This is a genomic window from Rhodococcus sp. no. 34 (assembly GCF_054589475.1).
This window is the reverse complement of sequence record NZ_BAAILK010000012.1, coordinates 88,846-146,002: the sequence shown is the minus strand read 5'-3', so window position 1 is coordinate 146,002 and position 57,157 is coordinate 88,846. Positions and strand designations below refer to the sequence as shown.

General features: G+C 62.9%; 54 protein-coding genes and 1 tRNA gene (1 of these 55 cut by a window edge). 35 read left to right on the top strand and 20 right to left on the bottom strand.

The features are described 5' to 3' along the window. Nucleotides 1-6: 6 nt before the first annotated feature. From ACYP01_RS01500 to ACYP01_RS01455, 10 genes are all read left to right on the top strand, one after another. On the top strand, nt 7-1,224 hold the full coding sequence (locus ACYP01_RS01500; protein ID WP_336872823.1) for a lipase family protein: 1,218 nt from the start codon (nt 7-9) through the stop codon (nt 1,222-1,224). A 4-nt stretch (nt 1,225-1,228) separates the two neighbouring features. After that, nucleotides 1,229-1,615 carry an MmcQ/YjbR family DNA-binding protein gene (locus ACYP01_RS01495; protein ID WP_007727762.1) on the top strand — a complete coding sequence of 129 codons (387 nt, stop codon included), beginning with the start codon at nt 1,229-1,231 and terminating at the stop codon, nt 1,613-1,615. Further along, nucleotides 1,612-2,829 carry a sensor histidine kinase gene (locus ACYP01_RS01490; protein ID WP_030534943.1) on the top strand — a complete coding sequence of 406 codons (1,218 nt, stop codon included), beginning with the start codon at nt 1,612-1,614 and terminating at the stop codon, nt 2,827-2,829. Before ACYP01_RS01495 ends, ACYP01_RS01490 begins: the two co-directional genes overlap by 4 nt. Nucleotides 2,830-2,880: 51 nt before the next feature. After that, on the top strand, nt 2,881-3,672 hold the full coding sequence (locus ACYP01_RS01485; protein WP_003939723.1) for a LytR/AlgR family response regulator transcription factor: 792 nt from the start codon (nt 2,881-2,883) through the stop codon (nt 3,670-3,672). Continuing rightward, the gene (locus ACYP01_RS01480; protein ID WP_459678327.1) at nt 3,669-4,040 is read left to right on the top strand and encodes a hypothetical protein; all 372 of its coding nucleotides are present in this window, start codon (nt 3,669-3,671) and stop codon (nt 4,038-4,040) included. Before ACYP01_RS01485 ends, ACYP01_RS01480 begins: the two co-directional genes overlap by 4 nt. A 10-nt stretch (nt 4,041-4,050) precedes the next feature. Continuing rightward, entirely contained in the window at nt 4,051-5,802 is a 1,752-nt protein-coding gene (locus tag ACYP01_RS01475) for a sodium/solute symporter (RefSeq protein ID WP_030534942.1), read from the top strand. A gap of 162 nt (nt 5,803-5,964) precedes the next feature. Beyond that, nucleotides 5,965-6,327 carry a DUF485 domain-containing protein gene (locus ACYP01_RS01470; protein ID WP_459678325.1) on the top strand — a complete coding sequence of 121 codons (363 nt, stop codon included), beginning with the start codon at nt 5,965-5,967 and terminating at the stop codon, nt 6,325-6,327. Further along, nucleotides 6,324-7,961: a solute symporter family protein gene (locus ACYP01_RS01465; protein ID WP_003939876.1), complete on the top strand. Its 1,638-nt coding sequence runs from the start codon at nt 6,324-6,326 to the stop codon at nt 7,959-7,961. Before ACYP01_RS01470 ends, ACYP01_RS01465 begins: the two co-directional genes overlap by 4 nt. Nucleotides 7,962-8,034: 73 nt before the next feature. Next, on the top strand, nt 8,035-8,466 hold the full coding sequence (locus tag ACYP01_RS01460) for a type II toxin-antitoxin system Rv0910 family toxin (RefSeq protein ID WP_003939735.1): 432 nt from the start codon (nt 8,035-8,037) through the stop codon (nt 8,464-8,466). Nucleotides 8,467-8,586: 120 nt separating this feature from the next. Then, entirely contained in the window at nt 8,587-10,242 is a 1,656-nt protein-coding gene (locus ACYP01_RS01455; protein ID WP_459678322.1) for a substrate-binding domain-containing protein, read from the top strand. A gap of 1 nt (nt 10,243) precedes the next feature. Here the strand turns inward: ACYP01_RS01455 and ACYP01_RS01450 are convergent, their stop codons facing one another. Both ACYP01_RS01450 and ACYP01_RS01445 read right to left on the bottom strand, forming a co-directional pair. Next, nucleotides 10,244-11,149, bottom strand: coding sequence for an ABC transporter substrate-binding protein (locus ACYP01_RS01450; RefSeq protein ID WP_459678320.1), 906 nt, complete (start codon nt 11,147-11,149; stop codon nt 10,244-10,246). 65 nt (nt 11,150-11,214) lie between these two features. Continuing rightward, nucleotides 11,215-11,487, bottom strand: coding sequence for a WhiB family transcriptional regulator (locus ACYP01_RS01445; protein ID WP_037128762.1), 273 nt, complete (start codon nt 11,485-11,487; stop codon nt 11,215-11,217). A 115-nt stretch (nt 11,488-11,602) separates the two neighbouring features. Between ACYP01_RS01445 and ACYP01_RS01440 the strand changes: the two genes are divergently transcribed. Beyond that, nucleotides 11,603-13,885 (top strand): ATP-dependent DNA ligase, encoded by a 2,283-nt coding sequence (locus ACYP01_RS01440; RefSeq protein ID WP_459678316.1) that lies wholly within the window; start codon nt 11,603-11,605, stop codon nt 13,883-13,885. Here the strand turns inward: ACYP01_RS01440 and ACYP01_RS01435 are convergent. After that, on the bottom strand, nt 13,785-15,326 hold the full coding sequence (locus ACYP01_RS01435) for an MFS transporter (RefSeq protein ID WP_338925706.1): 1,542 nt from the start codon (nt 15,324-15,326) through the stop codon (nt 13,785-13,787). The genes ACYP01_RS01440 and ACYP01_RS01435 overlap by 101 nt on opposite strands. Nucleotides 15,327-15,403: 77 nt before the next feature. On the opposite strand from ACYP01_RS01435, the gene ACYP01_RS01430 reads away from it, so the two are divergent. Continuing rightward, nucleotides 15,404-16,051 carry a TetR/AcrR family transcriptional regulator gene (locus tag ACYP01_RS01430; RefSeq protein WP_116058002.1) on the top strand — a complete coding sequence of 216 codons (648 nt, stop codon included), beginning with the start codon at nt 15,404-15,406 and terminating at the stop codon, nt 16,049-16,051. A 4-nt stretch (nt 16,052-16,055) separates the two neighbouring features. Here the strand turns inward: ACYP01_RS01430 and ACYP01_RS01425 are convergent, their stop codons facing one another. Next, a complete protein-coding gene (locus ACYP01_RS01425) occupies nt 16,056-16,778 on the bottom strand; it encodes a MerR family transcriptional regulator (protein ID WP_459678312.1) in 723 nt (240 codons plus the stop codon). A 108-nt stretch (nt 16,779-16,886) separates the two neighbouring features. Between ACYP01_RS01425 and ACYP01_RS01420 the strand changes: the two genes are divergently transcribed. After that, nucleotides 16,887-18,110: an erythromycin esterase family protein gene (locus ACYP01_RS01420; protein ID WP_459678310.1), complete on the top strand. Its 1,224-nt coding sequence runs from the start codon at nt 16,887-16,889 to the stop codon at nt 18,108-18,110. Nucleotides 18,111-18,115: 5 nt separating this feature from the next. Here the strand turns inward: ACYP01_RS01420 and ACYP01_RS01415 are convergent, their stop codons facing one another. Then, complete coding sequence (locus tag ACYP01_RS01415; RefSeq protein WP_019744827.1) at nt 18,116-19,240, bottom strand: serine hydrolase domain-containing protein; 1,125 nt, start codon at nt 19,238-19,240, stop codon at nt 18,116-18,118. A 250-nt stretch (nt 19,241-19,490) separates the two neighbouring features. Here ACYP01_RS01415 and ACYP01_RS01410 point away from each other — a divergent pair, with 250 nt between their 5' ends. From ACYP01_RS01410 to ACYP01_RS01395, 4 genes are all read left to right on the top strand, one after another. Next, the gene (locus tag ACYP01_RS01410; RefSeq protein ID WP_029255974.1) at nt 19,491-20,024 is read left to right on the top strand and encodes an NlpC/P60 family protein; all 534 of its coding nucleotides are present in this window, start codon (nt 19,491-19,493) and stop codon (nt 20,022-20,024) included. A 65-nt stretch (nt 20,025-20,089) separates the two neighbouring features. Next, nucleotides 20,090-20,776, top strand: coding sequence for a response regulator transcription factor (locus tag ACYP01_RS01405; protein WP_058037854.1), 687 nt, complete (start codon nt 20,090-20,092; stop codon nt 20,774-20,776). Then, complete coding sequence (locus ACYP01_RS01400; RefSeq protein ID WP_007727705.1) at nt 20,773-21,768, top strand: HAMP domain-containing sensor histidine kinase; 996 nt, start codon at nt 20,773-20,775, stop codon at nt 21,766-21,768. Before ACYP01_RS01405 ends, ACYP01_RS01400 begins: the two co-directional genes overlap by 4 nt. Before the next feature lie 108 nt (nt 21,769-21,876). Next, nucleotides 21,877-23,379, top strand: a complete 1,503-nt coding sequence (locus ACYP01_RS01395; protein WP_459678305.1) for a DUF4153 domain-containing protein — start codon at nt 21,877-21,879, stop codon at nt 23,377-23,379. 73 nt (nt 23,380-23,452) lie between these two features. Here ACYP01_RS01395 and ACYP01_RS01390 read toward each other — a convergent pair whose 3' ends face one another. Continuing rightward, nucleotides 23,453-25,789 (bottom strand): arylsulfatase, encoded by a 2,337-nt coding sequence (locus ACYP01_RS01390; protein WP_459678303.1) that lies wholly within the window; start codon nt 25,787-25,789, stop codon nt 23,453-23,455. A gap of 205 nt (nt 25,790-25,994) precedes the next feature. On the opposite strand from ACYP01_RS01390, the gene ACYP01_RS01385 reads away from it, so the two are divergent. Continuing rightward, on the top strand, nt 25,995-26,663 hold the full coding sequence (locus ACYP01_RS01385) for a TetR family transcriptional regulator (protein ID WP_459678301.1): 669 nt from the start codon (nt 25,995-25,997) through the stop codon (nt 26,661-26,663). 35 nt (nt 26,664-26,698) lie between these two features. Next, complete coding sequence (locus ACYP01_RS01380; protein WP_050654720.1) at nt 26,699-27,616, top strand: TauD/TfdA dioxygenase family protein; 918 nt, start codon at nt 26,699-26,701, stop codon at nt 27,614-27,616. Nucleotide 27,617: 1 nt separating this feature from the next. Here ACYP01_RS01380 and ACYP01_RS01375 read toward each other — a convergent pair whose 3' ends face one another. Both ACYP01_RS01375 and ACYP01_RS01370 read right to left on the bottom strand, forming a co-directional pair. Continuing rightward, entirely contained in the window at nt 27,618-28,580 is a 963-nt protein-coding gene (locus ACYP01_RS01375) for a formylglycine-generating enzyme family protein (RefSeq protein WP_051649539.1), read from the bottom strand. Between the two features lie 49 nt (nt 28,581-28,629). Beyond that, a tRNA-Arg gene (locus tag ACYP01_RS01370) sits at nt 28,630-28,705 on the bottom strand. Between the two features lie 242 nt (nt 28,706-28,947). On the opposite strand from ACYP01_RS01370, the gene ACYP01_RS01365 reads away from it, so the two are divergent. Further along, entirely contained in the window at nt 28,948-30,327 is a 1,380-nt protein-coding gene (locus ACYP01_RS01365) for an LLM class flavin-dependent oxidoreductase (protein WP_065455489.1), read from the top strand. Between the two features lie 9 nt (nt 30,328-30,336). On the opposite strand, the gene ACYP01_RS01360 is transcribed toward ACYP01_RS01365, so the two are convergent. From ACYP01_RS01360 to ACYP01_RS01340, 5 genes are all read right to left on the bottom strand, one after another. Further along, nucleotides 30,337-31,335 carry a winged helix-turn-helix transcriptional regulator gene (locus ACYP01_RS01360; protein ID WP_030534921.1) on the bottom strand — a complete coding sequence of 333 codons (999 nt, stop codon included), beginning with the start codon at nt 31,333-31,335 and terminating at the stop codon, nt 30,337-30,339. An 81-nt stretch (nt 31,336-31,416) separates the two neighbouring features. Next, a complete protein-coding gene (locus ACYP01_RS01355; protein WP_058037859.1) occupies nt 31,417-32,283 on the bottom strand; it encodes an acyl-CoA thioesterase in 867 nt (288 codons plus the stop codon). Further along, complete coding sequence (locus ACYP01_RS01350; RefSeq protein ID WP_042451087.1) at nt 32,280-33,104, bottom strand: DUF1295 domain-containing protein; 825 nt, start codon at nt 33,102-33,104, stop codon at nt 32,280-32,282. Before ACYP01_RS01350 ends, ACYP01_RS01355 begins: the two co-directional genes overlap by 4 nt. Then, nucleotides 33,101-34,024, bottom strand: a complete 924-nt coding sequence (locus ACYP01_RS01345) for an SDR family NAD(P)-dependent oxidoreductase (RefSeq protein WP_218747667.1) — start codon at nt 34,022-34,024, stop codon at nt 33,101-33,103. Before ACYP01_RS01345 ends, ACYP01_RS01350 begins: the two co-directional genes overlap by 4 nt. Then, a complete protein-coding gene (locus ACYP01_RS01340) occupies nt 34,021-35,232 on the bottom strand; it encodes an acetyl-CoA C-acyltransferase (protein ID WP_042921373.1) in 1,212 nt (403 codons plus the stop codon). The genes ACYP01_RS01345 and ACYP01_RS01340 overlap by 4 nt, the downstream gene beginning before the upstream one ends. Before the next feature lie 123 nt (nt 35,233-35,355). Here ACYP01_RS01340 and ACYP01_RS01335 point away from each other — a divergent pair, with 123 nt between their 5' ends. The 3 genes from ACYP01_RS01335 to ACYP01_RS01325 are packed head-to-tail and all read left to right on the top strand — an operon-like array spanning nt 35,356 to nt 38,882. Then, on the top strand, nt 35,356-36,588 hold the full coding sequence (locus tag ACYP01_RS01335) for an acetyl-CoA acetyltransferase (RefSeq protein WP_459678296.1): 1,233 nt from the start codon (nt 35,356-35,358) through the stop codon (nt 36,586-36,588). A 48-nt stretch (nt 36,589-36,636) separates the two neighbouring features. Beyond that, nucleotides 36,637-38,154: a carotenoid oxygenase family protein gene (locus tag ACYP01_RS01330; protein ID WP_030534915.1), complete on the top strand. Its 1,518-nt coding sequence runs from the start codon at nt 36,637-36,639 to the stop codon at nt 38,152-38,154. Next, complete coding sequence (locus ACYP01_RS01325; RefSeq protein WP_218747665.1) at nt 38,151-38,882, top strand: VOC family protein; 732 nt, start codon at nt 38,151-38,153, stop codon at nt 38,880-38,882. The genes ACYP01_RS01330 and ACYP01_RS01325 overlap by 4 nt, the downstream gene beginning before the upstream one ends. 74 nt (nt 38,883-38,956) lie before the next feature. Here the strand turns inward: ACYP01_RS01325 and ACYP01_RS01320 are convergent, their stop codons facing one another. From ACYP01_RS01320 to ACYP01_RS01305, 4 genes are read right to left on the bottom strand one after another with little or no spacing between them, the layout of a single operon-like run. Then, a complete protein-coding gene (locus ACYP01_RS01320; RefSeq protein ID WP_459678293.1) occupies nt 38,957-40,615 on the bottom strand; it encodes a long-chain-fatty-acid--CoA ligase in 1,659 nt (552 codons plus the stop codon). After that, nucleotides 40,612-41,667, bottom strand: coding sequence for an NAD(P)H-dependent amine dehydrogenase family protein (locus ACYP01_RS01315; protein ID WP_073512710.1), 1,056 nt, complete (start codon nt 41,665-41,667; stop codon nt 40,612-40,614). Before ACYP01_RS01315 ends, ACYP01_RS01320 begins: the two co-directional genes overlap by 4 nt. Next, nucleotides 41,664-42,434, bottom strand: coding sequence for an SDR family oxidoreductase (locus tag ACYP01_RS01310; RefSeq protein WP_003940078.1), 771 nt, complete (start codon nt 42,432-42,434; stop codon nt 41,664-41,666). The genes ACYP01_RS01315 and ACYP01_RS01310 overlap by 4 nt, the downstream gene beginning before the upstream one ends. Then, entirely contained in the window at nt 42,431-43,018 is a 588-nt protein-coding gene (locus ACYP01_RS01305; RefSeq protein ID WP_064111724.1) for a nuclear transport factor 2 family protein, read from the bottom strand. Before ACYP01_RS01305 ends, ACYP01_RS01310 begins: the two co-directional genes overlap by 4 nt. Before the next feature lie 114 nt (nt 43,019-43,132). Here ACYP01_RS01305 and ACYP01_RS01300 point away from each other — a divergent pair, with 114 nt between their 5' ends. From ACYP01_RS01300 to ACYP01_RS01260, 9 genes are all read left to right on the top strand, one after another. Next, entirely contained in the window at nt 43,133-43,936 is an 804-nt protein-coding gene (locus ACYP01_RS01300) for an ABC transporter ATP-binding protein (RefSeq protein ID WP_021345217.1), read from the top strand. Then, nucleotides 43,933-44,646, top strand: coding sequence for an ABC transporter ATP-binding protein (locus tag ACYP01_RS01295; RefSeq protein WP_003939931.1), 714 nt, complete (start codon nt 43,933-43,935; stop codon nt 44,644-44,646). The genes ACYP01_RS01300 and ACYP01_RS01295 overlap by 4 nt, the downstream gene beginning before the upstream one ends. A gap of 3 nt (nt 44,647-44,649) precedes the next feature. Next, nucleotides 44,650-45,546, top strand: a complete 897-nt coding sequence (locus ACYP01_RS01290) for a branched-chain amino acid ABC transporter permease (RefSeq protein WP_003940241.1) — start codon at nt 44,650-44,652, stop codon at nt 45,544-45,546. Then, nucleotides 45,543-46,631, top strand: a complete 1,089-nt coding sequence (locus ACYP01_RS01285; protein WP_030534909.1) for a branched-chain amino acid ABC transporter permease — start codon at nt 45,543-45,545, stop codon at nt 46,629-46,631. Before ACYP01_RS01290 ends, ACYP01_RS01285 begins: the two co-directional genes overlap by 4 nt. A gap of 58 nt (nt 46,632-46,689) precedes the next feature. Beyond that, nucleotides 46,690-47,973 carry an ABC transporter substrate-binding protein gene (locus tag ACYP01_RS01280; RefSeq protein ID WP_003939841.1) on the top strand — a complete coding sequence of 428 codons (1,284 nt, stop codon included), beginning with the start codon at nt 46,690-46,692 and terminating at the stop codon, nt 47,971-47,973. A gap of 13 nt (nt 47,974-47,986) precedes the next feature. After that, a complete protein-coding gene (locus tag ACYP01_RS01275) occupies nt 47,987-49,708 on the top strand; it encodes a class I adenylate-forming enzyme family protein (RefSeq protein WP_459678285.1) in 1,722 nt (573 codons plus the stop codon). Beyond that, nucleotides 49,705-50,106 carry a nuclear transport factor 2 family protein gene (locus ACYP01_RS01270; RefSeq protein ID WP_378504582.1) on the top strand — a complete coding sequence of 134 codons (402 nt, stop codon included), beginning with the start codon at nt 49,705-49,707 and terminating at the stop codon, nt 50,104-50,106. Before ACYP01_RS01275 ends, ACYP01_RS01270 begins: the two co-directional genes overlap by 4 nt. A gap of 4 nt (nt 50,107-50,110) precedes the next feature. Then, nucleotides 50,111-51,091 (top strand): LLM class F420-dependent oxidoreductase, encoded by a 981-nt coding sequence (locus tag ACYP01_RS01265; protein ID WP_459678283.1) that lies wholly within the window; start codon nt 50,111-50,113, stop codon nt 51,089-51,091. A 65-nt stretch (nt 51,092-51,156) separates the two neighbouring features. Continuing rightward, on the top strand, nt 51,157-51,957 hold the full coding sequence (locus ACYP01_RS01260; RefSeq protein WP_459678281.1) for a crotonase/enoyl-CoA hydratase family protein: 801 nt from the start codon (nt 51,157-51,159) through the stop codon (nt 51,955-51,957). 46 nt (nt 51,958-52,003) lie between these two features. Here ACYP01_RS01260 and ACYP01_RS01255 read toward each other — a convergent pair whose 3' ends face one another. Together ACYP01_RS01255 and ACYP01_RS01250 are read right to left on the bottom strand one after the other, a co-directional pair. Next, nucleotides 52,004-53,305 (bottom strand): MFS transporter, encoded by a 1,302-nt coding sequence (locus ACYP01_RS01255; protein WP_099698277.1) that lies wholly within the window; start codon nt 53,303-53,305, stop codon nt 52,004-52,006. Nucleotides 53,306-53,572: 267 nt separating this feature from the next. Further along, nucleotides 53,573-54,760, bottom strand: coding sequence for an ROK family protein (locus ACYP01_RS01250; protein WP_459678278.1), 1,188 nt, complete (start codon nt 54,758-54,760; stop codon nt 53,573-53,575). Between the two features lie 194 nt (nt 54,761-54,954). Here ACYP01_RS01250 and ACYP01_RS01245 point away from each other — a divergent pair, with 194 nt between their 5' ends. The 3 genes from ACYP01_RS01245 to xylB all read left to right on the top strand — a co-directional run bounded on the left by ACYP01_RS01245 (nt 54,955) and on the right by xylB (nt 56,994). Further along, nucleotides 54,955-55,185: a DUF3263 domain-containing protein gene (locus tag ACYP01_RS01245; RefSeq protein ID WP_459678276.1), complete on the top strand. Its 231-nt coding sequence runs from the start codon at nt 54,955-54,957 to the stop codon at nt 55,183-55,185. A gap of 69 nt (nt 55,186-55,254) precedes the next feature. Continuing rightward, nucleotides 55,255-55,572, top strand: coding sequence for a WhiB family transcriptional regulator (locus ACYP01_RS01240; protein ID WP_003946343.1), 318 nt, complete (start codon nt 55,255-55,257; stop codon nt 55,570-55,572). 24 nt (nt 55,573-55,596) lie between these two features. Next, nucleotides 55,597-56,994 carry a xylulokinase gene (gene xylB / locus ACYP01_RS01235; protein ID WP_003946372.1) on the top strand — a complete coding sequence of 466 codons (1,398 nt, stop codon included), beginning with the start codon at nt 55,597-55,599 and terminating at the stop codon, nt 56,992-56,994. Between the two features lie 7 nt (nt 56,995-57,001). Here the strand turns inward: xylB and ACYP01_RS01230 are convergent, their stop codons facing one another. Next, nucleotides 57,002-57,157: the 3' end of an HAD family hydrolase gene (locus ACYP01_RS01230; RefSeq protein ID WP_007727677.1), read on the bottom strand. Its footprint extends 561 nt past the window's final position; only the last 156 of its 717 coding nucleotides appear in the window; the start codon falls outside the window, past its right edge; the stop codon is at nt 57,002-57,004.

The following is a 57,157-nucleotide window of genomic DNA, read 5'->3' as shown; positions in this document are numbered from 1 at the left end:
CTGCGTATGACTATTCGGAGTTCGCGGGTTCGCGCAGTCTGGGGAGTCGTGGTGGCGAGCGCACTTCTCGTGAGCGTCGGCTGCGGATCGGATGCCTCGCCGGATGTCTCCGTCACCGACACCTCGACCACGACAACCCCGTCGGTCGAGAGCAGTGCGCAACGTGGCGTCGTGTTCGACAGTGAACCCTTCACCAGGACAGCCGAAGTGGCGGCGTCCGGAGCAAGCGCGGTGAAAATCCTGTACGGCTCCACCTCCGGTATCGACGGCCGAGAGACTCAGGTGTCGGGAACGGTGTTCACGCCGCCTGGAACTCCGCCGGAGGGCGGTTGGCCGATCGTCTCCATCGGCCATGGCACGACAGGTATTTCGGACGACTGCGCGCCGTCGGCCTCGCCGACCCTGTTCGGCACGATCGGCCTGGTCGCGCCGTTCCTCGACTCGGGATACGTGGTCGCTGTCTCCGACTTCGAGGGCCTCGGCACTCCGGACCCGCATCCTTACCTGCAACCGGACACCGCGGCGTTCAACGTCATCGACGCGGTTCGAGCGGCGCGCAACGTCGTTCCGGACACCTCGACTCGTTGGGCAACTCTGGGGCTGTCCCAAGGCGGGCAGGCATCCTGGGCGGCAGCCGAGGAAGCCGACACCTACGGCGACGGACTCGAATTCGTCGGTGCAGCAAACCTGTCCCCGGCAGCGGACATCTCGCCGATCATCTCGAGTGATTCCGAGGTGAATCTGTCACTGCCTCAGCAACTGCTGCTGCCCTATGTACTCGAAGGGCTGTCCCTCACCCATCCGGACCTCGAACGAACCGACTACGTGCGCGGCGCATTCGAGCAGAACTACGACCTGCTCACCTCGTGCCTGACCTCTCGGGCGACGGAGAAGTTGGGTCTGGTCGGAAAGGTGACGCCCGCCGACACGCGGCCGGCTACCGCCGAGGACGCGGACCGAATTCACGCGTGGCTCAGCGACGTTGCTCTTCCCCGTCAACGCGCGAGCGGTCCGATGTACGTAGTCGTCGGTACCAATGACAACCTGATCCGTCCGGAATGGACCGAGGCGGCAGTCGAACGCGCCTGCGCCGACGGTGACGTCATCGAATTCCAGGCGCGACCGGGTGAAGGTCATGCGGACGGCGCCGCTGTGCCGGGAGCTGTCGCGTGGGTGAAGGATCGATTTGCAGGTGTTCCGGCACCGAATACCTGCGGGTCGTGAATCGATGACGCCGTTGGAGCGAATCCGCGCTCTTGCACTGGCATTGCCGGAGGCGACCGAGCGGGTCAGCCACGGTGAAGCGTCGTGGTTCGTGCGCAAGGCGCCGCAGTTCGTCACCATGGCAGATCACCACCACGACGATCGCGTCGCGATCTGGGCCGCGGCCCCACCTGGGGCGCAGGCAGATTGGGTCAGTCGTGACCCGTCGAGGTTCTTCGTCCCTCCGTACGTGGGTGGCCGGGGATGGATCGGCGTGTACCTCGACGTTCCGAGTGCCGACGAGACCGAGGACGAGAAATTCTGGAACGACGTAGCCGACGTCGTCGAAGATGCGTACCGCACGGTGGCTCCGAAAACACTGATACGGAAACTGGACGAGGACTCGCCTTGAGTCCGGCCGTGGTCGCGCTTCTCAGCGTGCTGATTCTCGCAGTGGCCGGGGCGCTGACGGCTGTGTGGATGCGCACCAGACGTGAGGTGACCACCCCCACCGAACGTGCCGTCCATGCCGCTCTCCATACGGCTTCGCTTGCCGCGCGGCCACTTCGGCGTGGACTCGACGAGAATTCGGCCGCCGAGGCGGCGCCTCACCTACGTGAGCTGACCGGCGGCTCCGGTCTGGGCCTGGCAGACGCGTCGGGAAACCTGTTGGCGTGGGACGGCCGTCACGAAGCGTTGTCCGAACAATTCCACGACGCCGCCATTCGTGCGATCGAAGGCGAACGCCGGGTACTCGTCACGCACTCGGACCTGGTGCGCGGACCGAGCGATCACCATGTGCGAGCGCTGATCGCTCAGCCCCTGCTGATCGAGGACATCGGCGTGGTCGGCGTACTGGGAATCGTCACCAGCGAGGACCCGTGGCCGGGAATGCTCGGAGCGGTCACCGAGGTGGCACGATATGCCTGCAGTCAGATCGAACTCGCCGACCTCGACGCGTCCAGAGCCCTGTTGGATCGAGCCGAAGTGCGTGCCCTGCGCGCACAGATCAGTCCTCATTTCATCTACAACGCGCTCAACACGGTCGCATCGTTTGTTCGAACCGATCCGGCGCGGGCCAGAGAACTGATCCTCGAGTTCGCGGACTTCACGCGGTACTCGTTCCGATCTGCGGGTGAGTTCACCCTGCTTGCCGACGAGCTGCGCAACATCGATCGTTACCTGACCCTCGAACGCGCGCGATTCGGGGAGGCTCTGAACGTCCGCCTTCAGATAGCACCCGAAGTGCTCAACGTGGTTCTTCCTTTCCTTGCCCTCCAGCCGCTGGTCGAGAACGCGGTTCGTCACGGCATTTCGAGTAAGCCGGAGGGCGGGACCGTGAGCATCGTGGCCGCGGACGAGGGACCGGACTGCATCATCAGCGTCGAGGACGACGGTGTGGGGATGGACCCCGAACTACTGCGCTCCGGTTCGCTCGACGCCATCGAGTCGGGATCGGGGCGACCCAGCGCACGAGAAGCTGCTCACGTCGGTTTGGCCAACGTCGACGACAGACTTCGTGCCGCGTTCGGCAACGACTACGGACTCGTGGTGGAGACAGCGCCGGGTGCCGGTACGAAGGTCAGCATGCGTGTTCCCAAGTTCAAGCAGGGTATTCACGTCTGATTCTCGCCTTCGATGATCAGGCTGAAACCGTCGTGGGAACATGGACCTGTTGTGAACGAGACTGACACTGATGCCCAGCTGACCGTCCTTGCCGTCGACGACGAGAAACCAGCCCTCGACGAGCTGGCCTTCTTGCTGCGCGCCGAGGACTCGGTGGCGCACGTTCACACGGCATCGGATGCGACGACAGCGTTGCGGATACTGCGCGGTGGAAGCATCGACGCGGTGTTTCTCGACATCAACATGCCCGGACTCGACGGTCTCGAACTGGCAGGCATCCTCTCCAATTTCGCGACGCCACCGCCCGTGGTGTTCGTGACAGCGCACGACGATCGAGCGGTTGACGCATTCGATCTCGGCGCCGTCGACTACCTACTCAAACCGCTCCGGGAGGAGCGTCTCGCTCAGGCCGTTCAGCGGATCGTGGGGCTCGCCGGGCGCACCAAGAGTGAGAGCAAACCCGAAGCTGCGCCCACGGACGAGGTGATCCCGGTGGAACTGGGCGGTGTAACGACGCTCGTTCAGCGTTCCTCGGTGGAGTGGGTGGAAGCCGACGGGGACTACGCGCGTTTGCACACCGCTGGAAAGTCGCACCTGGTGCGCATCCCGATCTCGACGCTCGAATCACGCTGGGCCGACGCGGGCTTCTTGCGTGTGCACCGCTCCTACCTGGTGTCTCTGGCGCTGGTCACCGGCATCCGCACAGTAGGCAGCGGTTTGGTGGTCTGTCTGCGCCCGCACGGCGACAAGCCTCCCGTCGAGCTTCCGGTCAGTCGCAGACACACCCGTGAACTCAAGGATCGACTGGTTCGTGCGCCCAAGCAGAGTTGGTTGTCGCGGTGACGTCGCAGTCCGATCCTCCGCAGCGTGAGCGCGTTGTGTTGGCGCAACGTAGTGGCGCACGGATCGTGCGAACACGGGTGGAGGTGCAGGAACAGACCGAAGTCGGTGACGCCATGATCCGCGGTCTCGTTCGCGCGCAGTTGGGACTGGCGGTTCGCCTTGCCGTCGTCGCAGCCGGGCTCCTGTGTGCGGTGCCGCTGCTGACGCATCTCTTCCCGACGCTCTCGGAGGTCGCGGTCCTTGGCATCCGGTTGCCGTGGCTCGTGATGGGCGGCGCCGTGTATCCCTTGCTGTTGACGACCGGTTGGGTGTTCGTGCGTCGTGCGGAGCGAAACGAGCAGGACTTCAACGACATCGTGGACGACTGAGCGCGGCACTGTGGGAGGACAACCTATCCCGGTGTTGACGGTGCTCGGCATCGTGGCAGCAGCTGTCGCGACGGTGGCTATCGGAATCTACGGCGTTCGGCTCGCTCGTACCACCTCGGACTTTCTCGTCGCGTCCAGAACCGTCAGTGCGCGGTGGAATGCGACGGCCATCTCCGGCGAGTACCTCTCTGCCGCTTCGTTTCTCGGTGTTGCGGGGCTGGTCGCCAAGTACGGCGCCGACGCACTCTGGTATCCCATCGGCTTCACCGCCGGATACCTCGCCCTGCTGCTGTTCGTCGCAGCGCCGCTTCGGCGTTCCGGTGCGTATACCGTCCCCGATTTCGCCGAGTTCCGTCTCGGCTCACCGCGATTGCGCAAGCTCGCGATGCTCGTGGTCGCGATGGTGTGCATCCTGTATTTGATTCCACAGTTCCAAGGCGCGGGACTGACGCTCAATATCTTGCTCGGGGTTCCCAGTTGGATCGGCGGCGTAGCGGTCGGGGTCATCGTCATCGCCAACGTCGTCGGCGGCGGGATGCGCTCGATCACCTTCGTTCAGGCCTTCCAGTACTGGCTGAAACTGACTGCCGTCGCGATTCCCGCTGTGGCACTGACCTTCTACTTCTTCGGCGATCACCACGACGTCGGCGCGTCGATGCCGCCGACGGTCACCACTGCGACGACCGTCGACATCACCACCGACGTCGTCGTCCAGGTGTCCGAGCCGGTGACGGTCAGCGGCGGCACAGTCGACGGGCGAGCGGTCGAAGGCACGATGACCCTGGGGCCGGGGGAGCACACTCTCGGTGAAGGCATGTCCATGGTCCTCGACGCGGGAGCCGCTGTCCCTGTCGTCGCCGGAGCGCCCGCGCAGAACTCTGACTGGATCACCCCGGGTTGGGGTTTCGGTGGGCCGCACCCGATGTACCAGGTGTACTCGCTGATGCTCGCGACCTTCCTCGGAACGCTCGGCCTTCCTCATGTTCTCGTCCGGTTCTACACCAACCCCGACGGCCGGGCAGCCCGTCTGACGTCGCTCGCCGTTGTCGGTCTGGTCAGCGTGTTCTACCTGTTTCCGACACTCCTCGGTGTTTTCGCTCGACTGTACGTCCCGCAACTTCTGATCACCGGCACCTCTGACGCGGCGGTGCTGCTGTTGCCGGGCTCGGTGTTCTCGGGGTGGGGCGGACAACTGCTGGCAGCCCTCGTGGCGTCCGGTGCCATCGCCGCTTTCCTGTCGACGTCGTCCGGATTGCTCGTCAGCATCGCCGGCGTCGTCAGTACCGATGTTCTCCGTGGTCGAGTTCGAGACTTCCGTATTGCAGCGCTACTGGCCGGGGTCGTTCCTCTCGTGCTGTCGCTGGCGGTGGTGTCGGTCGACCTCTCGAGAACCGTCGGTTTGGTGTTCGCAGTCGCTGCGTCGACGCTCTGCCCACTGCTCGTATTGGGTATCTGGTGGCGCGGTCTGACTGCCGTCGGCGCGGGGGCGGGGATGGTTGTCGGTGGATGTGTTGCGGGCACTGCCGCTACTGTCGCCGTCCTGGGTGGTTTGTCGGAGGACGTCCTCGGTGGCTGGCCGGCAGCCATTTTCGCGTTCCCGGCCGCGGTGAGCGTGCCGCTGGCGTTCCTCACGATGATCGTCGTGAGCAAGGTGTCGTCGAAGCAGATACCGGCAGATATTGCGCGAATCTTCACGCGGATGCACGCCCCGGAACGTCTCGGAATGGGCTCCGATCGCGAAGACGATCTCCGCCAACCCTGACTTTCACCGCCCGAACCCTCTGCCGTTGGTCGCGCCTGCCTGACCGTTCGGCGCAGCGCGCGACTGCTCACCGTGTGACTGGCGCCACAGCGTCTTCATGTGACTCCGATCTCACTAACGTCTGTGCGTAGTTCACTTCACACGCGAGGCGAGGAGCCGGCAGTGTCCACAGCAGAAATCAGTGAGGGGTCGCCGCAAGAGCGACGCACCCCGGATGCCCAGGCATTCGTAGACATGCAAGCGAGTCCCGAATTCCAGGAACTCCGAACGCGTCTGCGCAAGTTCGTTTTCCCCATCACTGCATTCTTCCTGCTCTGGTATGCGGTGTACGTCGTCCTGGCTACCTATGCCCACGACTTCATGGCCACCAAGGTCCTCGGCAACATCAATCTCGGCATCATCCTCGGCCTCGGGCAATTCGTCACGACCTTCGCCATCACCGCGTGGTACGTGAAGTTCGCCGGTCGTGAGCTCGATCCCCGCTCCGCCGCCATCCGTGAAGAACTGGAAGGTCCCGCACAGTGATCACCACACTCGCCGCGTCCGGAACGGACGTAGGAAACCCAGCCTTCAACATCGCGATCTTCCTCGCGTTTGTCGTCGTGACCATGACGCTGGTCATCCGCGCCAGCCGGACCACCAAGAAGGCGTCCGACTTCTACACCGGTGGTGGGCAGTTCACCGGCCCGCAGAACGGGTTCGCCATCGCCGGTGACTACCTCTCGGCGGCATCGTTCCTCGGTATCGCAGGTGCGATCGCCGTGTACGGCTACGACGGCTTCCTGTACTCCATCGGCTTCCTTGTCGCCTGGTTGGTTGCACTGCTCCTGGTCGCCGAATTGCTCAGGAACACAGGCAGATTCACGATGGCCGACGTGCTGAGCTTCCGACTCAAGCAGCGTCCGGTGCGCATGGCGGCGGCCCTGTCCACTCTGGCCGTTTCCCTCTTCTATCTTCTTGCCCAGATGGCCGGCGCCGGTGGACTTGTCGCGCTGCTGCTCAACATCGACGGCAAGGTGGGACAGTCGATCGTCGTCGCGATCGTGGGTGTGCTGATGATCGTGTACGTCTTGGTCGGCGGCATGAAGGGCACCACCTACGTACAGATGGTCAAGGCAGTTCTGCTGGTTGCCGGAGCCGGAATCATGTTCGTACTCGTTCTGTGGGCAGTGCGCGGCAACTTCTCTCAGTTGCTCGCCAATGCGCAGGACATGGTCAACAGTTCCACCACCAAGGGTGTGCAGGGACGTGACATCCTCGGGCCCGGTGCCAAGTACGGTCTTTCCGGAATGACGAAGCTCGACTTCATCTCTCTCGGAATCGCTTTGGTGCTCGGCACGGCGGGCCTGCCGCACGTGCTGATGCGCTTCTACACGGTGCCCACTGCCAAGGAAGCTCGCCGCTCGGTGACCTGGGCGATCGCGCTGATCGGTGCCTTCTACCTGTTCACACTGGTTCTCGGCTACGGCGCGGCCAGCATGGTCGGACCGGACAAGATCTTGGCAGCGCCTGGTAAGGAGAACGCGGCCGCTCCGCTTCTCGCCTTCGAGCTCGGTGGCACCATCTTCCTCGGCATCATCTCCGCGGTGGCGTTCGCGACCATCCTCGCCGTCGTTGCCGGTCTCGCGATCACTGCTTCTGCGTCGTTCGCTCACGACATCTACGCCAGTGTCATCAAGCGCGGCAACGCAACCGAGGAGCAGCAGGTTCGAGTTTCTCGAATCACCGTCGTGGTCATCGGACTCGTCTCCATCGTTCTCGGCATCATGGCGATGGGGCAGAACATCGCCTTCCTGGTGGCCCTCGCCTTCGCAGTGGCGGCCTCGGCGAACCTGCCCACCCTGCTGTACTCGCTGTTCTGGAAGAAGTTCAACACCACCGGTGCGCTCTTCAGCATCTACGGCGGTTTGGTCAGCTGCTTGACGCTGATCGTGTTCTCCCCGGCAGTGTCGGGCAAGCCGTCGTCGATGTTCCCGAACTCCGACTTCGCCTGGTTCCCGCTCTCGAACCCCGGCATCGTCTCGATTCCGCTGGCATTCGTCCTCGGCATCGTCGGTACGTACATCGGACGTAACAAGATCGAAGATCCGGCAAAGCAGGCGGAGATGGAAGTTCGCTCCCTCACCGGCGTCGGCGTCGAAAAGGCTGTCAGCCACTAAGAGGGGCAAAGCCCCGTGCGTCTTTCTGGTACCTCTGGTTACGGAAAAGGCGCACGGGGCTTATTGTTCTGCCATGGCAAAGCTCACAGTGAAAATCGACGTTCCGCTTCCTCCTCAGGAAGTGTGGGACAAGGCGTCCGATCTCAGTGGATACGAAAACTGGCTCGTGGTTCACGACGGATGGCGCAGTGAACTTCCCGAACAACTGGGTGTCGGCACCGAGATCAGCTCGGTCGTGACTGTGAAGGGCCTGCGCAACCGCGTTCGGTGGACCATCAAGAAGTACGACGTCCCGAAGGCGATCTCGCTCAAGGGAGACGGCAAGGGCGGGGTCAAGCTCGGTCTCGAACTCGACGTCAAGGCAAAGGGCGACGGGTCGGAACTCGCGCTGACAGTCGAGTTGGGCGGCGCGCCGTTGTTCGGCCCGATCGGTTCGAGTGTGGCGCGGGCGCTCAAAGGCGATGTGGAGAAGTCGCTGGCCCAGTTTGTCCAGATCTACACCTAAGTTGTGGAGATTTCCACATCGAGCTACTTCACCGCTAACATGAGTTAGGATTCTTTTCGGCGGGATAAACCGGGCATCGGTTGGTTATTGATGCGGGTCCCGCCGGAAAGGATTCGATCAATGTCGTCTCGTCATGGGTACGGCGCACCACCTGCGTCCATGCCTCGATCCGTGCAGGTTCTGATCGGACTCTTGGCAGTAGTCGCAGTCGGTGGAACCGCGGCATTCGCCGTGACGTTCAAAAGCGTCAGCGACAAGGGAGAACTCGGTGCGGGTGCTGCCACAGCGGCGACGGCAACCAGCTGTGAGAACCCGGAAACCGTGACCGTGGCCGCCGATCCGTCGATCGCCTCGGGACTCGAAGCTGTCGCCGCTGCCATCCCCGCTACGGAACTCGGGTGCAGCTCGCTCAGCGTGACGCCGCAAGATCCCGTGCTCACCGTCGCGGCGATCGCCGACGGTTCGGCACCCGCACTGTGGATCCCTGATTCGAGCGAATGGTTGGACAAGGTTTCGGCTAGCGGGCAGGAGATTCGCCGGATCAGCAACTCGGTCGCGTCCACCCCTGTTGTCACTGTCTCGGCGCCGGGTAGCGAGGCACCCGCCGCTTGGACGGATGTCCTCGGCGCTCCAGCACTGCACATCGGCGATCCCCTCGCCAGTGCCGTCTCCAGCGCACCGATCGTGGCAGCCTTTGCCGAGGCCCAGTCGCGGGGCGGTGACCTCACGTCCATTTCGGCAGCCCTGGTCCCGGTGGCGCAAGCGCAGTACGGAAATCTGAAGGAAACCGGTTCGACCGGACGCATCCAAACCGTGGACGCGGACGGCGGGACCGCGGTGACGACCGAGCAGACCTTCGAGGCTTATCTCGCCGCACATGCGGACAGTCGACTCACCGCGTCGGTACCGTCGTCCGGTTCGGTCTTCATGGACTACCCGATGGCAAGTGTGGGTGCAGACTCGTCGGCGGCGGACGACGCCGGCAAACTGCTGGCGGCAGCGCTGACATCGGACACCGGGCGCTCCGTACTTGCCGGCCTCGGGTTCCGCGGCGCGGATCAGGCCCCACTGGTCGCCGGTGGAGTGGGAAAAGTTGGCTCGCTGGTGCCGTCCGATCCGACTGTGGTCACCAAAGCGCTTGCACGGTACGAGATTCTGTCCAGGCCTTCCCGCGCGCTGGCAGTTGTCGACGTCTCGGGGTCCATGGACTACATGCAGGACGGGGTCACTCGAATGGCCGCGACTGCACAGGCCGGTGACATTGCGATCCGAATGTTTCCCGCCAACGCACAATTGGGTCTCTGGGCATTCTCCGTAGACCTCGGCGAGGGCACGGACTACCGCGAACTCGAACCTGTCGCCCGTATGGATGCAACTGAAGGCGACACGGATCATCGGAGCAAACTGCTGTCTCGGATCGACAGCCTCTCTTCGATTGTCGGCGGCGGAACAGGTTTGTACGACAGCGTTCTCGCCGCGTATCGGTCCATGCAACAGACCTACGATCCGGCCTCGATCAATTCGGTGATTCTGCTGACCGACGGTGCGAACGATGATCCGTCGAGTATCTCGCTGCAGGAACTTCTCGACACCCTGACTCGCGAGCAGGACCCGACGCGGCCGGTACCGATCATCACCATCGGTGTCACCGATGACGCCGATACCGATGTGCTCGAGCAGATTTCGACTCTCACCGGCGGCAACAGTCACTTCGCTCCGACACCGGCAGACATCCCGAAGGTCTTCGTCGGCGCGATCAGTGGGCGCGCCGGCTGAACTACTCGAGAACGGGTGCGTCGGCGCTGTCCGTGATCCATTCGGTTGCGAGTTTCTCGAGGGTGCCGTCGGCGTAGAGCGCATCCACGGCGGCAGAGACGCACGCCGTCAGCGGACTGTTCTTCTCGAGCACGAACCCGAAGAATTCGGTGACTGCGTTGGGCCGCGGAAACTGACCCACGATGACCGACCCGGGCAGTTCGTTCTCGGTGATGTGAAATCCGGTCGGGATGTCGACGACCAGTGCGTCGATCTCGCCTGCGGCCAGCGCAGCTTTCGCATTGTCCGTGGTCGCGAACTCGCGTGGCGCAGTGGTCGGAACAATCGTGTCCGTGATCGCCGCGAGGCTGGTGGAACCGGTCTGAGCGCCCAGTCGGTAGCCGGCAAGATCCGCAAGATTCTTTGCCTCAGCGGCTTTGCTCCCGCGCGAGGCGATCACCGACTGCGCCACTGCGTAATACGGCGAGCTGAAGTCGACGTTCTCGCGGCGATCCCCGGAAACCGTGAACTGATTGACGTCGAAGTCGAAATCCTTGGGGCCTGGTTTCAGTGCGTCGTTGAAGGCGACCGTGGTGAAGCGAACCTGATCGGCGTTGTACCCGAGTTTGTCGACGACGGCCCGGGCCACCGCCCCCTCGAAGCCCTTGCCGTTGGACGGAGTGTTGTCGACGAACCACGGCGCGTACGCCGGCGAATCGGTGGCGATGGTCAAGACACCGTCTTCGAGGGTGGTCCCGCTCTGGGGTCCGCACTTGTCCACGGCAGTGGTCGAGGGCAGTTTGGTGAATGCCTCGGGAACCGTGGTCGTGGTGTCCGCTGCCGCAGGTGCCTCCGGCTGCGACGAACACGAGCCCAACAAGATCGAGGAAGCGAAGATCGCGGTCACGGCAACAGCGCGTCGTGTCATAGGCACAAGGCCATCTTGCCTGTTTGTCCGGTACGGACGTGACGGGGGTCTCGTGTGAGCGGAGTTCACGCAGCTGAGCGTCGTAGTGCAAGGCGCTCCGACGGTGTCGTCCCACCCCATACTCCGTGTGGTTCAGCGGTGTCGAGTGCAAACGTCAGGCAGTCCCGAATGACCGGGCAGCGGAAGCACACCTGCTTGGCGGAATTTTCCCGTGCAGCCCGATTGCGTCCGCGCTCTTCACCCGGCGAATAGAACACCGCCGGGTCCACTGTTTTACAGGTGGCGAACATCCGCCAGTTGTTGTCCACCAACGGCTCCACGGAACTGCGAACTGTCATCGTGGTCTCCTCTCCCATCGAGAATCCAGTCTTGCCCGTGGCCTGGCGCAGCGGCAGGTTTCCGATCCATCAGATTTCTACTGCCAGACGCAGCGCTATCCAGCACAATGAGGAGATGGCAACGACGGATCGGGGTCAGATCACTCTCGACGGCACAACCGTGTCCGTGACCAATCTGGGCAAGATTCTCTACCCCGAGAGCGGCACCACGAAGGCCGAAGTCATCGACTACTACACCCGTATCGCCGCAGTCATGCTTCCGCATGTCGTCGGTAGACCGGGTACTCGAAAGCGTTGGCCCAATGGCGTGGACGGTCAGTCCTTCTTCGAGAAGAACCTTGCGTCGTCTGCCCCGCAGTGGCTCACGCGTGCGTCGCTGCAACATTCTGATCGTGTCGTCACTTACCCGGTCTTCGATTCCGTTGCATCCCTGGCGTGGCTGGGGCAGCAGGCCGCACTCGAATTGCACGTTCCCCAATGGCGATTCGACGGTTCCGAGCGTGGTCCGGCGACACGACTGGTATTCGATCTCGACCCGGGCGAAGGCGTCGGGTTGACCGAGTGCGCCGAGGTGGCGAGGTCGATTCGAGATCTGGTCGCAACTCTGGGGTGGACTGCCTATCCGGTAACCAGTGGTAGCAAGGGAATTCACCTCTACGTTCCACTGGATCGAGCCTTGGACGGCAGCGGTGCGTCGACTGTCGCCAAGCAGATCGCCACCGGACTCGAGAAGCTTCACCCGGATCTCGTCACCGCGACGATGGCTCGAAATGTGCGGGCAGGCAAGATTTTCGTGGACTGGAGTCAGAACAACGCAGCCAAAACAACCATTGCGCCGTACTCGATGCGCGGTCGCGATCAACCCTATGTTGCCGCGCCGCGCAGTTGGGCCGAACTCGACGATCCGAAACTACGACATCTGTTGTTCGACGAGGTTCTGGAGCGCGTCGAATCCGATGGTGATCTGCTGGGCGATCTGGATCCGCCGGTCTCGGCGGCTGTAGCCGACACGTTGACGCACTATCGCAACAAGCGGTCGGCCGACCGGACGCCGGAGCCGATCCCTGCTGCGGTGACCAAGGAGACAGCGGGCAATACCTTTGTGATTCAGGAACATCACGCCAGACGATTGCATTACGACGTTCGCCTGGAGCGGGATGGTGTGCTCGTGTCCTGGGCTGTTCCGAAGGGCGTGCCGACCAGTGCCGGAGAGAATCGGTTGGCCGTGCACACCGAGGATCACCCGCTCGAGTACGCCACGTTCTCAGGCACGATTCCGAAGGGGGAGTACGGCGGCGGTTCGATGACGATTTGGGATTCCGGGACGTACGAGACCGAGAAGTGGCGTGAAGACGAGGTGATCGTGCGCCTCAGTGGGAAACGGGTGCAGGGACGCTTCGCGCTGATCCGGACGAAGGGTGACCAGTGGTTGATGCATCTGATGAAGGATCAGAACGCGAGTTTCGGAACGGAGTTTCCCAAGAATCTCGAGCCGATGCTTGCCACCGCTGGAACGCTCGAAGGTCTCGACTCGCAGGAGTGGGCTTTCGAAGGTAAGTGGGACGGGATCCGAGTGATTCTCGAATATCATTCGGGCACAATGTCACTTCGCAGTCGCGCGGGTAACGACAAGACCGGGGACTATCCCGCCCTTGCCGGGTTGGCCGAGGTGCTGGACGGTCATGACGTGGTTCTCGACGGTGAAGTGGTGGCGTACAACGACGCGGGGGGCACCGATTTCGGTCTTCTCCAGCGAGGTGGGGAGCCGGTGTTCCTGGCCTTCGATCTTCTGTACCTCGACGGAGTGTCTTTGCTGCGGAAATCCTACTCGGACCGGCGCACCGTGTTGAATGCGTTGGCGGGCAAGGTCGGTGAGCTCGAGGTACCTCCACAGATCGAGGGCACGGCGGAGAACGCGTTGGAGGTGAGTACCGATGCCGGATGGGAAGGGATTGTCGCCAAACGTCGTGCATCGGTCTACCTTCCGGGGCGGCGTGGGTCGAGTTGGATCAAGGTGAAGAACTGGCGCACTCAAGAGGTGGTGATCGGAGGGTGGCGCACCGGGCAGGGCAATCGAGCACAGGGGATCGGGGCGCTGCTCATGGGAATTCCGGGTGAGTATGGATTGACCTACGTGGGACGCGTCGGTACCGGCTTCAGTGATCGCGACTTGGAGTCTTTACTTGCGACACTGGAACCGCTGCGTCAGAAGGAAAGTCCGTTCGGGGAGGAACTGCCCGCCGACGACCGCAAGGGAGCAGTGTGGGTGAAACCGGAACTCGTCGGTGAGGTGCGGTTCATGGATTGGACGAAGACCGAGCGTCTGCGTCATCCGAGTTGGCGAGGTCTGCGGGAGGACAAGAAACCGGGCGACGTGGTGCGGGAAACAGTGCAATGACGGCCAACGCACCGACGAACGCGACTGCGGCACAGATTTGGATTCCGGTACTCATCGCCGAGGTGTAAGCCTGGTTCGCTGCGTCGGTCAAGGCACTCGCGGGGGGAGCGCCGGCATGGATCTGCGCCGGATCGGCTGTGGAAGTGTCGACTCCGGGTTCGAAGCGGGACCGGAAAACGGTGGCTACGACCGTCCCGATGACGGCGACGCCCAGAACTCCACCCAACTCTCGCACGACGCTGTTGATCGAACTGGCCATCGAAGCCTGCTGGGGCGCAACCGAAGACATCGACGTGGTTGTGGCCGGAGCCATGACCAACCCCATCCCCGCGCCGACCAGTGCCATGATCGCAGCCAGGATTCCGAACGGTGCGTACCTATCTGCTGCGATCGACAGGACCAACAGTCCCGCGGACATGACTGCGAGACCGCTCGCGATCGAACTGCGCACGCCGAATCGGCCGACCATACGATCGCTGCTGGAGGCGACAGTCGCCATCACTATCGCAAACGGAACTGCACCGACGCCGGCGACCAATGGACCGTAACCACGAACTAATTGGAGGTATTGCGTGTACGTGAAGAGAACTCCGAAAAGGGCGAAGAACGTTACGGCCAAGATGGCATTGGAGATGCTGAACACTCGACTGGTGAAGATGCGCACGTCGGTCATCGGCGCCGAGGCCCGCAGCTCCCACCAGACGAATCCGGCGAGAAGTGCTGTTGCGCTGACGATCTCCACTAGCGTGACGGGCGACGACCATCCGCGAAGGCTTGCCTGGGTGAGGGCATCCACGATCAAAGCCAGTCCGCCGGCGGATAACAGGAGCCCGGGGATGTCGAACGAACCCTTCGTGATTCCTCTTGCCGGGGGCACAAGAGAAACCGTCGCGGCGATCACACCGGCGACCAGTGGGACGTTTATCCAGAAGACGCTTCCCCAACTGAAATGTTCGAGTAGTACGCCACCGGCTACGGGGCCGATCGCGATTCCCAGTCCGGCGGTTGCAGACCAGATTCCTATCGCCCGGCCTCTCTCGTGCGGGGCGAACATCGAGACGACAAGTGACAGCGTCGCCGGCATGACCAGTGCGGCGGCTGCCCCCATCACTGTTCTCCATCCGATCAGCTGCAACGACGTGTGAGAGAGGGCAGCGAAGGCTGACCCGAGGGCGAACAAGGTGAGGCCGGTCAGAAGTATCCGACGGTGACCGAATCTCGCGCCGAGTCCACCTGCCGTGATGAGCAAGGCGGCGAACGCCAATGTGTATGCGTTGGTGATCCATTGCAGGTCGACGGTGGTCGCCCGCAGTTCGCGGGCAAGGGTCGGGATAGCGGTGTTGAGGATGGTGTTGTCGATCGTGACTACGACGAGGGATGTGCAGAGGGCGCCCAGTGCTGCCCATCGTCGCCGGTCAGTGGGTTCGAGGGAATTCATCATGTCCTTACGAATGTAACCTTACGAATGTTTAGTGATGAGAACGTACCTCCTCGACTTACATGTGTAAAGTTTGTCGGGTGAGTGATGTTTCCGAAGATGCCGATGTAACTGGGACGAGTGGTTCTCGGAGTACTCGCGCCCGAAATCCGAGAGGAAGCGGCGCACGGCTCCGCGGAGAGATCGTCGCCGCAGCGGCGACGCTCATCGCCCGCACCGGATCGGATCAGGCGGTGACGCTCCGATCAGTCGCTCGCGAAGTCGGGATATCCGCACCATCTATCTACGGACACTTTTCCGATCGCGATGCCATTGTCGAAGCGGTGGTCTCCGAATCGCTGGAGCAGTTGCATCTCGCCGTGGCCGACGCCGTTTCCGCACACCCCGACCCGGTCGAGGGTCTGTATGCCGGGTGCTCGGCATACGTCGAGTTCGGCATTTCCGAGCCCGCTCGGTATCGGGTCTTGTTCGGGTGGTCCAGGCCGAAAGGTCAGTCACCACAATCGGATACGCGAGGACTGGCCGCCTTCAACACGCTGGTGACCAACCTCGACGCGTGCGTCGCCGCTGGGAGGTCGGCCAGCACAGACACTTTTGTCGATGCGGTATCGATCTGGACTTCGCTGCACGGACAGGTGATGTTGCGGGCCGATCTCCCGGAATTCCCGTGGCCGTCGACCGACACCGTCGGTGAGATGGTGAGGAGCCTTGCGCGGCTTGTGAACTGACGCCTCAACCGTTTGCTGATCGGCAACCAGGCGAGGTCTGATCCAGCATCGTGAGATAGGCATCGAGCTGAGCTGCGCCGGCGAGAAGGTTGCGACTGCGTGTGGCCAGCCGGTCTTGCCAGGATTCGAGGAACGCTGACAATGCGTCTGCTCCGCCGGCCTCGCGCAGCGAATCGAGAAACTGAGCGACTTGCGACAGCCGATAGCCACCGCGCCGCAGCTGCCGTGCGATCTCGGCGTCGCGCACACACTCCGAACCGTATTCGCGATAACCCGTTGCCTGTTCGCGCTCGGGGCACAGGATGCCGTGCTCTTCCCATGTGCGCAGTGTCGCCGGGTGAACGCCGAGACGGCGCGCCAGCTCACCCACCGTCAGCGCTGGACCGTGCACCAGTGCCGGTGCCATGGTGGACAGAGTCCCCAGCGCTGTGGCTACCTCGGTGCGAGTTTTTCGCTCGGCGAGCAGCGTCACGTGCGCACTGTCGATCAGGCGGTAGGCGGACTCGGTGTCGCCCTGGTTGGTCGCCCGCATGATTTCCGTGGCCCGCTGGTGCCCGTGACCGCCGCGCAATGCGAGGAAAGTGCGCAGGGCTTGCGCGTGCACTGGGGTGTATCGCCGGTAGCCGTAAGTGCTGCGCTCGGTCGGAGGGAGGATGCCGGCATCGTCGTAGTTGCGGATCGCCTGTGCGGACAACCCGTGTTCACGGGCAAGGTCTATGGGCCGCACTGATCACCTCCGATTGAGGCTTTTCACGGTATACCCCACGTAATTGCCAGTAAAAGTTTCACTCCAATCTTCAACGATACTGTCGAAGGCAGTCCACCTTCGAAAGGGATGATCATGTCCACTGCCCCAGCGCTGAGTGAGTTCGGCCGCCAACTCGAAGACGCGGCAAGTCTTGGTCGTGCGGTCGACGAACTGCTCGCCACGCTAACCGAGGTGCCGACTCTGCTCGCCCTCGGCGAGCCGACCCACGGAGTCAAGGTATTTCCGTTGCTGCGCAACGAACTTCTCGGCCAACTGGTCGAACGAGGATATCGGTCGATCGTGCTCGAAACAGATGTCTTTGCGGCTTTGCTCGTGAACGACTACGTGAACGGGGGAGAGGCGGACATCGAGAAGGTGCTCGCCACAGGCTTCAGCCACGGATTCGTTGCGGTACCGGGTAACCGCGAACTCGTCGAATGGCTACGCGAGTACAACCACGGCCGCGCTCCGGCCGACCGAGTTCGCTTCTACGGCTTCGACGCTCCGGTGGAGTACTCCGGTGCACCGAGCCCACGTGGCGCGCTGTCTGCAGCAGGTGACTTCCTGCCCGCTGCGATGCGGCCGCACTCGTTCGACGGCATCGACCTTCTGCTCGGGCAGGACACCGACTGGACCAACCCGGCGGCGATGTTCGAACCGGCTGCGTCCGTCGGCAACTCCGATCAGGCTCGTGCCCTGCGCATCATTGCGGACGACCTCGCCAGCGTCCTGCGGCGCGCCGCACCTCTGCTGCGGCCCGCCGACCCGGCCGGGTACGACCTGGCCCTTGCACATTCACGCACCGCTCTGGGGCTCTTGCGCTATCACTCCGCGATGGCGAGTTCCGCTCCTGATCGCATTGGAACACTGCTCAGTCTCCGTGCCGAGATGATGGCCGAGAACCTGCTGGCGGTCGTCGCCCAGGAGCAGCGACGCGGGCCTAGCCTGCTGTTCGCACACAATGCCCATCTCTTGCGAGTGCCGTCCGACATGCCGGTCAACGGCGACGTGGTCAGTTGGGGGAGCGCCGGCTCACTTGTCGGACTTGTCCTCGGGGAGCGTTACGTATTTTTGGCAACCGACGCCAACCCCGACAGTGATCCGGGCACTCTGCAGGGAGCGTTGGCCGATGCGACCGGTCGGCGTGCCCTGTTCTCGACTCCGGCCCTGCGAGCCGCGCTCGGCCCGTCGATCACCGCGGGAGAAGCGATCCTGCCCGGCCATCTGCCGCTGAAACCTTCGGAGTTGGACGGCGCCGACGCGGTCATCTTCGTCGCGGATACCGACGGGCAGCGTCATCAGTACTGGTAACAGCGTCACGGGCAGAGCGCGTGCGAGAGTATCGCGACGGTGTCCGGCTGGTCCTTCGGCGTCGACGTCAGCGTCACGGTGAACGCACGATCCGGCGTCGCACCGGACAGCGTGTAGTACCCGTAGATCCCACCACTGTGGCCGGTATAGGTGACGCCGCAGGGAAGTTCGGTGGCGCCGACGCCCATCCCGTACCCGAGCCCCTCGGCTTCGGTGGCGCCGACCTGAGGGGTGGTCATCTCGGCAAGCTGCTCGGCCGGCACCACCTGCCCGTCGAGTAGCGCGCGCCAGAAGGCGTTCAGGTCTGTGCCCGTCGAGACCATCGCTCCGGCAGACCAGGGGATCGACGGTTCCGTGCGGGAAACATCGGTCAGGCCACCATCGAGATCCTGATAGCCCGTCAGGTGATCGCCCCTGATATCGCGCTCACCGGCCGCCGGGAGGTACGTGTCTTCCAGGTCCAGCGGGTCGAGTATCCGAGACTGAAGTTCGTCGGCGTAGCTGCGGCCGGTCACCGATTCGACGAGCATTCCGAGAACGATGTAGTTGGTGTTGGTGTAGACGAACGACGTTCCGGGGACGAATTGCGCCGGTTTGCCGAGGGCGATGGCGACCGCGGCGGACGGCGTCAGCGTTCGGTCCTCGTTTGCGGCAATCCATTCGTCGGCGCCGGGTTCTCCGGCGAACTCGGGTAGGCCGCTGCGATGTTGCAACAGTTGCCGCACGGTGATTGCGCTACCGTCTGTGCCACTGCCGTCCATGTCACTGCCGTCCATGTCACTGCCGTGCAGTAGGCCCGGGAGGTACTGCTCGATCGGTGCGTCGAGGTCGACCTTGCCTTCGGCCACCAACTGCAGGACGAGTGAAGCGGTGAATGTCTTTGTCACACTTCCGATCCGGACCCGATCATTCTTGCCGATCGAATCGCCGTTGGTCCGATTGGGTACGCCGCTGGTCATGACAGCCGTCGTGGTGCCGTCGTCGAGTGTTGCGATCGACCCGACGACACCCGACCTGGTGAGCCCGTCGAGATCCGATTGAATCTCCACTGCGCGCTGGAGCGTCGAGCAACCGATCAGCGCCGTGGTGGCTCCGATGATGACCGCGGCGACAAGGAGGTATGAGCGCATGATTTCGAATCTAGGGATCCGCCGGCTCCGACGGATCCAGGAAATCCCCGATCATTCCCTGATCTTTGCCAGGCCGGGACGTAAGGCCTGTTTGTCGAAAACCGACAAATGGGATCAATGATTCCTGTCCGAACACCACGTCTACGCCGTTAACATCCGAACGAAGTGTTTGTTTTCACGTGTCTTACCAGTTCACGGCTATCGAGGTGCGCTGCCGCGCGCCGAAACGACTCCCACGAAGGACGGATGCATGAAGAAGTCGACACTCCGCACGGGAACGGTCGCTGCTCTGCTGACCGGAAGCGTCCTGTTGCTCTCCGCTGCCCCCGCCTCGGCCGACCCGGGGAGCCTCGGCAGCGGCGGCAGTAGCGGGAGCTCCGGCAGCCTGGGAAGCGCAGGAAGCATCAGCAGCGGATCAGCCGCCCTCCCCATTCCGAGTCCGGCAGGCCTGATCGCGCTGGCAGCAGCGAGCACTCAGACCGGAAAGCCCTACCAATGGGGCGGAGTCGGGCCGAACTCGTGGGACTGCTCCGGGCTGGTGCAATGGGCGTTTCGGCAGGCCGGAGTGAATCTGCCAAGGACCAGCCAACAGCAGGCCAACGTCGGACAGCCGGTTCCTCGGTGGGCCCTCGCGCCCGGCGACGTCATCACCTTCTACCCCGGTGCGACGCACGTCGGCATCTACGCCGGATTCGGAATGGTGTTCAACGCCTACGGAGTTGGTGTTCCGACCGGACTGACGCCGCTGGCGGATCTGCCGATCAACAACATCCGCAGGTTCTAGAACCTGCACAGAACCTTCACAAGTCCTCCCAGGTTCATCCACGAGGGCCGAATACAGTCAGTTCCATGAGTCAGCGAAGAGTGCTCGTGGTCGACGACGAGGTCAGTATCTGCGAGTCCATCGCAGCGAGGCTGCGTGCCGAGGGCTACGACGTCGAGTTGGCATTCGACGGCCCCAGCGCTGTGACCCGCTGCGAGCAGATGGATGCCGACCTAGTGGTGCTCGACGTGATGATGCCGGGATTCGACGGCCTCGAAGTTTGCCGCCGCATCCAGGCCGTGCGCCCGGTGCCCGTGCTGATGTTGACCGCTCGTGCCGATGAAACCGACATGCTGATCGGTCTCGGCGTCGGGGCCGACGACTATCTGAGCAAGCCGTTCAGCATGCGTGTGCTCGTCGCCCGGGTGCAGGCTCTGCTTCGGCGTGCGGATCGCGCGGAGCACGCTGCTCGCCCGGTGGCCGACCTCCTCGAGTTCGGTGACGTCGTGATCGACCTGACCGAACGTCGAGTGCGCCGTGATGCGCAAGAAGTTCACCTGACTCGCACCGAATTCGATCTCATCGCCTATCTGGCGGAGCGGCCGCGAGCCGCGATCCCGCGGGAGTCGCTGCTCGAGGAGATCTGGGGCTGGGGTGAGGGAGCGGGCAGTCGGACCGTCGACAGCCACGTCAAGGCGCTGCGACGTAAGCTCGGACCTTCCGTGATCCGGACCGTTCACGGGGTCGGGTACGCCTGGGACGTGCCGCGATGAGCGTCGTCGACCGTCTTTTTGCACGGTGGCCGCGGCCGCTGGACCCGATGCGGTCCTTCAAGGTGAAGGTCGGCCTCCTGGTTGTCGCAGCACTGGTGTTCGCCGCGGGTGGTTTCTGGCTGACGTCGCAACAACCGTTTCGTTTTGCTCTACTGACGGCGTTGGTTGTCGCTCTAGGCGTTACGCAGGTGCTCGCACACGGGATGACGTCACCGCTTCGCGAGATGACGGCCGCGGCGAAGGCGATGGCGCGCGGCGACTATTCGCGGCGAGTACGAGCGACTTCCAGAGACGAAGTAGGCGAACTCGCCCATGCGTTCAATCGGATGGCCGAGGACCTCGGGGCCGACGACCGGTACCGCCGCGAGTTGATCGGCAACGTCTCCCATGAACTGCGCACGCCCATCACCGCTTTGCAAGCCATGCTCGAGAACGTCGTCGACGGTGTCGAAGAACCGGATCCGGCGATGATGAAATCGGCGCTGCGGCAAACGGAACGACTGGGCGCGCTGGTAGCCGACCTTCTCGATCTCTCGAAACTCGAGGGTGGCGCAATGCCGTTGAAACGCCGCCGTTTCGAGGTCGAGCCGTTCTTACGCGAGCTGTCGAGTGTGAGTGCGGGCGACATCGAGATAGACGTCAAGCCTCCACAATTGTCCGTGGTCGCCGATCCGGATCGCCTCCACCAGGTGGTGACCAACCTGGTGGACAATGCGGTTCAGCACGGGAACGTCGACACCAAAGTTGTCATCCGAGTACGTACCGGCAGCGCGGGGGAGTTGGTGCTCGACGTCCACGACGACGGCCCCGGCATCGAACCACAGGCCCGTGAGCGAGTGTTCGACCGCTTCATCCGCGGCGGCTCGACCGACGGAGGCACCGGACTCGGCCTCGCGATCGCGAAGTGGGCGGTCGAATTACATGACGGCAGGATTGCCGTCGTCGATGCCCCGTCGGGTTGTTGCATTCGAGTAGTGCTGCCGCAGAACTGAATCAAAGTCCCTGACGAGATCGAGAGATCTCGCGATGGCGCATGTCTTCATCGGCATCTGTCTGTACTTCCGACCCTGAAAAATTGAACCAGACACATAGGAGATCACATGAGCGCTCCGATAGTAATTCCACCGAAACCGCCGATGCCGGCCGTAAAACCCAAGCGTTCCAGCCGGTTCTGGCGTCCCGATCGCACTTCGATGGCCACCCGCTCGATGCTCCTCGGCGCGGCCGCAGTAGGGGTGCTTGCGGCCCTGATCCTCGACCCAGGGTTCGCGAGTATCGCGTACGTGATCGTGGGTGCCGGTGTGGTGATCGTCTTCGGGATTCTGACGCCGCCACGGATGACCGTGACGCAGTGGGTCGCCGCCATCGGGATGCTCGCACTGCTGGGTGTTGCCGCCGTTCGCGGTGCGGAGTGGTTGGTGTTCCTCTGCGTCGTAGCTGCGTGGGTTCTGTTCACGTGGACTCTGATCGGCGGGCGGACGTGGACCGGAATACTTCTGGGAACGGTCGCTCCCTGGCGGGCACCGCACCGGACGGTCAACTTCGTTCGTCGTCGAAAACTTGCTACCCGCTCTGCTCCGCGGGTGCCGGCGGCGCGAGTTGTCGTCGTAAGCGCAGTATCGATTCTTCTCCTGCTGATTTTCGGATCTTTGTTCGTGAGTGCGGATCCGGAGTTCGCGAAGATCTTCGACGGCTTCGCTCCTGCCATCTCGGTGTCGAACCCGGGAGCACGGATCTTTGCCGGCGTCGTGATGGCGTTCGGCACGCTGGTTGCGGTGTATCTGCGCCGCAGAACGCCGACGGTGGACGCGTTTGCACCTGCGCAGGCGACGCCGTTGCCGATGTGGGAGTGGGCGGTCCCGCTCGGAGTACTCAACGTGCTGTTCCTCGGTTTTGTTGCAGTACAGACGAAGACGCTGTTCGGGGGAGACGAGCACGTACAGGTGACCGATGGACTGACCTATGCGGACTATGCGCGTGAGGGTTTCTGGCAGCTCATGGCGGTTACCGTGCTGACGCTGCTCGTCATCGCCGTCGCAGTGCGGTACATCGACCGCCGCGACGCTGGATCGAGGCGTCTTGCCCGCGGACTGCTGGGTGCCCTGTGTGTTTTCAGCCTGGTGATCGTGGCGTCCGCTGTGCACCGGATGTGGTTGTACGAGAATCAGTACGGTTTCACGGTGCTCCGGGTCAGCGTCTTCGCGACCGAGCTGCTTCTTGGCTTCGTGTTCGTGTTGTTGCTCGTCGCAGGTATTCGGATGTCCGGGAAGTGGCTGCCCACAGCTGTTCTCGCCACTTCGGCCGTCGCGCTGCTGGCCTTCGCGGTGTTCAACCCCGACGCGTACATCGCGCAAAAGAACGTGGAACGGTTCGAGGGCGGCAAGAGCATCGACGTTTCCTACTTACGCGGGCTCTCCGTCGACGCGGTACCCGCCTTGGATCGTCTACCGGAACCGCAGCGTTCGTGTGCCTTGAGCAGATATCGATTCGGAGTGCCGGGCACCACTGCGCCCTGGGAGTTCAACGCAGCGCGTGAGAAGGCCCGCGACGTCCTGGAAGCTCGCCCGGTGGGGCCGTGCCTGCAGATGTACACGGTCGGATAGACGCAGGGCGATTGTGCAGCCGCACGGCAGATATCGCGCGCGGCTGCACAATCGGCGAGCGTCGCCTGGTCGATCAGTGCACGGCGAGTGAGATTTTCTCCCGTTCCTCTGCGGACACCACGTCTCGGGTGGATCGTAAGTCGACGGTCACGCTGTGGAGTTTGCCGCCGTAGCGGAACGTGCCCTTCTCCGCAAACTCCTCCGCCACCGGGCTTCCCCGGTTGATGCCGACGTCGAGCTGTTCGTTCATGCTGAAGATCGCCCGAGTGGTCTTCTCGATCCGGCCTTCGGAGATCACCTCGCCGTCGACAATCAGGGTGGCGGTTCCGCCCTTGCCGATTCCGCCGCCGTCGTACTCGAAGTGGACGGACACCTCGCGTGCATCGGGTGCCAGCGGGTTGCGCCCACGCACGAAGATCCGACCACCGCCGCTGAAGTTGTAGCAGTAGACGGGGACGGAATCGAGTATGTACAAAGCGAATCCGCCGAACCGGCCACCGAGGCTGACCAGCATGCCGTCGGCGACGCTACCCAGACTTGCGGTCAGCGTGTACGAGCGGTTGAAGAACGTCGGCGCGGCTTTCTCGACCAGACCGTTCATGTGTGGGTACAGCGTGAGGGTCTTGCGGCCCATCATCGGATGCGGGGGTCGTGATTCCGCGGTGGCGTGGCGACCGACCGTTCTGTCGTCCAGCGGCAACACCTGATATTTGGCCGCCTCGACGAGGAACTTTTCCTTGAGCCGGGCGAGGATCTCGGGATGCTCGTCCGCGAGATCGCGGGCCTGCGACCAGTCGACCGAGGTGTCGTACAGCTCCCAACGGTCCTCGCTCATCGGTGTGAGCTCGAGGCCGTGAGTGGCCATCAGCCAGGGTGCGCGGTGGGCCGTGACTGCGGTCCAACCGTGATCGTAAATTCCGCGGTTGCCGAAGATCTCGAAATACTGTGTGGTGTGGCGCTCTTCGGCATCGGGCTCGGCGAAGGTGTAGTTCATCGCCACGCCTTCCATCGGTTTCTGGGTGACCCCGTCGACGCTGGTCGGTGCCGGAATACCGGCAGCTTCCAGGATTGTCGGCGTGATGTCGACGCAGTGATGCCACTGCTCCCTGATTCCTGGCTTGTCGATCCCCTTGGGCCAGTGGGTGATCAGACCGTTTCGGGTACCGCCGTAATGGGACGCAACCTGCTTGGCCCACTGGTAAGGGGTGTCGAGAGCCAGAGCCCACGACGCCGGATAGTGCGGGTAGCTGGTTTCGGTCCCCAATTCGTCGTAGCGCGCCAGTACGTCGGATGTCGCACTCTTGTAACCGTTGAGGCCGGCGAGGTAGTTGAACGAGCCCTCCATTCCGCCTTCCGCGGAAGCGCCGTTGTCACCCATCATGTAGAGCACCAGAGTGTTGTCGAGTACACCCATGTCCTGCAACCGGTCGACGAGCCTGCCTACCTCGTCGTCGGTGTGCTCGAGAAATGCCGCGTACAACTCCATCAGACGGGCCGAGACCTTCTTCTGGTCGTCGTCGAGTTCGTCCCAGTGTGGGAGCCCCGGAGCCCACGGGGCCAATTCGGTGTCAGGAGCGACGACGCCCAGTTCCTTCTGCTTTTGGAGGGTGATCTGGCGTTGGCGATCCCACCCGTGATCGAATTCGCCGACGTACTTGTCCAGGTAGCGGTCCGGGACCTGGAGTGGAGCGTGGCACGCGCCGAAGGGGAGGTAGCAGAACCACGGCTTGTCGGGGTCCATCGTGTTGACGCCCTCGACCCATTCGATCGCGTGGTCGACGAGATCCTCTGACAGGTGGTAACCCTCCTGTGGTGTCTTGGGTAAGTCGACCATCGTGAAGTCCTCGTAGAGAACCGGGGTGAACTGGTCGGACTCGGCACCGAGGAAACCGTAGAACTTGTCGAAACCCTCACGGACCGGCCAACGATCGAACGGCCCGGCAGCGGTGGTCTCCCACGTCGGGGTCTGGTGCATCTTGCCGAAAGCACCTGTCGCATAGCCGTTTCCCTGTAGGACGCGTGCGACCGTGGCGGCAGAGGCGGGGCGGGTCCCGTTGTATCCCGGTGCCGCGTTGGCCATTTCGGAGATGACACCCATACCGACACTGTGGTGGTTGCGCCCGGTCAGTGTGGCGGCACGCGTCGGCGAGCACAGAGCCGTGGTGTGGAATCGGCTGTATTTCACGCCGGTTTCGGCCAAACGCTCGGCGGTGGGGGTGCGGCACGGGCCACCGAACGCGGAGGGTGCGCCGAATCCGACGTCGTCGATCATGATCAGCAGCACGTTCGGGGCCCCGGCCGGCGGGCGAAGCGGTTCCGGGCGGGTGTACGGGGGATTCTGATCGGGGTAGTACACGGCGGCCGCGACGTTCGGCGTCTCGGGAATGATCGGAATGGAATGGCGATTCACCAGCAGGCTCCTTGGCGTGTGCAAAACCGGGCGGATTAAGCAGTCGTCTTAATCTGGAGCGTATCGATCGGAATTCAGTTGGCGGCGTATGTCTCGTTGACTGGGACAACTACCCCCGTGAGTGGTTAAGGAGTCCCTGCACTCCCTAACCGCGCACAGGGGATGGGGCTTGCGGAATTAAGACAGTGACTTATATGGTCGGTGTATGCCCGCCTCGTTGGATGCCAAGAACGCCATGATCGCCGTCGCCGAGCGGATGTTCGCCGAGCAAGGTATTCACGAAGTGTCCATGCGGGACGTGGCGACTGCGGCCGGGCAGCGCAACAACTCTGCAGTTCAGTATCACTTCGGTGGGCGAGACGGTCTGGTGCTGGCCGTATTCCGGCATCGGATGGATCAGATCAACGCAGCGCGACTGACGTATCTCGACGACATCGACGCCAGTGGGCGGACCGACTTGGTCCGTGCTTTGGTCGAAGCCTTTCTGTACCCGCTGGCAGATTTTCTGGCGACGGTCGACGGTTCCAACTATGCGAGGTTCATTGCCCGAATCTCACCGTCGGTGGATACGCAGAGTGCTGAGTTCCGCGAGGTCAGCGAGGGGATCAACGAAGTTGTCGTCAGGTTGACGCGGGCGTTGCCGCATCTGCCCCGCCGCGTCGCGGTCGAACGGATCGATCTGACGTTCAACATGAGCGTCTCCGCTCTGGCAATCTTCGAGCAGCGCCGCGAAGACGAAAACCCGGTTGTGCAGGCAGATTTCGATACGACGGTGGATCATCTGGTCGATCTCGCGGTGGGAGCACTGACCGCGCCCCAAAGCGCACACAAACGCACACGAGCAGAGCGGGTGCACGCGTCGACTGACGTGTGACCCCGCGACACGACACGACAGGACGGAGTCATTCGATGGCTACCCTTACATCCTCACGAACAGTCCAAATCGGCAATCACACAATCGAATTCGGACCACGCGGAATGAGGCGAAACCCGGAAGGCGTTGAATCGAGGCCGTACGAGCGGTTCACTCTGACACCCGTCACACCATTCATCGGTGCCGAGATCAGCGATATCGACTTGCGTGACCCGTCGGAGGAGCAGATCGAGGACGTGCGTCGGGCCCTCCTCGAATGGAAGGTCGTGTTCTTTCGGGACCAGCCGATTTCGAGCGTGAATCATCGTGACTTCGCGGCCCATTGGGGTGAACTCGAGGTTCATCCACTTCTCCCGCAGGGAGAGGTCCCGGCAGTCGTCAGATTCGAACGCGGAGAGGACAGTCCAGGAACCGAGAACATCTGGCACGTCGACGTCACCTGGACGAAGACGCCGCCGCTCGGTTCAGTACTTCGGGCGATCGACGTACCGCCTGCCGGTGGTGACACGCTCTGGGCTGATATGGGTAACGCCTTCGACTGCCTCCCCGACGAGATCAAGGACTTGATCGACGGCAAGGACGCCATCCACGATTTCGTGCCGTCCTTCGGACGCGGCATGAGCCCGGAGAAGTTGGAACAGATGAAGGAGCAGTACCCGCCGGTCCTGCACCCGATGGTGCGTAAGCATCCGGAGACCGGGCGTAAGACTCTGTTCGTCAACAGCCTTTTCACCACCCACATTCCGGACATGGATCCTGTCGAAGGCAACGATCTGCTCAACCTGCTGTTCGCGCAGGTCAAGGTCCCGGACTTTCAGTGCCGCTTCAAGTGGGCGCCGAATTCCATTGCCTTCTGGGACAACCGGGCTACCCAGCACTACGCAGCGAGTGATTACTTCCCTCATCGCCGCGTGATGGAGCGGGTGGCAATCCTCGGAGACGTGCCCTTCTGATTTACGTCTGCGGAATGCGGATGATGCACCGGAAGCCGACGTGGCAGGTCGAGGACTCCTCGGATTCGCCCTGCCGCGCGGCAGGGCGGTAGCGCAGGCAGTAGTTCGGTGCACACAGATGTGAGCCGCCCTTGATCACCCGTCGTGCGTAGGGTTCGCCCGCCAACGCCTCCGTGGCGAACTCCGCTCGGGGATTACGAGGAATGCAGCACGACGAGGCCGGCGCGACGTTCTTGGAACTGTGGGCGTGGTCGGACGTGTAGTGATCGGCCGTCCATTCCCACACGTTCCCGGCCATGTCGAACAGTCCGTAGCCGTTGGGCCGGAACTTTCTGACCGGAGCGGTGCGCTCGTAACCGTCCTCGAGCAGATTCTCCCAGGGGAACTGGCCCTGCCACACGTTGCCACCGGGCCGCCCGCCCGGAGAGTCGTGATCGCCCCACACGTACGCCTGGCGATCGAGTCCACCGCGGGCGGCAAACTCCCACTCGGCCTCGGTCGGGAGTTCCTTGCCGGCCCACGCGGCGTAGGCCTGGGCGTCGAAGTACGACACGTGGGTGACGGGGTGCCGTTCACGTCCCCCGATGTTGCTGTCGGCGCCCTCGGGATGGCGCCAATCGGCGCCGGGAGTGAACGACCACCACTGGGTGTAGTCGTCAAGTGAAACCGGGCCGGGTGGCGAATTGAAGACCAACGATCCCGGGACGAGGAGGGCTGGATCGGCGTCGGGATAGTCGGCGGCGTCCGGGGCGATTTCCGCAGTGGTGACGTGGCCGGTTGCCTTCACGAAGCGTCGGAACTCGGCGACCGTCACCGCCGTCGTGTCCATCCAGAATCCGTCGACTGTGACCTGGTGAACTGGGCGTTCTTCCGGATAGAAATCTTCGGAGCCCATCCAGTACGTCCCACCCGGGATCAAAGACATGTTCTTCGGGGGAGTAGCCGTGGAGTGAGGCATCGTCATGAAGTCAAGAATGGCACGTTGGTGGCGCCGATGTGGGGAGAGTCCCACCTGGTGCCCTCGGCAGGATTCGAACCTGCGACCCTTCCTTTAGGAGAGGAATGCTCTATCCCCTGAGCTACGAGGGCGGGGAGCGTACCGACAAGCGCTGAAAACCCTGTGCTGCCGGGGTTTTCGCTTCTCGATACTGCTGTTGCGTCCGCTCGACCTGTCGGCACGAAGCCTCGGGCGTCACAGCTGCGCTAGTCAGTGTAGCGGCCCGCCGACGAGGTCGCGAAGTCGACGGTATCGCCGGGTGCAAGCAGGAGCCGTACCGATCGCACTGATCGCAATGGTGTTCACCGCGGAGCAGGCACGGCATCGTGCGGGAATGACCCGCAGAATCCGCTTCAACGCCTTTGCCATGAACTGCGTCGCCCACCAATCGCCAGGTCTGTGGCGCCACCCGGAGGACCAGTCGTCCAGGTACACGGATCTGAGGTACTGGACGGAGTTGGCGAAGCTCCTCGAGCGTGGACGATTCGACGGGCTGTTCCTGGCTGACGTGTTGGGAACGTACGACGTGTACGGCGGCAATCACGACGCAGCGCTGCGGCAGGGCGCGCAGGTACCGGTCTCGGACCCGCTACTGCTGGCGTCGGCGATGGCTGCCGTGACCGAGCACTTGGGCTTCGGGATCACCGCAGGTACAGCTTTCGAGCATCCCTACCCGTTCGCTCGGCGCTTGAGCACCCTCGACCACCTGACGAACGGGCGAATCGGGTGGAACGTGGTCACCGGATACCTCCCCTCGGCCGCGCGGAACATGGGCGAGGACGACCAACTCCAGCACGACGATCGCTACGACCACGCGGACGAGTACCTCGAAGTTCTCTACAAGTTGTGGGAAACGTCGTGGGAAGACGACGCGGTGGTGCGTGACAGAACCACCGGGGTCTACACGGACCCCGCCAAGGTTCATCCGATCGAGCACGAAGGCAAGCACTTCACGGTTCCGGGCATCCACATCTCCGAACCTTCTCCGCAGCGGACGCCGGTCATCTTCCAGGCCGGCGCGTCGCCTCGTGGGGTGCGGTTCGCCGCCGAGAATGCCGAGGCGATCTTTGTGGGTGCACCGACAAAGGCGATTCTCAAAGACACCGTTGCTCGAATCCGAAACGAACTGACGAAGGTCGGGCGAGATCCGTACTCGGCCCGCATCTACACACTGTTGACGATCATCACCGACCGAACCCCTGAGTTGGCCCAGGCGAAGCTCGAGGACTACCGCAGCTACGCGAGTAGTGAAGGCGCGCTCGTTTTCACCTCGGGGTGGATGGGAATCGACCTCTCCGGATACCGAGCGGACGAGCCGATCGGGAACGTCGAGAGCAATGCCATTCAATCCGCGGTCGCATCGTTTCGTCAGGCCGACGAGAAAGGTGGCGAATGGACGGTGGGGGACATCGCGGAGTGGGCGGGCATCGGCGGGCTCGGCCCGATCGTTGTCGGTTCCGGCGCGGAGGTCGCCGACGAGTTGCAGGAGTGGGTGTCCGAGACCGACGTCGACGGTTTCAATCTCGCGTACGCGGTGACTCCCGGAACCTTCGAAGACATTGTGGAGCATGTGATTCCGGAGCTGACCAAACGAGGTGCCTACCAGGACGACTACGATGAGGGAACGCTGCGCAACAAACTGTTCGGGCGAGGGGACAGGCTGCCGCTCGAACACCGAGGCCGGAGCTTCGACCGGATCCGCACTGCCGGCTGAGCGGGGACCTCAGGACCAACCGGACCCGGGTACGTGAACCGAGGTGGTGAGGTCGACGGCCTCGATGTCCGAAGACCTCAACTCTTCACCACACACACTGCAACCCAAGCGCGCTTCGAACCGTTTACCGCAGGCCTTGTGATGGAGAACGATGTCCGGGCCGTCCGCGGATCTGAACCAACGCTGACCCCAGGAGATCATGCACATCACCACGGGGAAATACGCCGTGCCCTTGGCGGTGAGTCGATACTCCGACCACTGTGGGCGACCCGGAAGCGGACGCGTTTCCATTACACCGATCTCGGTGAGGTGCTTCAAGCGATCCGCGACTATTGCCGGTGGTGCACCGGTGATCTCGGCGAACTCCCCGTAGCGGCGAGCGCCTCGGAAAGCTGCACCGATGATCGCCGCTGACCAGCGATTGCCGACAAGTTCCATCGTGTGAGCCAGAATTTCCGGACGGCGTTCGGACTTGGTGGAGCGTCGCCGCGATGTTGCTTCCGGGACACTGCGTGAGAAGTCCCCACTCGGACCCATTTGGGAGTCCAGGGATCGTACGTCCACGTCCTCGCCGCACTCCTTGCAGCGCAGGATCGGGGTGAAGTCGTTTCCGCAGGTGCTGTGCCGCAGTGGTGGAAGCGGCTGGGTTTCGTTGGGCGCCCACTGCTTCTCCCACGACCACATGGTGATGAGGACGGGCCAGATCGACTGCCCTTTGCGGGTGACCGAGTATTCGTGTCTGGGCGGGTTCTGCTGATACTCACGACGCTCGAGCATTCCGCCGGCCGTCAGGACCGCCAACCGTGAGGACAATACGGAGTTGGAGATTCCCCCGAGGGCGAGCCAGTCGTTGTATCGCCGCGACCCCAACAGGGCGAATCGCAGAATCCAGAGGTTCCACTCGTCCCCCAACAACCCGAGCGTGACGGCCAGTGCGTTCGGGCCGCCGGCAGGCAACTCGGTGACGCCCGCCGACGCGGTGGGTGTCGAAGATCCGGCTGCATTCACTCGTACCACCCCGAAATCATAGGCCGCGCACCCTGCGGCACCGCGAGACCGTACCGAATGGTCTGCAGAAAGAGTCGGGAATCACTCGGTGCGGGCAATGAGTAACGCTTCCTGAGTGATCTGGCAGATCTGGAGTCCGGATCGATCGAAGACCGCCGCATTCACTACTGCTCTGCCGGTGTGAGCTGTGGGGGTCGAGTGCTCGAAGAGCAGCCACTCGTCCGCCCGCACAGGGCGTTGAAACCACATCGTGTGATCGAGGGACACACCAGTCCAGTCCGTGTCGAGCGAGTGCTCCTGCCCGATGTCGTAGCCGTGCGGAGTCAGCGCGGTTGCCATCAGCATCAGATCACTGGCATAGGCGAGAGCAGCCACGTGAATCAGTGGATCGTCGCTCAGCCGCTGAGCCGAACGCATCCAGATGTTGCGCGGAGGCGCCGCCGAATGCGTCGTGGGGGACTGCGAATCGATGGGGGACACACGAATCTCGATGGCGGAGAACTCCTCCCACACCTCTCCCAACCCACCGTCTGCCTCGGCCAACTCCTGCAACGTCACGCACTCAGCGGGCGGGAGTGCGGCGGGTACTGCGCGACTGTGAGTGATGCCCTCGTCGATCGAGGAGGCAGAGACCGTCGAACGGCAGACAAGTCGTCCGTCCTGGTGGACGTCGACGCCTCTGGTGGACAGGCGTTTTCCGTCCCGAAGGCGATCTACCGAGAACTCGGTCGCGCGATTCGTCGACCCCGGGCGAAGGAAGTGGGTGTGGACGGAACTGATCGCTTTGCCGTCGGTAACCGTGTGCCCGGCTGCGAGAATCGACTGGGCTACCAGTTGGCCGCCGAACAGCTGAGGCAGCCGAACACCGTCGTTCGACCCTTGCCACCGGTCCGGGCCGGTCGATTCCAGATCGAAGACGTCGGCGAGACCACTCGTGGGGGCGCTCACGACGCGTGGTTTCGTGCCGGACGGGGTGGACGAGGTAAGAATCCGCTGGTCCGGGCGACGTAGTCGTCGTAGGCCTGCCCCTTGCTCTTGCGCATGCCGCGTTCGAGAAGGGCCTTACCGCTGTAGCTCACCAGCAGTTTGATCATGACGATCGGAGAGACGATCGTGATCAGCGCCAATGGATCACCAAGCGCGAGGATGAACAGTCCGACCCAGACGCATGCATCACCGAAGTAGTTGGGATGGCGGGTCCAGGCCCAGAGCCCACGGTCCATCACCTTCCCGGCATTGGCCGGATCAGCTTTGAAGCGGGAAAGTTGGTAGTCTCCAACCGATTCGAAGACGAAGCCGACGGTCCAGACCGCGATGCCGATCGCGCCGAGGACTCCGAGGGCGCGAAACTCGTACATCGCGAACTGGACGGGCAGCGACACCACGAGAATGAGAACGCCCTGGAGGCCGTAGATTTTGCGAATCAGGAACGGAACCAGCGGTCCCTGTTGATGTTTGAGCAGGGCAGTATAGCGCTTGTCCTGCCCGTGCCCACGGTTTCGGAAGCCGATGTACAGGCCGAGTCGCATTCCCCAGACCACGGTCAGAGCCAGCACGACGAGGCGACGCAGATCGTTGCCGTCCGACCCGATGGACGTCAGGTACGAGACGACGGCGACGACGGCGAAGCCAGGCCCCCAGCAGATGTCGATGATCGAGTGATTGTTCATGCGGATGGCGACGGCCATCACGACTGCGATGAAGACGAGGACGGCGAGTGCGCTCACACCGAAGTTCAGTGCAAGGTCGCCCAGTGGGATGTCGGTCATGCGCGCGCTTTCTGATTGTGGTGGTCGAGCAGTTCGGAAGCGAAGTCCGCGAAGGCTTCCTGTGCGCTCGGATAGGTGTGAGGAGCGCCGAGTCGGCTGGTCACGAGTAGCGCGTCGAGCGCTTTGGCATCGAGTTCTGTGGTGGTGGGCAAGAATTCGGTCGAGCCCTCGACGGCGTCGGCCGAACGCACCCCGTTGCCTGCCGTGACGATCACCTGCCCGTTGGTCGTGGACTCGGGATCGACGAGGGCGGTGACCACCGGGGCTACCAGGTCGGCCCCCATGATGTCGATGAATCGTGGATCCATTCCGGATTCGGTCATCTGCGTAGTGGCATAGGGCAGTACGACATTGGTGAACACATTGCGACTCGCACCTTCGCCGGCTGCGGTGCGTCCCAATGCGATGACGGCACCCTTGCTGGCGGCGTAGGCGGACACGGTGGGTTCTCCGTGCAGTCCTGCGGTCGAGGCAATCATCACGATGCGCCCGAATCCGGCTTCGCGCATCACTCGGGAGGCTTCGGCGGCGACCAGTGCGGTTCCGACGACGTTTGTCGTGATGACGGTGCTGAGGTTCTCGGCGGTGGTGCGATGAAGCATCTGCGGTGCGCTGACCGCGGCGCTGGTGATGCAGAAATCGAGTCGTCCGAACCGAGTGAGAGCGTCGTCCACCAACTTTCGGCCGACGTCGGGGTCGGTGACGTCGTCGTGGTTGGCGACGGCCTGTCCACCGGCTTCGAGGATTTCGTCGACAACCTGATCTGCGGGGCCTCGGCCGCTCGAATCGAGTGTGCGATTCCGATTGTTGACGATCACCGTGACCCCTCGGCTCGCGAGATGCAGTGCGACGGCACGGCCGAGGCCCTTACCCCCTCCCGTGACGACGGCAACGCGGCCGGAGAGTGAACTGACGGTCATGAGGCGATCCGTTCGACGAGCACCGCGACTCCGACACCGGCGGCGCCGCTGACCGCGGCCACACCGTAGCGACCGTCGCTCCGTACCAGTTCGTCGACACATGCGCCGACGAGAATTGCTCCGGTGGCGCCGAATGCATGGCCCATCGCCATCGTGCCTCCGTTGGGGTTCATGCGGTCCGGCCCGGCGTCCAGGTCGCGGCGGAACCGTAGGCATAGCGCGGAGAAGGCCTCTGCGAACTCGAACACGTCGATGTCCTGTGGACGAAGCCCGGCTCGCGCGATGACTGCCTCCACGGCGCTCTGACCCGCAGTGAGCATGAGGACCGGATTCACCGAAGTCGAGGCGGATCCGATGATCCGTGCGCGAGGGGTCAGGCCGGCTCTCGCCGCGGCTTTCTCGGATCCGAGGAGTAGGAGCGCTGCGCCGTCGGCCATGGCGGGAGAGGATCCGACGGTGTGCAGGTGTTCGATCTTTCCTACCTCGGGATAGGCAGCGAGCGCGAGTGCATCCTGACCGGCGGCGCCGAGCCCTTCGAAGGCGGCAGGCAGCGCTGCGAGTCCCTCTGCCGTCGTGTCGGCCCTGACCAGTTCGTCGTGCGCGATTCCGGCTTCACCATTTCTGCCGGGAACTGGCACAACGGACCGCTCGAATGCGCCGTTGCGCCAGGCCTCGGCAGCCTTGTGTTGGGTTTCGACGCCGTAGGCATCCAACTCGTCGCGGGAGTACCCCTCGATCGTGGCATTCAAGTCGGCGGCAACACCCATATGGATGGAACCGATCTGCGCGATGGTTGCCGGGTCGGTCCACAGCGGTCCGCGATCACTGAACATCGGAGTCCGGGAGACGCTTTCGACGCCACCGGCCACGACGAGGGACACGTCGTCGCCGCGAATGCGGGCCGCGCTCTGGCCGACTGCGTCGACGCCGGATGCGCAGAATCGGTTGAGGGTTGCGCCGGGGACGGAGTCGCCCCAACCGGCAAGGAGTGCGGCAGTTCTAGCGATGTTCGCGCCCTGCTCGTCCACTTGCGATGCGCAACCGAGAACGACGTCGTCGATCTGTTCTGCGGCGAGGTTCGTTCGACCCTGCAAAGCCTTGGCCAGGTGGACGACAAGATCGACTGGGCTGTGTTCGTGGAGGGCACCTCGCGTCGATGCTCGGCCGCGCGGTGTGCGCACGTAGTCGAGGACAAAAGCATCAGTCATTTTCAACCCTTCAATTAGTAGAGTTACTCTGCTAGTTGTAGTACGGTTGCGGTGAAATTACAACCGCCGTTGCGCGGGTATCTCGGTGACGTCACCGAGGCCGGATCGGCAAGGGGAGAGGTCATGACTGTTTCGAACATTTGGATTCTCGGCGGGTACCAATCCGACTTCGCACGGAACTTCACCCGTGAGGAACTCGATTTCGCGAACCTTGCCGAAGAGGTGGTGAACCACACCCTGGACGCGGCGAAGGTTCCTGCCACCGACATCGAGGTGATCCACGTCGGTAATGCCTTCGGTCAATTGTTTGCCGGCCAAGGTCAGCTGGGCGCGATGCCCGCCACCGTGCATCCAGACCTGTGGGGTGTGCCCTCGTCTCGGCACGAGGCGGCGTGCGCATCGGGCAGTATCGCTGTACTTGCAGCGATGGCAGACCTGCGCGCCGGCAACTACGACGTGGCTCTGGTGATGGGTATCGAACTGGAGAAGACGGTTCCGGGTGATGACGCGGCCGGCCATCTGGGCGCTGCAGCCTGGGTCGGACACGAAGGTCAGGAAGCAAAATTCATGTGGCCGTACATGTTCGACCGTGTGTCGAAGGAGTACGGGCGGCGTTACGGGATCGACGAATCTCACCTTCGCGCGATCTCGCAGATCAACTTCGCAAACGCGAAGAACAACCCCAACGCGCAGACACGCGGTTGGGCGGTGCCCGATCTACTCGGGAATGCAGGCGGCGACGACGCCACCAATCCTGTTGTGGAAGGTGGTGTTCGACGATTCGATTGCAGTCAGGTGACCGACGGTGGCGCCGGGGTTGTGCTGGTGACGGACAAGTACCTCCGAGAGCATCCTGATGCCGCGGCGACTCCGCTGGCCCAGATCGCGGGCTGGGGTCACCGGACAGTTGGTTTAGGTCTCGAGCAGAAGCTGGCCCGCGACGCCGATAATCCCTACGTGATGCCACACGTTCGGGATGCGGTGATGGGTGCCTTCTCCCGGGCCCGAGTCGACCTGGCCGGGATAGACGGGATCGAAACACATGATTGTTTCACGGCGAGTGAGTATCTCGCGATCGACCACATCGGTCTGACCGCGCCCGGCGAGTCGTGGAAAGCCATCGAGAGTGGTGACATCGCCATGGGCGGCAAGCTACCGATCAACCCCAGCGGCGGTCTGATCGGCGGTGGTCATCCGGTGGGTGCCAGTGGTGTTCGAATGCTTCTCGACGCGGCCCATCAGGTGACGGGAACGGCCGGCGGTTTCCAAGTCGAGGGTGCGAGCCGCTTTGCGACGCTCAACTTCGGTGGAAGTACGGCCACCACCGTCAGTTTTGTCGTCGACGCAGTTTCCTGAAAGTGCAGCCCAACCCAGCCTTTCCCAATCAGTCGAAAAGAGAATTCCATGGACGTCGAAATCGTAGGCAAGTTGTTGTCCACCCTTCCCGCCGATGACGATCACCCGTATCGCACCGGCCCGTGGCAACCCCAGACCACCGAGTTCAAAGCGGACAACCTCGAAGTCGTATTCGGTGAGGTTCCGAAAGACCTCGACGGTGTCTACCTGCGTAACACCGAGAATCCGCTCCATCCCTCGATGAAGGCGTATCACCCCTTCGACGGTGACGGCATGATTCACATCGTGGGCTTTCGCGACGGAGAGTCGTTCTACCGCAACCGATTCGTACGTACCGACGGCTTGGCGGCCGAGCAGGATGCCGGCGCTGCGTTGTGGGCCGGGCTTGCCGAGTCTCCCAAACTCAGTCGCCCCGAGGGCGGCAAGGGTGCGCGCACCCGGATGAAGGACGCGTCCAGCACCGACGTCGTCGTTCACCGGGGGACTGCTCTCACCAGCTTCTACCAGTGCGGAGATCTGTATCGTCTCGATCCGATGTCGGCGGAGACACTCGGCAAGGAAAGCTGGAACGGCAAGTTCCCCTTCGAATGGGGTGTGTCCGCGCATCCGAAGGTGGACGACAAGACCGGAGAAATGCTGTTCTTCAACTACAGCAAGGAAGCGCCGTACATGCACTACGGCGTCGTGGACTCGGCCAACGAGTTGGTCCACTACGTCGACGTCCCACTTCCCGGTCCGCGCTTGCCGCACGACATGGCCTTCACGGAGAACTACGCGATCCTCAACGACTGCCCCTTGTTCTGGGATCCGGTTCTGCTGGAGAAGGGCGCGCACGTCGCGAATTTCCATCCCGATATCCCGCTGCGTCTCGGAGTCATCCCACGCCGCGGAAATACCTCTGACATCAAGTGGTTCGAAGCCGATCCGACCTATGTCCTGCACTTCGTGAACGCCTACGAAGAGGGCGACGAGATTGTTCTGGACGGTTTCTACCAGGGCGATCCGGAACCGTCGGACAACGGTATGGGCAATCAGTGGGAGCGCGCCTTCCGTTTCCTCGCTCTCGATCGTATGCAGACCCGGCTTCACCGCTGGCGTTTGAACCTGGTCACCGGAGCCACGCGTGAGGAGCAACTCAGTGACTCGATCACCGAATTCGGCATGATGAACGGCAATTTCGCGGGCGAGAAGTACCGATACGCCTATGCGGCTTCGGGTAAACCGTCGTGGTTCCTGTTCGACGGCTTGGTCAAACACGACCTGCTGACGGGCAACGAGGAACGATTCTCCTTCGGTGACGGTGTGTACGGCAGCGAGACTTCGATGGCGCCGCGCGTGGGTGGTACCGCCGAAGACGACGGCTATCTCATCACGTTGACCACTGACATGAACGAGGATGCGTCCTTCTGCTTGATCTTCGACGCTGCCCGCGTCGGAGACGGACCGTTGTGTAAACTTCGCCTTCCCGAACGAATTTCGAGTGGTACGCACTCGACGTGGGCTCCGGGCGCCGAGCTCCGACGCTGGCAGAGTGCCGACACCGCCGCCGAAGCGGTCGGACTGTGACGGGCACGCACGACGCGGGCACGTGGGAGATCCTGCGACAGGTGGTGATCGGTGCACGAGACGTGGACAAGACCGGTCACCAATTGCGCGAAGCATTGAATCTGGCACCAGGATTCGCGGATCCACTGCTCGAAGGCATCGGTTTGGCCGACGAGACCTTGGCCGTCGGGCCGCAGGCATTTCTCGAGATCGTCGCGCCGCTCGACGAGACGGTCTCGCTGGCGAGATGGATCCGCAAGGGCGGAGGGGAGGGCGGCTATGCACTCTCGATCCAGGTTTCGAACATCGAGCCCTATCTGGAACGTGCAGCTGCGGCCGATGTTCGGACGGTGGCCGATCTCGAGGCCTACGGTCACCGGATCGTCCAACTTCATCCCGGTGATCTCGGACTGCTCGTGGAACTCGACGAGATTCCCGACGCCGACGAGTGGTTCTGGGATGAGACGGAGAAGGAAGTTTCCCTCGATCCCTGGGTCGACGACATCCTCGGCGTCGACGTGTCCTCGCCCGATCCGGCCAGGACGGCGACGCTGTGGGCCGAAGTGTTCGGAAAGGAACCGGTCTCGGCGCAACCACTCTCGATCAGGCTGGGATCACGCGTCGTGTCGTTCGTTCCGGGGGAGCGATCGATGCTCACTGCAATCGATCTGGCGGCGTCGAGCGGCGCGTCTGCCGTCGAGCCGGGGCTGATCGTCGGCGGCGTGGAGTTCCGGATTCACCCACGCTGAGCGTGCTTCACATCGAACGACAGAAATCGGGGCCGATCGCTCGAAGCGACCGGCCCCGAATTCGTGTCATGGACTCAAGCGAAGTCCTGTCGCAAACGAGTCTTGAGCAGCTTCCCGCTAGCGTTGCGTGGCAGCTCCTCGATGAACCGAACCGCACTGGGGCACTTGAAGTGAGCCAGTCGCTCGCGTGACCACTCGATGATCTCCGCTTCGGTTGCATCCGAATCAGCAGCTCGAACGACCACGGCAAGGGGAGTCTCACCCCACCGATCGGAGTGAACGCCGACTACCGCCACCTCGCGGATGCCGGGGTGCCCGGAGAGAACACTCTCCACCTCGGCCGGATAGACGTTCTCACCGCCGGAGACGATCATGTCCTTGAGGCGGTCGTGGAGGTAGAGATAGCCGTCCTCGTCGAACGATCCGCCGTCTCCGGTGCGAAGCCAGTCGCCGTCCAACATGGTGGCCGCAGTGGCTGCTTCGTTACGCCAGTAACGCTTCATGACGTGAGGGCCGCCGATGACGACCTCGCCGCGGGTACCGACCGGGACGTCTTCGAGCGTCACGGGATCGACTATGCGGATGGGCACTCCGAACATCGGCTGCCCGACGGACTTCAACCGATGCGCGGTCGACTCGTCGGTCGCCCGATGATCTTCCGGGGTCAGCATGGTGACGCCGCCGGTCGACTCGGTGAGTCCGTATGCCTGCAGGAAACTACACCCGAAGACCTCGGTCGCGTCTTGCAACAGGGGCAGTGGCATCGGCGCGGCTCCGTAGACCAGGAACTGCAGGGCACTCCAATCTGCCTCGCGCACAGCCGTAAGGGAGGTCAGGACGCTGATCACCGCGGGAACGGCGACCGCATGCGTGACTTTGTACTCCTGCATCAGCGCGACGAGTTCGAGAGGTCCGGCGATGGTCTCGAGCAGTAGAGCGCCACCGCCGAGCGTCGTGACCAGGGCGAGACCCAGTCCGGCCACATGGAAGAACGGAACCGGGCACATAGCCACGGAGTCGGTGTCGAGATCGAGCAGGTGATACATGGTGGCGAGGGCACGGCCGAGGTTGGCGCCGGTGAGTTCGATTCCCTTCGGGTGACCGGTGGTTCCCGACGAGTAGAAGATCAGCGCTGTGTCGTCGGGGCGGCGCGACGACCCCGGATCGTCGTCGCCGACACCGGAAAGCCAGTCGTTCCACGAGATCGAGTTTCCGGAACCGTCCACCGTGACGACGGTCCGGACGCTACCGACCGCCGCGGCGACGTCGGAGAGGCCCTCATCGCCTGCTCCGAGTACGACAACGGTCGGCTCGCTGTTGCTCAGGATGTAGTCGACCTCGCCCGGTGCCAGCCGATTGTTGACGGCCGTCAGGATCGAGCCCATCTTCGAAGATCCGTACAGGACGGAGAGGAAAGACGGTGCATTGGCCCCGATGTACGCCACCCGGTCGCCGGGTCGAACACCATCGCGCAGAAGTGCATTCGCGACACGATTTGTTTCGATGTCGAGTTCGCGGAAACTGGTACGCCCGTCATCGGAGATGACGGCGGTGCTCTCCGGACTGGCAATCGCCCGGCTGCGTAGCAAGTCTTCCAGATTCTGCACGGGGCGACCGTCGGGCAGGAGCGCGTTCACGGAAGGTTCACGGACGGCAGGTTCACGGACGGCAGGTTCACGGGTGGCAGGTTCACGGGTGGCAGTCGAACCTACGTCCGTCGGCTGAGTTGTCATGCTGAATGCTCCAATCTGAAGGGGGCAAAGACAGGGGGTTCGAAAATGCCGGCGGGAGCAGCGAGTACATGCTCGACGGCGCGTAGTGCCGGGCCTGCAGTGATGAACTGACCGGCTGTCGTGCGACTGTTCGGATCTTGTGGTTCGACCAGGTTGACGGTCATCACGATCTCGGGTTTGCCGAAGAGGTGGACTTCCCATTGGTCCCGTCCCGCGTATTCGTCGCGATCAGGTTCCATGGTCCAGATGATGGCGAGGGTGAGGAACTGCTTTCCGTCGACCATTGCGTGCCAGCGCCATTCGGTGGTTCCGACGGTTCCCGCGGCGATGCGTCCGGCGGCGACGTCGAGATCCGTACGTGCCGGAACGACCCTGTGATCGGACACGACCTCGTCGTAGGTGACGCCCAGGCGCTCGCACATGAACGCGATGGTCTCGAGGTACAGCGACGCGTACAGCGAGGGCAACGGCCCGGTGCCGTCCAGGTCCTTCGGGGGCGAACCCATTCCCATCACGGTGAACGCGAAGTCGGGGTCAGGCATGCCGCGAGCGTCGAGCACCTCGTCGATCGTAATTCGGTCGAGTTCGATCGATGTTCCCGTCAGCGCCAACGCCAATCGCTCGCCGATGACACCTGGGCTCACGCCGACCCCGTAGAGCGTCGAATCGCCTTCCTTGCATGCTTGGGCGAACATGTGCTCGCGTTCGGTGCCGTGTGCGCGGGGGAAATGCTGCCCGGCCGTCGTGATCACGTTGATCCCGGCGCGAAGCAGACGGCACAGATCGTCGTCGTGGCGTTCGTACGGAATCTGCAACCGTGGACTGTGGATGAGAACCTGTGGGCGCGAGCGGATGATCTCGTCCACGTCGCGTGTAGCGATCACCCCCGTCGGTGCTCGTCTGGCGATGTCACCGGCGTCTCGACCCGCCTTGGCGTCGCTGTACACGTAGAGGCCGACCAACTCGAGGTCGGGACGATCGATGATTCCGCGTAGCGCCGTCTTGCCGATGGCGCCGGTCGCCCACTGGGCAACACGAATCGGATCGCTCATGATCGGGTGGTCAGTTCGCCGGCGAAGAGGAGCTTGCCCAGTCCGCGTTCGTACCGAATCGGATCGCGGGCCAGGCGCGCACGCGCGTCGATTGCCATGAAATCGGTGTCGCACGTCCACTCGCCGCGTTGCATGGCGGCGAGTCCGGTTGCCGCGATGTCGAGAGGGTTTTCCTTGTGGCCCTGCACATGTGACGCCATGCGGGTGTCGACGCTGCCGACGATCAACGACGTGACGGTGATGCCGTGCGGTTCGAGTTCGGCGCGAGCGATGCCGCCGAGCGACAGAGCAGCCGCCTTGGCCGGTGAATAGCCACCCATGAAGGCGGTCGGAGCGATTGCGGCCACCGACAGGACGTTGACTATCGATCCTCCGCCGCGGGCGGCGAGTACCGGCGCGAAGGCGCGGATCATCGTCAGAGGCCCGAAGTAGTTGACCTCCATCTCGGCTCGCGCAGCCGCTTGGTCGTCGGCCTCGATCAACCGATTCCCGGTGAACAGTCCGGCATTGTTGACGACCACTGTGGTGTCACCGCACGCCCGGGCCGCTGCATCGACGAGTCCTGGATCGGTCACGTCGAGTTCGACGATGTGTGCTCCGGTGGATCGCAGCTCGGCGGGCGCCTCGTCGGGATTTCTCACCCCTGCATAAATTTTGGCGGCACCCATCGACTTCGCCTGTTGGACGAAGGCCAAGCCGAGCCCTCGATTGGCGCCGGTGACGAGGACAGTCGCGCCCTCTATCGGCGTTCCGCGAAACCTTGTCATGAGTGCTCCTGTGTCTGCCGGGTGTAGATGAGGTCGTCGGGAAATTTCTTGCTCTTCTTCAAAGACGTTTCAGGCGCGAGCATCCCGAAGATCCAGCCTTCGGCTGTGGCCATGTCGTGGTTCCAGTCCCACCGCAGGGCGCGGTGGCGGATTCCCCACCTGCCGTCCTCGTAGCCGAAGCGGTCGATCAGGCGCGCCGAGGTGAGTGTGTCGGCTATGCCGTCCGAGTGCTTGATTCGCGCGAAGGCAAGCACGTAGGACTCGACGTGTGCTGTGTCCCCGTCGAGTTCGACCAAGACGTTGGTCATTGCGTGGGTGGTCAGTGACCGTGGGTGGGTGATGGCCCCGGCGATGTGGTCGATGTAGTCGTCGGCGGTGCCGGTGAAGACACCCCCGTGGTCTTCGGTTGCGCCGGGTAGATAACACCGCCTGGCGTCCTCGACGTCGCCGCGATCGGCGGCTCGGAGGAAACGAGCCAGAACCTCGTAGATTTCCTGCTTGGCGACGAGAGCGTCGACCCGGCTGTAGTCCCTGACGTCTGGGCCCCCGCCGCTGTCGACTGCGTGAATGTTGTTGGACCTCACGATGATGTCCCTTCTCGGCTCCGGATCGGGGGCCGCACGTTGACGGAGTGCCTCTGTTTACTGTAGTAATCTCTATCACACTGTTAATTGAAGTGTCACGAGGAGGTGAAACCAATGCTTGGAAACACACCACCCGCACAACCTGCGAATGACCCGGTCGTACTCACGCTCTCCGATGTATCGATCGAATTCGGCGGAGTCACGGCTCTCGACGACGTCGGCTTCGACGTCCACGCCGGCCAGATCTGCGGACTCATCGGGCCGAACGGCGCTGGTAAGACCACGCTGTTCAACTGCATCACAAGGATTTACGAACCGAGTCGCGGTGTCATCACCTGGCAAGGAACCGACCTCTTGGGATTGCGGCCCTATGCATTGGCATCTGCAGGGATCGCTCGGACCTTCCAGAATCTCGCACTGTTCAGCGGCATGAGCGTCTTCGACAACACCATGGTCGGCGGATCGTCTCGGGGCCGCTTCGGACTGGCGAGCGGGGTTCTCGGCTGGCCTCCAGCGCGCGCCCGAGTCCGAGAACTGCGAGAGAAGGCCTGGTACCTGCTCGAACGCCTCGAACTCGTCGACGTCGCGAACGCGCCGGCAGCAGGCCTTCCGTTCGGAACACTCAAGCGCGTCGAACTGGCACGAGCATTGATGTCCGAGCCTTCGCTGCTTCTGCTCGACGAGCCCGCCGGCGGGCTCACACACAGCGAAGTCAAGGAGCTGGGAGAACTGATCGTCTCGCTCCGCGACGACTTCGGCTTCGGAGCGCTTCTGGTCGAACACCACATGGGATTGGTGCTGGGTATCTCCGATCACGTTGTCGCACTGAACTTCGGCCACAAGATCGCTGAAGGTACTCCGGCGGAGATCCAGCAGAACGACGCCGTGATCAATGCCTATCTGGGGCGAGCGGCATGAGCCTGCTGAGCGTCGATGATCTGCATGCCGGTTACGGGCGAGGCAATGTACTGCACGGGGTTTCGCTCGACGTGGAACCCGGCGGGGTCGCTGTTGTTCTCGGCGCGAACGGTGCCGGCAAGACCACCATGATGCGTGCGCTTGCCGGATTGATTCCGCACCAGGGAACGATCACCTTCAACGGTTCGCCGCTCGGATCCAAACCTGAACGCGCCGTGGCCGCCGGCGTCAGCCTTGTCCCACAGGGCCGTGGAACTCTCGGTCAACTGTCGGTACGTGACAACCTGCTCGTCGGCGCTGCGCTTCGCAACGACAAGGCGGAGATCGAGGCCGACATCGAGCGGTGGTGTGAGACATTTCCGGTGCTCGCGAGGAGGTCCACACAGTTGGCAGGTTCGCTGTCAGGCGGTGAACAGCAGATGCTCGCGGTCGCGCGGGCATTGATGAGCCGTCCCACCCTGCTTTTGTGCGACGAACCGAGCCTGGGTCTGGCGCCCATCGTCATCGCCGAATTGTTCGACACGCTCGGTGCGATCAACCGGAGCGACGGAACTGCACTGCTGATCGTGGAACAGAATGCCGATCTCGCGATGAAACTCGCGTCGAAGGTCTTCCTGCTCGACGTAGGCACCATCGTCGCTGCCGGCACGCCCGAGGAATTTCGTTCGGACGACGTCGTGCGCAGCGCCTATCTCGGGTACCAGGAGTAAACGGTGACACTCTTTCTCGAACGACTCATCTCCGGATTGACCAACGGCTCGATCTACGCAATTCTCGCGCTGGCACTCGTGGTGGTGTTCCGTGCCACCGGCACGATCAACTTCGCTCAGGGCGAGTTGGCCCTGTTCACAACCTTCGTGGCGTGGTGGCTCACAACGATGTCCTGGCCGATCTGGGCCGCGATCGGAGCGGCTCTCGCTCTCGGCTTCCTGCTCGGGGCGTTGATGGAGCGTCTGCTCATCCGGCCGGTTCAACGTAGAAGTGACATGGCAGTGCTGATAGTGGCACTGGGATTGTTCACCGGGCTCAACTCGTTGGCCGGAATGCTGTGGGGGAGCGAAACGAAGATCATGCCGAGCCCGTTTCCCAACGGTCCCACCGACTACATCTCAGTGGGCGGCGCGCGCGTGTACGGCGACGCACTGGGCGTACTGGTTGCGCTCGTTGTCCTACTTGTGTTGATGTCCTTGCTCTTTCGCAAGACGAGAGTCGGTCTGCACATGCGTGCCGTCGCGGACAATGCCGAATCTGCCACTCTCGCCGGAGTTCCGACCAGCCGGATACTCGCAATCGGCTGGGGTGTTGCGGCAGCGATCGGCGCACTGGCCGGTGTCCTGGTCACTCCGCTCTCGCCGCAACAACTCGGCCTCACGACCATGTTCCCGATCTTCATCGCAGCATCTGCGGCAGCGCTGTTCGGCGGTCTGGACAGTCTTGTCGGCGCAGTTGTGGGTGGGTTGACGATCGGTGTTCTGGAATCGATGCTCAGCGGCTACATTTCGGTCATCGGCGGTTCGCTGCAGCAGACATCCGCGCTACTGATCATCGTGGTGATCCTCTTCGTCAGACCCAATGGACTGTTCGGTACCAAGAAACTGGAGCGGGTATGACGACGCTTGCCGAGAGAAATGAACCCGCGGTCGCCGAAAAGGCAGTCAGGCAGCCGCGTGTGGTGGTTGCCGGATCGACGTCGTACCGGATACTCCAACTGGTTCTGCTGGTGGCTGCCGTCTGTGCCCTGCTCCTCGTGTCGCAGAGCGCGCCGTTTCGCGTAGGGCAGTTCACGAGTGTCTTCATCATCGCGATTGCCATCGCCGGACTGAATATCGTCAGCGGGTACACCGGACTTCTGTCGATCGGCCATTCTGCCTTCTTCGGCCTCGGCGCGTACACGACCGGCGTTCTGATCGTCGATCGCGGATACTCGCCGTTGACCACAATCCCGATGGCAGTCGTATTGTGTTTCGTACTAGGACTTCTCGTCGGGCTTCCCTCCTTGCGGATCAAAGGGCTGTATCTGGCCCTCGTTACCCTCGCCGTCGCTGTGGCGTTTCCCGAAGTGATCCGCAAGACCGGGGATCTCACCGGTGGCGCGGCCGGCATGGTCGTTCGTGCGAATCTTCTGGTCCCGCCGAAATGGACGGGTTTGACCCGCGCGGACACCTATCTCTGGATCTTCTGGGTTTCGGTAGTGACGCTGGCAGTGGTCATGCTCCTGATCCGCAATCTCGTCAAGAGTCGATTCGGTCTGGCAATGGTTGCGGTGCGCGACAACGAGATTGCGGCGAGTGCAAACGGCATCAACGTCGCGCGGGTCAAGATTCTCGCTTTCGGACTTTCCGGCGCGATCACCGGTCTGGCAGGTTCGCTGTTCACGATGTACATCGGCGCGCTCTCACCCGAGTCCTTTTCGTTGATGAAGTCGATCGAGTTCATCACCGGACTGGTGTTGGGCGGAATCGCAACGCAATTCGGCCCGATCGTCGGGGCTACGGCAGTGGTGTTCCTGCCGTACTACACCGGAAGCGTCACCGACGGCCCCGTGTCGGGAGTGGTGTTCGGCGCGGTGCTGATCGCGATCGTGTTCTTGATGCCGGACGGAATCGTCGGCCGGATCAACAGCGTTCTCCGACGGTTTGTCCTGGTGGTTCCCGCAGATCATCCCAAGTATCGCGAAGGTGAACCCCGCACCTGAGCGCCGTCTCCCTCGCCCACTCTCGTTTCTCTCAACTCACAGCAAGGAACTGGACGATATGAAAAGGCAGACCACGATTCCCGCAGTCATCGCCGCTGCGGCACTACTCCTTTCGGCCTGCGGAGGTAACTCCGACGCAGAGAGCAACACGTCGACCTCGGCCGGAGCAGTATCGGTCGACGACTGCAGCGATCCCAGTGGTGCCGCGGCGCCGATCACCGACAAACTCACGGTGGGGTGGAGTGGGCCGACGTCCGGCCCGCTCGCCGACGCGGTCGGCAACGTGATCGAAGGAATGCGAGCACGGTTCGAGGTCGAGAACGCGGCCGGCGGCGTCGGCGGCGTCAAGCTCGACGTCGTGGTCAAGGACGATGCCTTCTCCCCGGAGCGCGCCAAAGCCAATGTCGGAGAGTTCATTCAGAAGGACAAGGTCGACGTTCTGGGCACGTTCGGAGCAGGCCAGTTGAACGCCATCGCGGACGACCAGACCACTGCCTGTGTTCCACTGCTCTTCGCGCAGGCAGGCATGCCCGAGTTCCGGGTGATCGAAGACTTTCCGTGGACCACGGAGTATCTACCGGATCCGGGCGTCGAGATGGAGGTAGTGGTCGAAAGCCTGAAGAAGAAGTATCCGAGCGGCGCCAAGGTTGCCTTGGCCACGAACCAGACCGAGTCCGGACAAGGGATCGCCAACGGCTTCAAGTCCGCGATCGAAGGAACGAACTTCGAGATCGCAGCCGAAGAGGCGCTGACCGACCCCAAGACGGCGGCATCGACCCTCAAAGCCAGTGGCGCCGAGGTATTGGTGGTGGCCGGTGTCACCACCGATTGCCTCGCGATCACCCAGGCGATCGGACGTGTCGGATGGAAGCCCGACACCGTGATTCAACCGTCGAACTGCGTCGACGGTGCGACGCTGTATGCGCCCGCCGGTGATGCTGCCGACGGGCAGCAGGTGATGGTGTGGCTCAAGGATCCCAACAACGCCCTCTACAAGGACGACGCGGCGGTACGTGACTACCTGGCCGGTGCGGCTGCTCACGGTGCCGATTCCCCGACCAACAGCTACACCGTGAACGGCTGGGCCATCGGTGACCTGTTGGTGGACAACTTCACTCGGGCCTCTGAGTCGTCTGACGGACTCTCACGCGCCAGCATCATGAGTGCCGCACGAACGCAGGACTACCACCCGCCGATGTTCATCGACGGAATCAAATTCACGATGACCGCGGACCATGCATTGGGAATCCTGGCATTCCAGCCGTTCGAGTGGAACGCCGCTACCCAGGCGTTCGAGAAGCAGGGCGACGTGATCGACATTTCCGGCCGTTACGAGAACTGAAACGAGTACGCGAATGAACAAGGCACACAGGGGATTGCATCCTCGCGTCAAGGTGGACGAATACACCTCGAAAGGGTGGTGGTCCGCCGAGACGATCGATCAGGTGTTCCGGGCGCAGGTGCGGGTACGCGGTGACGAACTTGCCGTGGTTGATCCGGCGAACCGGAGCGAGTTGTCCGGCGGAGATCCGCGACGCCTCAGTTGGAACCAACTGGAGAGCGAAGTCATCGCGCTCGCTGCCGGCTTCTCCGAGGTGGGTTTGGGCCGGGGAGATGTTCTGGGCGTGCAGATGCCCAATACCGTCGAATTGGTCGAGGTCTACCTTGCAGCGTGGTCTCTGGGGATCGTGGTCTCGCCATTGCCCATGCAGTACCGCGAACGTGAAGTGGAAGGAATGGCAAACCAGGCGGCGTTTGCAGCATTTGTCACCGTACCCAGTTTTGGTGACAGACTCCCTGCTACGGAGATCGCTGCAATCAGATCCCGGATTCCTTCTCTGAGATCGGTGTTCGCCTACGCTCCCGCATCCGAGCTTCCGGCCCAGTTGCCCGCCGGTGTCGTGGGGCTGAGTCCTCGGGCGGCCACCGAAACACAGCGCAGTGAATTGGATGTAGGAATCACCGAAGATCCCAACGACCCCAACGATGCGATGACGATCTGTTGGACCTCCGGGACCGAAAGCGAACCGAAGGGGGTCCCACGTTCGCACTACGAGTGGCTGGCCATCTGCTGGGCCACGATCGACGCTCCCGACATCGTCGTCGGCGACGTCTTGTTGAACCCGTTCCCGATGGTCAACATGGCCGGAATCAACGGAATGTTCCTGCCGTGGCTCCGCACGGGATGTGTACTGGTACAGCACCACCCGTTCGATCTTCGAGTTTTCCTCGGGCAGATCGAGGCCGAGCGCGTGACGTACACGGTAGCGCCGCCTGCGCTGTTGTGGATGCTGCTCGCCGACGAGTCGATGCTCGCGGCGGTCGACCTGTCGAGCTTGACTCGGATCGGTTCGGGTTCGGTGCCACTGCAACCTCCGATGGTCCGGGGATGGCAGGAGCGATACGGAATCGGAGTCATCAACTTCTTCGGATCCAACGAAGGCATCAGTCTGCTCTCCTCGCCTGCGGACATGCCGGATCCGGACGACCGCGCACGGTACTTCCCCCGCTTCGGTGTCGAGAACTTTCGCTGGAGCACCAGAATCTCCGACTGGATGGACGTGCGCTTGGTCGACGTGGTCACCGGCGAGGACATCACCGAAGTCGGGCACCCGGGTGAGTTGCGAATCAGCGGACCGACGGTCTTTGCCGGCTATCTCGGCGATCGGCCGTCTCCGTTCGACGAGCGCGGATTCTTGTGCACCGGAGATATCTTCGAGATTGCCGGTGATCACGGACAGTTTCTCCGCTACCTGGATCGAGGCAAGGACCTGGTGATCCGCGGTGGAATGAACATTGCTCCGGCCGAATTGGAGGGGTTGATCGCCGAGCATCCGGCCGTCGCGGACGTGGCCGTCATCGGCGACCCCGACGAAGTGCTCGGTGAGCGCGTCGCAGCAGTGGTGACACTTCGACCCGAGACGGAACTCGAACTCGATGCTCTGGTTGCGTTCCTGAAGGACAAGCGCATCGCGTCGTACAAACTTCCCGAGCGGCTGGAGATTCGGAAAGAACTGCCGCGCAATTCGACTGGAAAGATCCTCAAGCGTGAGCTTCGACAGAAGAGTGTGGCATGAGTGTGATGAACGACAGTGACAAGCTTGCGTTGGCGCGTGAGATGTTCCAGGCGTGGGACGTCATGGACTGGGCACGCGTCGTCGACCTGTTCGCCGAAGACGGTGTGCTCCACAGCGTGATGCAGGAACCTCTTGTCGGCAAGGAGGCTGTAGCTGGCCGAATTGCATTGCTGGCAAGCAAGTGTGAACGGATCACCCTGAAGATCGAGTCGCTCGGTGTGATCGACGGCAGGGTTTTTGTCCAGCGAGTGGACGATTTCCACTTCGACGGGACCCACGGCGTCGTTCCTGTTGTCGGAATCCTCAGCATGGTAGACGGGCTGGTCACAGAGTGGCTCGAATACTACGACCGTCCGACACTCTTGAAGGGAATGGGTCTTGTCTCCGACTTCGAGTAGAGGTTTGCCGACCATCGACATCTCCCTGGGGTTGTGGCAGGACCGTCCGCCGCGGGAGGTGACCACTACCGCGCGCCTCGCCGACAAACTCGGGTTCGGCCGAGTGTGGGTGGGGGAGATGGCGACGTACGACGCCTTTGCTCTGGCGACGTCGGTCGGCGTCGGCTTCGAGTACTCCGAACTGGTGGTCGGCCCACTCGCGGTGACGGTTCGTGATCCGGCGATGATCGCGATCGGGGCGGCGTCGGTGGCCGATCTCACCGGGCGCCACGTGTCGATCGCCTTGGGTACGTCCAGCACTGTCGTGGTCGAAAAATGGCATGGACGAAGCAGGTCCGGGGCAGCTCGGGCGCTCGCGGAGTCCGCCCGCGGTGTGCGAGCGCTCATGAACGGCGAGCGGGGTGAAGTCGCCGGCACGGTGATGCGGACCAGTGGATACCGGCTGCGACTTCAACCGCCGGGCGGCCGGCTGATCGTTGCGGCATTCGGGGACAAGGCGCTTCGGGCCGCGGTGGAGTTGGGCGACGAACTGGTGCTCAATCTGGTCAGCCCGGAGCAAGCGGGGCGCCTGATCACACGGTGCAAGGAAATCGCTGCCGAGTTGGAAACCGGCATGCCTTTCGTGTCGGTGTGGGCACCGGCTGCCGTCGCCGAGAATGGACCGTCACAGGTGTCGATCGATCAACTTCGACGCGGGCTCGTACCGTATCTGGCTGCTCCGGGGTACTCGGACATGTTCGTCCGCGCGGGCTTCGCTGATGTGATCGAGGCAGCCAGGGCCGGGGCCGCGCCGCGCGAGCTCTTGAGCCAGGTCTCGGACGCGATGGTGGCAACGGTGGGAATCGTCGGGACTCCGGCCGATGCCCGCGAGCAACTCGAGGCGTACCGAGCGGCGGGAGTGGACTCCGTCGTGGCCGTGCCTTCATCCACTGATTCGGATCCTGCCGGCAAAGTGACCATGGAACTTCTTGCGGAGATGGCATGACGGACCCCCGACGAACTTACTCTCAGGTAAGTTCGTCGGGGGTCCGTCTAACCGAAGGAGTAGCCGTGAGTGATCGCGTTCGTGTCGAGGTAGTGCAGTCGGTGGCGTACGTGACGCTCAGCCGACCGGAGAAACTCAACGGTCTCGATCTGGACATGCTCGACGCCCTGGTGGACGCCGCTCGAACTATCGAAGCTGATCGTTCGATCCGGGGCGTGATTCTTCAAGGCGCGGGTGACGCGTTCTCGGCCGGGTTGGACTTCGCCTCTGCGGGTAAGCAACCGAGGCGCATGGCGAAGGCCTTCGCGAAGTTTCCCGGTCAGAAGACCAACCTCTTTCAACGCGCGTGCTGGGTGTGGCGCGAATTGCCCGTTCCGGTCATCGCGGTCATTCACGGGCACTGCTTCGGTGGTGGACTGCAATTGGCGCTCGCCGCAGACTTTCGATTCTCCACGCCCGATTGCACGTTCTCGGTGATGGAGGCGAAGTGGGGATTGATCCCCGATATGACCGGAACGGTCACGATGCGCGAACTCGCGACGATGGACGTCGTGAAGCGCCTTGCCATGACTGCTGAACTGTTCGACGGAAATCAGGCTCTCGAGTGGGGATTCGTGAGCGGAGTCAGCGACGATCCGATCAAACCGGCACAGGAACTGTTGTCGCAGATCACGACTCGCTCGCCGGATGCCGTCGCAGCAACGAAGACCTTGCTGCACAAGACCTGGAACCGCTCGCCTCGCGGTGCGTTCTGGATCGAGTCGCGGATTCAGTTGGCGCTGATGCGAGGCAAGAACCACAAGATCGTACGCACCGCCAATGCCGCGAAGAAGTTGCCGGAGTTCGCCTTTCGAAAGTTCGGCTGACGAACTCCGGCGTCGCGACGCCGCGGGGCGTCCACATCGAGGTCGATCACACCATCAGGTCGCGGCCAGATCGGTCCTTGATGAGCATCGTCGCGACAAACGACACTGCGGCCAACAGGGCGAGATAGATCGAGATGGCAAGGGTGCCACCGGTCTTGCCGAGGAGCCACTGTGCGACGGTGGGAGCAAAGGCGCCGCCGAAGATGGTGCCTACCGCGTAGGAGATCGACGCACCGCTGTAACGGATCGAAGCCGGGAACAGTTCGGCGAACAATGCGGGTTGAGGTCCGTACGACAGCCCGAGTCCGACCGAGAACAGGATCATCGCCACGTAGATCCAGCCGAGATTCCCGGTGTCGACGAGGAGGAAGAACGGCACCGCGAAGAGGACCATTGCGAGGTTGCCCACGTTCATCACCGTGGTGCGGCCGCGTCGATCCGACCAGTAGGCGCCGATCATGGTGAAAACGCCCCACGTGACGGCACTTGCGAGCGTGGCAATCAGTAGTTCGGTCTTACCCAGGCCATAGGTCTTGGTTGCGTACGCGACGATGAATCCGCCGATCACCATGTAGCCGTTGCCGTTTGTGCCGATGAAGGACAGCGCCGCGAGTACGACCTGCTTCGGGTGTTTCTTGAACAGAGTTCGGATAGGCGTGTTGCTCTCGGTGCGGCGTTCCTTGAGTTCGGCGAATACGGGTGACTCGCTGACCTTGCTTCGAATGTAGAAGCCGACGCCGATCAACACGACGCTGAGCAGGAACGGCACTCGCCATCCCCAGGTGGTGAACTGTTCGTCCGTGAGGGTGAATGTGCACAGTGCCAAAACGCCGGTGGCGAGCAACATTCCGAGCGGTACTCCCATCTGCACGAACGCTCCGAAGAACCCTCGACGCTTGGTGGGTGCGTGTTCGACGGCAAGAAGAGCGGCCCCGCCCCATTCGCCGCCCGTCGAGAATCCTTGGACGACGCGAAGCAGGATCAACAGGATCGGTGCCCAGATTCCGATCGATGCATACGTCGGCAGCACGCCGATGAGAACCGTCGCGGCACCCATCATCGCCAACGTCGCGACCAGGACACGTTTGCGGCCGAGCCTGTCGCCGAGATAGCCGGCCACGATGGCACCGAGAGGACGGAAGACAAAGCTGATGCCGACCGTGACGTAGGAGACGATCTGGCCGGCCGAGCCCATCGGCTTGAAGAACAGGTCGGCAAAGATCAGGGCTGCAGCTTGGGCGTAGATGAAGAAGTCGTACCACTCGACGGTGGTGCCGACCATCGACGCCATCGCGGCGCGGTCGTATTCCTTCGCGGCGGGCTTGGTGCCAGTTCTGGTTGTGGTCATCGAGCTACTTTCTGCCAGTCACGTGGTTCACCGACACGGTGAAACTGCGAAGTCGGAACAGGGGAGAAACGCTGTTCGATCTGCGACGTTGCCGGTGTGCTCGGTGCATGCTTTTGGCTGACTCGGAGCGTTCCTGCGCGATCTCATCGTCGATTTCGGCAACCGAATGATCGGTAGGTAATGAATTATGCAGAAGTGTGAGCGTCAACACAAGCGATGCCGGAAAAGTCTGATTGTTTGATGCGGAGCGTGCGAGAAGTCAGCGACTCACGGGTGGAGTGACGCCGCGATCCGCAGATCGATTTCCCTGGCGCTGAGCAGATGGTCGAGGACGAGAACCGCACAACCGAGGATGCCGGATTGTGCGCCGTGGCTGACCGAAGCGATCTGAAGCTTTCGGGTGGCAAGCGCCGTTGCGTTGCCGTAGACGGACTCCCGAAGCCCGGCGAGGAAGAGTTCGTCCGCCTCGGCCATGTCGCCGCCGATGATCAGGACCTCGGGATTGAGGAGATTGACCGCGCCGGAAATGACGTCGCCGATCAGTCGGCCGCTGCTTCTGATGAGCCGGCGGGCTTCGCTGTCGCCGTCCAGGGCGAGGCGGACGACATCACGCACGTGACCGACGCTTCGGCCCTGATCTCGGAGGGCGTGCACGAGAGCCCAACCGCTGGCGACAGTTTCGACGCAGCCGACGTCGCCGCAGCGACACTTCATGCCCCGCGCTGCAGCGGTTTTGGTATGCCCGATCTCGCCGGACGCTCCGAGTGAACCGCGTTGGAGGACTCCGCCCATGACGATTCCTGCGCCGAGGCCGGTTGACGCCTTGATCATCAGGAGGTTGGGCGCACTCTCGCGTCGCTCGCTCAATTCGGCCAGAGCCATCACGTTGGCATCGTTGTCCGCGAACAGCGGAGCCGTGGTCACCGATGCCAGATAGGGGGCAAGCGCGACTCCGTCCCACCCCGCCATCATCGGAGAGTCGAGGCTTGCTCCCGCGGCGACGTCGACCGTTCCGGGAATGCTCAGTCCGATTCCGATGACCTCGGTAGACGCGCGGTGGACCTGGGCCAGTAGTGACGAAAGATGCTCGGCAATTTCGGGCATCAGTTCGTCGGGGCCGACCCCGACCGACTTGTCGATGTCTTCTGCCGCGAGGATCGTGCCCGCCAGGTCGGTGACGGCAAGTTGTGCCCGCGATCGACCGATTGCCACGACGAGAACCACGCCGGACGAGTTCGCGAAGGTGAGAGTGGACGGCGGCCGGCCGCCCGTCGACGGGCCCTCGTCGTCATCGGCGATCAAACCAAGCGATTGAAGTGCTGCAACCCTGGCCGATACCGCCGTCCTGGACAGGCCGGTGAGCTTCCCGATCTCGCTGCGCGTGGTCGCGGAACCGCTGCGTATCAGCGTGAATACCTCTCCCGCGGTAGCCGGAGTCGTGGACGGTCGGGTCATTGTCCTATTCAAGCATTCCTCGTCGGTAACTTCAGCGTGCGAAAGTTCGCATACTTTGTCCACAAAAAGACGTAAGTAGGTCTTGTGAAAAAGCAGAAGTAGGCATAGTCTGTGTCTTGACTCACTGCCACGGGCGTCCGAGGAGACGAGTCGCAGTTTCTGTGAAGCAGGGCGCACAAACAGGGGAGAACCTGATGAGCCGCACCGATACACAAGAGATCGTCGAGTTCGCACGTAAGTGGCAGCAGTTCGACGGTGGACCTGACGAAGAGATCTTCGTAACCTTCGGCCTCGCCCCGGACGAGTATTTCCGCAGGCTGCAGGCAATTCTCGACGACGGCGTCGTAGCGCTGGCTCCGCCGGTCACCGGCGAACTCGCAACGGTCTGTGCACATCGACTCGGCCAATCGGCCAGGCGTCGATAAGTCCGACCCGGCGTCAGCCCAGAGTCACCCGAATCCATGTCACCCGAGTAAGGAATTGAGGTCGCCATCATGCACAAGCACCTTCCGATGCCGTACCCGACCGCCGAAGTGTGGGACTGGCAGCTGCAGGGAGCGTGCCGCGGGCACGATTCCGCGGTGTACTTCCATCCGGACGGCGAGCGTGGACACGCCCGCGAGAACCGTGAACGCAACGCCAAGAAGGTCTGCGCGACGTGCCCTGTACTCCAGCAGTGCCGCGAACACGCACTCTCCGTCCACGAGCCGTACGGCATCTGGGGTGGAATGACGGAGACCGAGCGCGCAGAATATGTGCGATCGCTGCGTAAGCGCAGCAACCGGATGCCCGCGGTCGCCAACGCGAGCTGACGGTCCTTCGGAAAGGACGCCAGTGTGACCCTCGTAGCCGGTATCGATTCGTCTACCCAGTCGTGCAAAGTCATTGTCCGTGATGCCGATTCGGGAGAGCTGGTACGAGAAGGGCGGGCGGCGCATCCCGTCGGTACCGAGATAGATCCGGCATGCTGGCTCGAGGCGATGGACAGTGCAATCGCCGCAGCGGGTGGGCTCGGCGACGTCGCAGCCGTATCGGTCGGAGCTCAACAGCACGGCATGGTGTGTCTGGACAGTGGCGGCGAGGTCGTCAGACCGGCGTTGCTGTGGAACGACACTCGGTCGGCGAAGGCTGCGACCGATCTGGTCGAAGAGCTCGGCGGACCCAAGGCGTGGGCCGACGCAGTTGGTGTAGTTCCGGTCGCCGCGGTCACGGCAAGCAAGCTTCGATGGCTGGCAGATCACGAACCCGGCAACGCCGATCGCACTGCCGCGGTGTGTCTTCCGCATGACTGGTTGTCCTGGAAGTTGGGTGGGTCCGGCTCGATCGAGGAGCTTGCCACCGACGCGGGCGACGCCAGTGGAACCGGCTATTATGCTGCCTCGACGCGCGAATATCGTAAAGATCTGCTGGCGTTGGCATTTCGCGGTCGAACCCCGCATGTTCCCCGAGTTGCATCGCCGAACGAAAAGATCGGAAGTACACGTTCCGGAGGTATTGTCGGGCCTGGCACCGGTGACAATGCCGCAGCCGCACTGGGTTTGGGGGCAGTTCCCGGTGACGTGATCCTCTCGATCGGAACATCCGGCGTCGTCTCGGCTGTATCGGCCACCCCCACGCACGATCCCGGCGGGAACGTGGCAGGATTCGCGGACGCAACCGGCCTGCACTTGCCGCTGGTGTGCACTCTCAACGGCGCGCGCATTCTTGATGCGTCGGCGTCCATTCTCGGTGTCGATCACGCCGAACTGTCGCGGTTGGCGTTGACGGCGCCCCTCGGAAACGACGGGCTGGTCATGATTCCGTACTTCGAGGGTGAACGGACGCCCAACCGCCCTGACGCCACGGGGGCCATGCACGGATTCCGGCTGCAGAACTCGACGCCTGCGCACTTTGCACGAGCCGCAATCGAAGGGCTCCTGTGCGGCTTGGCCGACGGCGTCGACGACCTGGTTCGTCAAGGCGTCGAGGTGAAGCGAGTTCTCCTCGTCGGAGGCGGAGCGAAGTCGCGCGCTCTCTGTGAGATCGCGCCGGCAATTCTCGGAGTGCCGGTCGTGATCCCTGCTCCGGGTGAGTACGTCGCCGAAGGGGCATGCAGGCAAGCAGCATGGGCACTGTCCGGGGACACGCAGCCGCCGGTGTGGCCGAAACCGGAAGAGCGACGATTCGACGCCGAACCAGCTCCCCACGTGCGCGAGCGCTACGCGTCGTTGCGCGAACTCACCGAAGGTGTCTGAGCGCTCCCTACAGAAGCCCGAACTTCCGCACTGCGTCGAGTAGCGCGTGCGGGCGTTCGGTCGTCGGCAGGGGATCGACGAGTGCGAACTGGCAACCGACGTCACGGGCAGCGCCGTCGGCGATGTCGCTGTCACCGACCATCAGGGTCTGCGCCGCATCCAC

What these genes read in the sequence shown, in the direction of transcription:
- ACYP01_RS01330 (WP_030534915.1), top strand. Translation starts at nt 36,637, where the DNA reads ATGGACGTCGAAATCGTAGGCAAGTTGTTGTCCACCCTTCCCGCCGAT.
- ACYP01_RS01495 (WP_007727762.1), top strand. Translation starts at nt 1,229, where the DNA reads ATGACGCCGTTGGAGCGAATCCGCGCTCTTGCACTGGCATTGCCGGAG.
- ACYP01_RS01250 (WP_459678278.1), bottom strand. Translation starts at nt 54,760, where the DNA reads ATGACCCGACCGTCCACGACTCCGGCTACCGCGGGAGAGGTATTCACG.
- ACYP01_RS01375 (WP_051649539.1), bottom strand. Translation starts at nt 28,580, where the DNA reads ATGACGATGCCTCACTCCACGGCTACTCCCCCGAAGAACATGTCTTTG.
- ACYP01_RS01365 (WP_065455489.1), top strand. Translation starts at nt 28,948, where the DNA reads ATGACCCGCAGAATCCGCTTCAACGCCTTTGCCATGAACTGCGTCGCC.
- ACYP01_RS01500 (WP_336872823.1), top strand. Translation starts at nt 7, where the DNA reads ATGACTATTCGGAGTTCGCGGGTTCGCGCAGTCTGGGGAGTCGTGGTG.
- ACYP01_RS01405 (WP_058037854.1), top strand. Translation starts at nt 20,090, where the DNA reads ATGAGTCAGCGAAGAGTGCTCGTGGTCGACGACGAGGTCAGTATCTGC.
- ACYP01_RS01455 (WP_459678322.1), top strand. Translation starts at nt 8,587, where the DNA reads ATGTCGTCTCGTCATGGGTACGGCGCACCACCTGCGTCCATGCCTCGA.
- ACYP01_RS01270 (WP_378504582.1), top strand. Translation starts at nt 49,705, where the DNA reads ATGAGTGTGATGAACGACAGTGACAAGCTTGCGTTGGCGCGTGAGATG.
- ACYP01_RS01450 (WP_459678320.1), bottom strand. Translation starts at nt 11,149, where the DNA reads ATGACACGACGCGCTGTTGCCGTGACCGCGATCTTCGCTTCCTCGATC.
- ACYP01_RS01315 (WP_073512710.1), bottom strand. Translation starts at nt 41,667, where the DNA reads ATGAGCGATCCGATTCGTGTTGCCCAGTGGGCGACCGGCGCCATCGGC.
- ACYP01_RS01345 (WP_218747667.1), bottom strand. Translation starts at nt 34,024, where the DNA reads ATGACCGTCAGTTCACTCTCCGGCCGCGTTGCCGTCGTCACGGGAGGG.
- ACYP01_RS01385 (WP_459678301.1), top strand. Translation starts at nt 25,995, where the DNA reads ATGCCCGCCTCGTTGGATGCCAAGAACGCCATGATCGCCGTCGCCGAG.
- ACYP01_RS01320 (WP_459678293.1), bottom strand. Translation starts at nt 40,615, where the DNA reads ATGACAACTCAGCCGACGGACGTAGGTTCGACTGCCACCCGTGAACCT.
- ACYP01_RS01310 (WP_003940078.1), bottom strand. Translation starts at nt 42,434, where the DNA reads ATGACAAGGTTTCGCGGAACGCCGATAGAGGGCGCGACTGTCCTCGTC.
- ACYP01_RS01255 (WP_099698277.1), bottom strand. Translation starts at nt 53,305, where the DNA reads ATGACCACAACCAGAACTGGCACCAAGCCCGCCGCGAAGGAATACGAC.
- ACYP01_RS01380 (WP_050654720.1), top strand. Translation starts at nt 26,699, where the DNA reads ATGGCTACCCTTACATCCTCACGAACAGTCCAAATCGGCAATCACACA.
- ACYP01_RS01420 (WP_459678310.1), top strand. Translation starts at nt 16,887, where the DNA reads ATGATCATGTCCACTGCCCCAGCGCTGAGTGAGTTCGGCCGCCAACTC.
- ACYP01_RS01400 (WP_007727705.1), top strand. Translation starts at nt 20,773, where the DNA reads ATGAGCGTCGTCGACCGTCTTTTTGCACGGTGGCCGCGGCCGCTGGAC.
- ACYP01_RS01295 (WP_003939931.1), top strand. Translation starts at nt 43,933, where the DNA reads ATGAGCCTGCTGAGCGTCGATGATCTGCATGCCGGTTACGGGCGAGGC.
- ACYP01_RS01350 (WP_042451087.1), bottom strand. Translation starts at nt 33,104, where the DNA reads ATGACCGACATCCCACTGGGCGACCTTGCACTGAACTTCGGTGTGAGC.
- ACYP01_RS01460 (WP_003939735.1), top strand. Translation starts at nt 8,035, where the DNA reads ATGGCAAAGCTCACAGTGAAAATCGACGTTCCGCTTCCTCCTCAGGAA.
- ACYP01_RS01440 (WP_459678316.1), top strand. Translation starts at nt 11,603, where the DNA reads ATGGCAACGACGGATCGGGGTCAGATCACTCTCGACGGCACAACCGTG.
- ACYP01_RS01435 (WP_338925706.1), bottom strand. Translation starts at nt 15,326, where the DNA reads ATGATGAATTCCCTCGAACCCACTGACCGGCGACGATGGGCAGCACTG.
- ACYP01_RS01245 (WP_459678276.1), top strand. Translation starts at nt 54,955, where the DNA reads ATGAGCCGCACCGATACACAAGAGATCGTCGAGTTCGCACGTAAGTGG.
- ACYP01_RS01300 (WP_021345217.1), top strand. Translation starts at nt 43,133, where the DNA reads ATGCTTGGAAACACACCACCCGCACAACCTGCGAATGACCCGGTCGTA.
- ACYP01_RS01340 (WP_042921373.1), bottom strand. Translation starts at nt 35,232, where the DNA reads ATGACTGATGCTTTTGTCCTCGACTACGTGCGCACACCGCGCGGCCGA.
- ACYP01_RS01395 (WP_459678305.1), top strand. Translation starts at nt 21,877, where the DNA reads ATGAGCGCTCCGATAGTAATTCCACCGAAACCGCCGATGCCGGCCGTA.
- ACYP01_RS01335 (WP_459678296.1), top strand. Translation starts at nt 35,356, where the DNA reads ATGACTGTTTCGAACATTTGGATTCTCGGCGGGTACCAATCCGACTTC.
- ACYP01_RS01415 (WP_019744827.1), bottom strand. Translation starts at nt 19,240, where the DNA reads ATGCGCTCATACCTCCTTGTCGCCGCGGTCATCATCGGAGCCACCACG.
- ACYP01_RS01410 (WP_029255974.1), top strand. Translation starts at nt 19,491, where the DNA reads ATGAAGAAGTCGACACTCCGCACGGGAACGGTCGCTGCTCTGCTGACC.
- ACYP01_RS01240 (WP_003946343.1), top strand. Translation starts at nt 55,255, where the DNA reads ATGCACAAGCACCTTCCGATGCCGTACCCGACCGCCGAAGTGTGGGAC.
- ACYP01_RS01280 (WP_003939841.1), top strand. Translation starts at nt 46,690, where the DNA reads ATGAAAAGGCAGACCACGATTCCCGCAGTCATCGCCGCTGCGGCACTA.
- ACYP01_RS01445 (WP_037128762.1), bottom strand. Translation starts at nt 11,487, where the DNA reads ATGACAGTTCGCAGTTCCGTGGAGCCGTTGGTGGACAACAACTGGCGG.
- ACYP01_RS01285 (WP_030534909.1), top strand. Translation starts at nt 45,543, where the DNA reads ATGACGACGCTTGCCGAGAGAAATGAACCCGCGGTCGCCGAAAAGGCA.
- ACYP01_RS01275 (WP_459678285.1), top strand. Translation starts at nt 47,987, where the DNA reads ATGAACAAGGCACACAGGGGATTGCATCCTCGCGTCAAGGTGGACGAA.